The organism is Nocardiopsis endophytica, from assembly GCF_027706725.1.
Classification (GTDB): Bacteria; Actinomycetota; Actinomycetes; order Streptosporangiales; family Streptosporangiaceae; genus Nocardiopsis_A; species Nocardiopsis_A endophytica.
In genome coordinates this window covers 1-56,193 of sequence record NZ_JAQFWQ010000035.1, presented here as the reverse complement: position 1 = coordinate 56,193, position 56,193 = coordinate 1, and the positions used below count along the sequence as shown (strand labels likewise).

Below are 56,193 nucleotides of genomic sequence, written 5' to 3'. Positions count from 1 at the left end.
GCGCGAACAGGGCCGAGGAGCGGCCGTGGGAGGCGGTGCGCACGGCCTCTTCGAGCGGCTCGGGGGTGAAGGGCGCGCCCAGGTGCACGGTGAACATCGCCAGCACGGCCAGGGCCCGTGCCAGGTCGAGCCCGCCGAGCCTGGCGGGGGCGCGGCGCGCGGACGCGGGGGAGGGCGCGGCCGGGGCAGGCGAGGGGGAGGTGACGGCGGTGGTCAAGCGCGGGGCCTTCCTGGCCGTGCGGGGGCAGGGCCGGGGTGTGCGAGCGGGGCTGCCGGCGGGGCAGAGGGGCCGTGGGGTGCGGGACGAAGCGGCACGGGAACGGCAAAGGGCACGTCATGCCGCCGCCAAGGGTAGGTGGCGCCCCCGGGGGAGCGGAAGGCGTCGAACAGGGCGGGGCCGAGGGGGAGCGGCGGCCTGACGCGGCGCCACGGCGCGGTTCCCGCTGTGCGGCGACCCGCACCCGGCAGGGGAGGAGTGAGGGGAATCACCCCGCCGATGACCTGCGGATTCGTTCCAGGAGCCCGCCCGTCGCCGGCCTGGCACCGGTACGGCGGGGTCGTGCTGCCGACCGCCGGCCCTCCTCGGCACGGCCCCGCATCCGAGGGGCGGGCCCACATGGTGCCGGCCTCCACCGGTGCCGCCGCCTTCCCAGCCGTGTGCACGGGGTGTCGCAGCGCTGCGAGGATGCCGTCATGCCCGGATACATGATCACCACGGCCGACGGCTCCGACTGGCCGGTCGTGCACCGAAGGGACTTCGAAGCCGTCCTCCAGCCCCGTTCGCGGGAGTGTACGGTGGTCGAGCCGGGCGAGAATGAGCACGAGGACGGGGACGGTGCGGAGGGCGACCACGTGTTCCGCACGGGCGGCGCTGTCGTCTCGGCGTCCTGGGAGCTCGCCGGAGTCTGGTCCGTGCACATCGAGGGCGCCGCGGAGCCCGGGACGGCCGAGTCGATCGTGTCCGAGATGGCCCGGCAGCTCGGAGAGGCCACAGGACAGGCCGCCCGCCACCACCGGATCGTCGACTGAGCCGGGGGAGGCCCGGTTCGCACCCGCCGCTGAAAGTGCGCTCGTAGCGGCGCCCCCTGAGAACGACGCCAGGGCGCCGCGACCGACGACAGCGCCGCCGAGCCGGGCCCACCGTGGTCCGCACGCCTGACTGCCCGGCCTTTTAGGCTCGGGCGATGGAACGCCGAACCGACACCCCCGAACCCCCGGCCCGGGCGAACGACTACGACGCCTTCGCCGAGGCCTACGCGGCCGAGAACGATAGCAACCTGATGAACGCCCGCTATGAACGGCCCGCGATGCTCACGCTCGTCGGGGACGTGGCCGGACGCCGGATCCTGGACGCCGGCTGCGGCGCGGGCCCCCTGGCCGCCGCCCTGCGCGACCGCGGCGCCGACGTCACCGGCATCGACGCCAGCGCCGCGATGCTGGCCCTGGCCCGGCGGCGCCTGGGCGGCGACGCGGACCTGCGCCAGGCCGACCTGACCGACCCGCTCCCGTTCACCGACGGGGCGTTCGACGACATCGTCGCGTCCCTGGTGCTGCACTACCTGCGGGACTGGGGGCCGACGCTGGCCGAGATGCGGCGCGTGCTCAGGTCCGGCGGCCGACTGATCGCCTCGGTGCACCACCCGTTCGTGGACTACATGCTCCAAGAGCCACGGCCCGAATACTCGGCGACGACCAGCTACGACGACGAGTTCACGCTGGGCGGTCGAACCGTACCGATGAGGTTCTGGCGCAGGCCGCTGCACGCGATGACCGACGCCTTCACCGCCGCCGGCTTCTCCATCGCCGCGATCGGCGAGCCGCCGCCCGACCCGGCCGCCCGCGAACTGTTCCCCGACGACGCCCACGGCCTGGTGGCCCGGATCGGATTCCTGTTCTTCGTGCTGGAGGCGTAGATGTCGTCCCAGTCGGGCCCGTGCATCCACAGGCTGGCGGCGGCCTCGCGCATCAGCGCGGGGGCGTCGGGGCGCTGGAGGGAGGAGGGCGAGCCGGTGGGCTGCGAGAAATGTCCGGTGGAGGGTCGGACGGGGCGCGGACCGACAGGGCGCCGGCTTATCCGGTGGACAGGGCGCCAGGGCGGTCGATTCGGTGTCCGTCGGTCGTGTCGCCGTCGCGGGTGAGCAGCGAGGGCAGGGCGTTCGTCGGTCTGGGGCGGGGCAGGAGTGGTGTGGTTCCGTCCGACCGCCCGTCGCTGACTGGGGCCGCGACATCATCGGTGCGGGGATCGGTGCGGGGAGGGGCCTTCAGAACTCTACTTGACATAATGCTGATTATCGGCGTTTTGGGGGGCGGGTCCCGAGAGGGGTTCCCGGGGCGTTCCGCGGTGTGTGCCGTCGGCCCGTGCGCGCCGCCTTCTGGTGCGGCGCGGCCGGGCCCGGCCGCGTCCGGAGCCGGGTGTACAGGGCGGCTGAGGATGTGCCGTGCGCCGGCCGGGCCTCGGGTGGATCTTGCGGATCGTGCGGATGGTGTCTGCTGAGGGCTCCAGGGCCTGGACGGGTCCCGCCTGGAGCCGCTGTGGTCGGAACCCGGTGCGGCCGCCATCGGTCCGGGCCGACTCGGGCGACGATGAGCCGCGGCGATGCCGCTCCGAGGGTTCGGCCTCCGAGGTGCCTCGTTCGGCGGCCCGACCTCGCACTCAGCGGCGTCCTGGGGCGGCCGAGTGCCGCCGGATCGGTACCGTCGCCGCTCCGGAGTCCGTGGCGGAACGGTGTTTTTGCAGGTCAAAGCGATTGCGCGCAGGGTGTTCCGCCTCCTGCGCACTCCCCGGCCGCCGTCCCCGTCCGGCCCTGCGGGCTCCAGGGGCGGGCGAACACCCCACGGGGCGCGGAAGAGCGTTTTCGGGGTGGCGTCCGGGCGGGTGAACGGGTCGCCAAGGCCTGGAAGCGCCTCCGGTGCCCCGGTTCCGTGCCGCCGGGGAGGGATCGGTGTTTCATGCATAAAGTGCGTTATGCATGAAACTGGGGCATTCTTGACCTACGCCGCATAGCGGGCATGCTGCCCCCGCCTCCGCGGGCACCGCCAGCGATAGGACGCCCCGCCCCGCCCCCGCGTTGTCCTCGCGGCGCCGCTGCGGCGTCTCCCGGCCACAACCGGTCACAACTCGCCCATCCCCCTGCAATCCGCCCCCGGGCGCGCGATGCTCGAAGGGTGTCGAACAGCATCAGCCCCTCCCCTCGCGACGGTGCGGCCGAGACCACCGCCGACCCCACCGACAGCGCCCCCGGGGCCCCCGCGGCCGCCGGGACGGCCCCGGCCGCGCCCGGCGGCCCCTCCGCGTCCTCCGCGCGGGCGGATGGGCCCCGCTCCCCCGCCCGCGGCGAGCGCTCCGCCGGCCAGGTCCCCGGGGACCGCCCCGAGGGCGCGGGCCCGGGCGCCGCGAAGAGGGCGGCCGACCGCCTGGTGGGCATCGACGTGGCCCGCGGCCTGGCCGTGCTGGGCATGTTCGTGGTGCACGTGGGGCTGGGGTGGACGCTGGCCGACGGCAGCAACGCCCTGTACGGGCTGGTCTCGGGCCGCTCGGCCGCGCTGTTCGCCCTGCTGGCCGGGGTGTCGATCGCGCTGCTGTCGGGCGGGTCCTCCCCCAGGTCCGGCCACGACATGGGGGTGGCGCTGTGGCGGGTGGTCATCCGCGGGCTGATCATGCTGCCGGTGGGCACCCTGCTGACGATGACGGGCACCCCGGTGTCGGTGATCCTGGCCTACTACGCGGTGTTCTTCGTGCTGGCGGCTCCGCTGATGAGCGAGCGGTGGAAGATCGTGGCCGGGACGGCGGCGGTGCTGGGCGTGCTGGGCCCGGTGGCCTCGTTCTACGTCCGGGGGCTGATGGCCGAGGGAGGGCCGCTGCGGGGCCCGGTGGCGGCGGTGAACTCCTATGACCCGCTGGTGGCGCTGGCCGACGACGGGGTGGTGAACTTCCTGCTCACCGGCGCCTACCCGGCCATCACCTGGATGCCGTTCGTGTTCGCCGGGATGGCGATCGGGCGGCTGCGGCTGCGCCGCCGGGCGGTGCAGTGGTCGCTGGTGGGCGTGGGCGCGGGCCTGGCGGCGGCGGCCTACACGGCCTCGTGGGCGGCGCTGGCGCTGGGCGGGCGCGCGCGGCTGGAGGCGTCCTTCGACGCGGGGGTGATGGAGCGCTACGGCGGGGCCTCCAGCGTGGCCGAGGCGCTGCGGGAGGGGTTCCCGGGGACGGTGCCGGTGAACGACTGGGCGTGGCTGCTGGTGCCCTCGGGGCACAGCGGGACGCCGTTCGAGGTTTTCGGTGCCGGGGGAATCGCGATCGCGGTGCTGGGGCTGTGCCTGATCGTGGCGCCCTACCTGCGGTGGGCGGTGTACCCGCTGGCGGCGGTGGGGGCGCTGGCGCTGACCACCTATGTGGGGCATGTGCTGGTGATCTGGCTGGCCGAGTCGGGGCTGGTGGACGGGACGCCGCTGGGGTTCGTCTCGGACCGGCTGGACCTGACGGTGCTGCTGGGGGCGCTGGTGTTCGCGACGGTGTGGCGGCTGCTGGTGCGGCGGGGCCCGCTGGAGTGGCCGCTGCACGCGGTGTCGATGTGGGCGGCCAAGCGCATTCCGTGAGGTGTGTGGGCCCGGCGGTGCGGGCCGGGCGGTGTTTCGGGGGCGGGGCGCGGGGCGCCTGCGCCCCCTTCTCTCTGTTCCCGCGGGGCGGCCGCTCCCCTGCCCCGGTCCGGGGCCGTGCCCGCGCGGTCGAACAGCGGCGGGCGGGGTGTTCGAAAACGCCCGGGGCCGGTGTGGTGGCAAGGGGGCGGGATCGGGGATGGTTGGGGGCATGAGCACTGCGGAGTTCGATGGAGTCCCTGTGCGGGCGGCCGGGGCGGGCCCGGGGTCGGGCCCCGTCCCCTCCCCCGGCGGCGGGGCGGCCGTGCAGGAGCAGGAGGGGGACGGCGCCGGGGGCGCGTCGGGGCGCCGGGCGGTCGATGCGGTGGAGGACTACCTGGTGGCGCGGATGGCGGCCAAGCCGTCGCCGCACACGGTGGCGGCCTACCGGCGGGACCTGCGCGGGGTGCTGGAGTGCGCGGCGCGGGCGCTGGGCCGTGGGCCGGGGTCGGCGGGTCTGGCCGAGCTGGACGCGCAGGTGATGCGCAGGGCGTTCGCGGACTTCGCGGCCGAGCGGGCGCCTTCGAGTGTGCTGCGGGCCTGGTCGACGTGGAACGGGTTCTTCGGGTTCTGGGTGGCCGAGGGGGTGCTGGCGGGCAATCCGATGCAGGCGGTGGGGCGTCCGCGGCTGCGCCAGGGCGAGCCCAAGCCGTTGATGGGCGAGGACACCCCCGAGCGGTTGTTGGAGGCGTTGGCGGCGGGGTGCCGGCGGGCGCGGGACCCCTGGCCCGAGCGGGATCTGGCGGTGATGGCGCTGGCGCTGCTGACGGGGCTGCGGTCGGCGGAGATGCTGGGGCTGCGGGTGGACTCGGTGAGCGGGCGGCCGGGTGAGCGGCGGGTGCGGGTGGTGGGCAAGGGGGGCCGGACGCGGTCGCTGCCGATCGAGCCGCCGTTGGAGGCGCTGGTGGAGGCGTACCTGTCGTCGCGGGAGGCGCGGTTCGGGGTGCGGGTGCGGGGGGCCGATCCGCTGCTGGTGGACAACCGGGGCGAGGGGCTGCGGCGGGGCGGTCTGCAGTACCTGGTGCGGCAGTGCTACAAGCACGCGGGGGTGCACGACCGGGTGGCGCGGGGGACGCTGGTGCACGCGCTGCGGCACACCTTCGCGACGCGGCTGGCCGAGGACGGTGCGTCGGTCACCGAGATCATGCGGCTGCTGGGGCATACGTCGCTGACGTCGTCGCAGTCCTATATCGATGTGACGGCGTCGGCGCAGCGTGAGGCGGCGCGGTCGAACCGGACCTACGGGGTGCTGCGCAGGCTGTCGGAGGGGTCGGGCCCGGAGGGGCCCGGCGGGGCGGGTGCGTCCCCGGCCGGGCGGGCGGCCGGTCAGGCCGGGGTCGGCGGTGGCGGGGCGGGGGCGCACTAGTGTGTGGGCCTGTGCCTATGGAGATCTCGACGGTGAACGTGAACGGGTTGCGGGCGGCGGCGCGCAAGGGGTTCCTGGGGTGGCTGGGGGCCACGGGGGCCGATGTGGTGTGCCTGCAGGAGGTGCGGGCGGTGCCCGAGCAGCTGCCGCGTGAGGCGGCCGCGCCGCCGGGGTGGCATGTGGTGGTGGTTCCGGGGGAGGTGAAGGGCCGTGCGGGGGTGGCGGTGTACTCGCGGGCGGATCCGGACGGGGTCCGGGTGGGGTTCGGCGCCGAGGAGTTCGCGGGGTCGGGCCGGTATGTGGAGGTGGACCTGGGGGCGGTGACGGTGGCGAGCCTGTACCTGCCCTCGGGGGAGGTGGGCACGGCGCGGCAGGAGGAGAAGGAGCGGTTCATGGAGGCGTTCCTGCCCTACCTGGTGCGGCGGCGCTCGGAGGTGGAGGCGGCCGGGCGGGACCTGGTGGTGTGCGGGGACTGGAACATCGCGCACCGGGAGGAGGACCTCAGGAACTGGCGGGGCAACCGGCGCTCATCGGGGTTCCTTCCCGAGGAGCGGGCGTGGTTGTCGCGGGTGTTCGGCGAGGCGGGGTATGTGGATGTGGTGAGGGCTTTGCATCCGGATCAGGCGGGTCCGTATTCGTGGTGGTCCTACCGGGGGCGGGCCTTCGACAACGATGCGGGGTGGCGGATCGACTACCAGGTGGCCACCCCGGGGCTGGCGGCGCGGGCGGCGTCGGCGCGTGTGGAGCGGGCGGCCTCGCACGGTGCGCGGTGGTCGGACCATGCGCCGGTGACGGTGTCCTATTCCTGAGTGGTGCTTGAGCGGGCCGTGTGAAGGGGCGGGTTGTCGGTCATGGGTGTTCCGGTGGTGCTGGTGCACGGGTTGCGGGTGTCGGGGAGCATGTGGCGTCCGCAGGTGGAGTTCCTGAGGGGGCAGGGGCGGCGGGTGGTGGCGCCGGATCTGCCGGGGCACGGTGAGCGGCGGGGTGAGGAGTTCTCGCTGGGGCGTGCGGTGGATGCGGTGCTGGAGGCGGTCGACGGGGTCGGCGGGCGTGTGCTGCTGGTGGGGTTGAGCCTGGGGGGTTTCGTGTCGATCGCGGCTGCGGCGGCGAGTCCGGGGCGGGTGGCCGGGCTGGTGGCGGCGAGCTGTACGGCGCGTCCGGCGCAGTCGTTGGCGCAGGTGTACCGGATTCCGGCGGCGTTGTTGGAGGTGCTGCCGGACAAGGGGTTGTCGGTGAACGAGCGGTTCCACCGGTTGACGCTGCCCGATGAGGGGGCCGATGCGGTGCTGGACGGCGGTCTGGCGATGGAGGCGGCGCGGTCGGTGATCGATGAGATCGCGGATATGGACGTGTTGGGGGCGCTGGGGTCGTATCCGGGTCCGGTGTGGTTGGTGAACGGTGCGCGGGACCATTTCCGGATCCATGAGAAGCGGTTCATGGACGCGTGTGCGCAGGGGCGTCTGGTGAACGTGCCGCGGGCGGGGCACATGGTGAGCCTGGACCAGCCGGTGAACTTCTCGCGGTTGGTGGGTGATGCGGCCGATGTGGTGGCGGTGCGGGAGGCGCGGCGTGCGGCGGAGGGCGGTGAGGGGGCGGCGCGGGTGCTGGAGGGGCCGGCGTCGGGGTGACCGGGGTTCGGGGGCGGTGAGGTGGCGGCCTTCGGGCCGCCCTTTTCTTTGGGTTTCGTGGGTTTTCCGGCGGAGGGCCGTGGGGCGGGCGTAGGTTTCCCTGTGGTTCCGCTCCCCTGCCGGGTCCCTGGTGCGGGAGTGGAGGCAGAACATATGATCAAAGTATGAGTGAGGTGAAGAGGCGCGTGACGGTGACATTGGATCCCGATCTGCTCGATGTGGCCGACAGGGCCGTCGAGACGGGGGAGGTGCGCTCGGTGTCGGCCTGGGTGAACGACGCCATGGACCAGAAGTGGCGTGCCCAGCAGAACGCCCGGACGCTCATCCGCCAGGACGCCGCCGAGGCCCGGCAGCGCGATCCTGAGGAGTACGCGCGGGCGCGGGCGTGGGCCGAGAGCATCATGGGCGGTCCGGACGGCGGGTCTGCGGAGGGTGAAGGCGGGGCGGGGTGATCGCCGGGAAGATCCTGTCGCCGTCGGCGGTGAGGGCGTGGATGCGGGGGTCGGACTTCATGTCCACGGTGGTCGAGGTCGCCGTCGACCGTGTGACGTCCCTGCACGTGCCGGCGCTGGCCGTGATGGAGGCGCTGGAGGATCTGCCCACGAGGCGGGTGGAGCAGATCCGTGCGCGCCTGGACGATCCGGTGTTCGTCTGCGGTGTCCTGGACCTGAGTACCGCCCTGGTGGTGAAAGGGCTCACTGCGCGGTGGGAGGGGATGGGGATGACGCCTGCGGAGGCGCACACGGTGCTGGCCGCTGACGGGGTGTATGCGGGCTGTCCGGTGATCGTGGAGGCCGGGTCGGTCAAGCGGTGGCGGACGTGGCTGCCCGATACCCCGCTGGATGAGATGCCCTGAGTGTGTTCCCCCGGGGGCGCGGGAGACTGTTCTTCTGCGCCCCCGGGGGGGCTTGCGGGCTCCTTTGCGGGGCGTCGGTGCGGGGGCTCGCGGGCGTCAGGCGGGTGAACCCTGTGGTCCCGGGGGTGGAAAAGTCGCTGGGATTGGCCGAAACGGCCCCGGGGAGGGGCGGGGTGTCGCTACTTTCGGTTCTGGCGGGGGCACGGTGCGTCCGCGCTCCGCCGGGACGCTGTCGGTGACGACGGGGCGGTGATGAGGCCTTGAGCGCACGCGAGGATCTTCTGTCGGCTTTGGACCAGGGGCGGTTGAGCGATGCCCACGCCTATCTGGCGCTCAAGCCGCTGTGGCGGGACGGGCGCATCACGCGTCCCGGGGGCAGGTCGCGCCAGCACATCCTGCTGGCCAAGGAGACGCTGCGCACGGCGGCGCGCAGCGGGCTGCTGACCGAGGAGGAGGCCGAGCACGCGATGCGGCCGCTGCGGCCGGACGGCGAGGGCGCCGGGGGCGCGGCGGGGTGAGGCGCGGCCCGCCCGCGGGCGGCGCATGGGGATGATCTTGGTCACTTCCGGGGCCGGGCGGGGCCGCTGCTGGGCCCCGGTGCGGTGCCCGCGCGGGTGCACCGCGTAGCCTCGTGGGCTGTGACCTCGCACGATGAATCCCCCGACCGGGGGGCGACGACGACCTCTTCCGCTGACGGCAAGGGCAGGCCGGGCCTGGCGCACACGCTGCGCCGCCGCCACATGGCGATGATCGCCATCGGCGGTTCGGTGGGCGCGGGCCTGTTCATCGGCTCGGGCGCGGTGATCCACGCCGCCGGGCCGGCGGCCGTGGTCTCCTATGCCATCGCCGGCGCGCTGGTGCTGCTGACGCTGCGCGCGCTGGGCGAGATGGTGGTGGCGCGGCCGGCCTCGGGCTCCTTCTCCGACTACGCGCGCCTGGCCCTGGGGCCGCGCGCCGGGTTCGCCATCGGGTGGCTGTACTGGTGGATGTACTCGGTGCTGGTGGCGGCCGAGGCGGTGGCCGGTGCGGCGATGCTTTCGGGGTGGATCCCGCTGCCGGGGTGGCTGCTGTCGCTGCTGCTGCTGGTGGTGATGACCGGGGCCAACCTGATCTCGGTGCGGGTGTTCGGTGAGACCGAGTCGCTGTTCTCGCTGGTGAAGGTGGCCACGATCGTGGGCTTCCTGGTGCTGGGCGGGCTGTACGCGCTGGGGCTGTGGCCCGGCGGCGAGGGCATGACGCTGTCCAACCTGTGGGCGAACGGCGGGTTCGTGCCCAACGGGTGGGCGGCGGTGCTGGCCGCCGTGGTGGTGGTGCTGTTCTCCTTCGGGGGCGTGGAGATCGTGACGATCGCCGCCGGGGAGAGCGACGAGCCCGAGCAGGGGGTGGCGCGGGCCACGACCAACGTGCTGTGGCGGATCGCGCTGTTCTACATCGCCTCGATCCTGGTGGTGGTGGCGGTGGTGCCCTGGGACACCGCCGAGCTGCTCAAGAGCCCCTTCGTGTCGGTGATGGAGACGGTGGGGGTGCCCGCGGCGCCGCTGGTGATGGAGGTGGTGGTGTTCATCGCGGTGCTGAGCGTGCTGAACGCGGCGCTGTACACCTCCTCGCGGATGCTGCACGTGCTGACCCGGCAGGGGGACGCCCCGCGGGCGCTGGCGTCGGTGACGCGGCGCGGGGTCCCCGCGCGGGCGATCCTGCTGGGCACGTGCGTGGGGTACGCCTCGGTGGTGGGCAACTACCTGTGGGGCGATGCGGTGTTCGGGTTCCTGGTGGCCTCGATCGGCGCGATCCTGCTGGTGCTGTTCCTGGTGATCGTGGCCTCCCAGCTGGTGATGGGGGCTCGGCTGCGGCGCGAGGAGCCCGAGCGGCTGCGGTTCCGCATGTGGGGGTTCCCGTACCTGTCGTGGGCGGTGCTGGTGGCGCTGCTGGCGGTGCTGGGGGCGATGGCGGTGCTGCCGGACCAGCGCACTCCCCTGGCGGCGACACTGGTATCGGTGGCGGTGGTGCTGGTGGCCTATGAGGCGCGGCGCCGGTGGGGTGCGGTGCCGGTGAGCTCTGAGCCGCTGTACACCCGGGCCGACGGGCGCGACCTGGCCTCCGGCGGCGGTGAGGGGCCCACAGGCGGGGACGGCGGCCGTGGAGGGGACGGCGGGCGGTCCTCCGGGTAAGGGGGCCGGTCGGCGGTGCGGACGAAGCGGCGGGGGCGGCGCGCGGCGCCGCCCCCCGCCCGTGTGCCGGGGCCGCCCGCTCCCCCGCCGGGCGGTGGGCCCTCAGGCCTGGGCGCCCTTGTCGAAGAGGTCCAGGAACTCCTGCTTGTCGAACATGCGCGCCGCCTCGACGGCCGAGGGGGTGCCCGCGGCGGGGTCGGCGCCGTGGCGGACCAGGATCCGCACGATCCGTTCCTCGCCCTTGAAGACCGCTCCGGCCAGGGGCGACTGGCCGCGGTCGTTGAGGCGGTCGAGGTCGGCGCCCCTGTCGCACAGCGCCTGTACGGCGTCGGGGTGGCCGTGGTAGGCGGCCAGCATGACCAGGGTGTCGCCGCTGTCGTTGGTCAGGTCCACCGGCACGCCCGCGTCCAGGTAGGCGCACAGGGCTCCGCTGTCGCCGGTGCGCGCGAAGTTGAACACGCGGGTGGCCAGTTCGATCACGTCGGGGTCCTCGGCGGGGCCGGGCCGCTGCTGGTCGTCGCTCACGCCCACCACCCTAGATGCGCCGGCGGCGGAGGGCCGGGGCGGCGGGCGCGTGTTGTGGCGGGAACGTCCGGCGGGCCCTTGTCGGCGGGTCGGGGCCGCTTCCCGTGTGCGCACCGGGCATCCCGCCACGGCGGATCACACCGCTCCGCGGTCCCGCCGCACTCCCGTGCCCGGAGCGACCCCTTCACCGCGCCGGATCACCACCGCCCCTGGAGGGGCGGTGCCGGACCCCCTCGGCGACCATGACCGCTTGCGGTTGGTGGGCCCCCGGTCAGAGCTCCGAAGGCGCGCCGCGCCGGGGCCTGCGGTGGTTCCGCCAGGGGGCGGGTCCGGGTGGGTCCGGGGGCGCCTTCGTCCGGGTCGGGACCTTCGGCGACCCAAGTGGGGACTTGTGGCCCGGATCCGCGGCCCTGTGCTGGGCCGGGTGGTGCGCGCGGCGCCGTTCGCCTTCCGCTCCCTGTCGTGAGCTGGGGTTCTTCTGGGTGCGGGCTGGTTGCGGGGGTGTCGGGGCGGCCGGCGGGCGGTCGGTCGGCCCGGGGGCCGGCCACCGGGCGGCGGCTACTGTGCGTGTTTTTCCTCGGGGCGGGGCCGGGGCCGTCAGCGGCGGCTCAGCGGGCGTTCGGGGGCGCGGGCGGTGCGGCCGGGGGCGGGCGCGCCGGTCACTCCGGGTGTCCGAGATGCCCAGGTGGCGGCAAATGTCGCTATGGTGCAGGCTCGACTTCGAGAGGAGCTGTTCGGTGCGACACGTCGTCGGATTCTTCGTCGGTCTCCTCCTCGCCCCCGTGGTCGCGCTCGGCGTCGGGTGGGCACAGCCCCGCCTGGCCGCGCTCAACGGGGCCGGGGGGACCTTCGCCGACACCGCTGGCGCGATCACCGTCGCGGGGCTGGGGGCCCTGGCCCTGGTCGTCGCGGTGACGCTGGTCGGGCCCCGGCTGACGCCCATGCTGCCCGGGATCGCCGGGCTGACCCTGATGGCCGCCAGCGCCGTGGCGGTGCTGCGGCCGGGGCTGGCCGACCGGGTGCCCTCGTGGGTGCCGGGCCAGGAGGGGGCGGTGCAGCTGCTGGGGCTGGGGGTGTTCCTGCCGCTGGCGGTGCTGATGGTGGCGCCCATGCTGGTGCCCTCGCGCTGGGTGCGCGAGGACCAGGGCAGCGTGAGCCCGGACGAGTACTTCGACGGCCTCTACGACGAGGACTACGAGGACGGGGACGGCTCCCGCTCCAGGCGCCGCAACATGGCCTGAGCAAGGGCGCGGCCCGTACCCGGCAGGTCCACGACGGACGAGCCCGCCAGCGGCGTCCCCGGTGCGGGCGTCCGCCCCGATGACGCGCACTCATCGCGACAAGCGGCGATAAGTGCGCCGGGGCGCCCGCTTTGCCGCCGCCGACGAACACACCCGCCACGCACCCGCCTGAGGACCGGTGGCGGAGACGGCGATACAGGACCGCCGCCCCTTCGGTGCCCCCTCTGGAGGCTCGCCGCTCTCGGCCGAGGCCGGCGGGCGGAGCAGCGGTCGGCTCTCCCCTGCGGTCGGCCCGGGCCCCTCGGGGCGGCTCAGCGCCAGGTGGGGCCCCAGCCGGACCTCTTGGACACCCCCGGCGGCAGCGGCGGCAGGATGCGCTTGCCGGGTGGGCCCTGTTCGGGCTCCTCCTCGGCCTGGGCGGCGCGCTCCTCGTCGTAGGCGCGCAGCATCTCCTCGGTCAGCACGGGGATCTGCTCGGTCGCCGCGACCTGGGGCTCGGGGGCGTCCGCCGGCTCGGGGGCGGGGGCCTCGGCGGCCTCGCCCTCCGGTCCGGACCCGTCCTGGGCCGCGTCGGCGTCCCCGGGGCCGTCCGGTGCCGCCGAGACCTCGGAGGATTCCTCGCCGCCGTCCTCGTGGACGGGGGCGGGGCCGGACAGGGAGGGCACCGGCACCGGGGCGGGCGCGCGGTCCCACTCGGGGGCGGCCGGGGGCTCCTGCGCGTCCTGGCCGTACCCGGGCCAGGGTCCCAGCCCCGACTCGATGGGGCCGGTCCCCGGCAGGGTCGCCTCAGCGGAGGGCCAGGGGCCGGGGTCGGCGTCGGGGCCCTCGCCGGCGGCGGCAGAGAACGCGGGTTCGCCGGCGTGCTCGGCGTCCTCCCCGGCGCCGTCCTGCCCGGGTGCGGCCGGCTCGGCGTCGAAGGCGGGGGCGGAGGGCGTGGGCAGGCCGGTGCCCTCGTCGGCTTCCCCGGCGGGCTCGTGGGCCTCACCCGGGGCGGGCCCGGTCGCCGTCCCGGCGGCGGGCGGGCCGGGCTCCTCCTGGTCCGCGTCGGGCCCGGGCTGCTGCGGCGCCGGCGCGGCCGCCGCGGCGGCCGCAGCGGGGCGTTCGAAGGCCGAGAAGGTGCCCGAGGCGGTGTCGGTGGGCGGGGCGGCGCGGGCCCACCACTGCTCGGTCTCCTCGGGGCCGAGCTCGGTGTCGACCTCCAGCCACCCGGTCACCTGGGGGTGGCGCCTGCGGGCGTTCCACGAGCGCGGGTAGGGCTGGGCGTCCAGCACGAGCACGTGCTCGCCGTCGTGGGTGGGGATGTCGGCGGGCACGCCCTCGTTCCACACCCACGAGCCGTCCAGGGCCACCAGGTTCCACCAGCCCTTGACCGGGCCCGCGGCCGGGTCGGGCTCGGTGTCGCGGAAGGCGGCGGTCCAGCGCTCGTCGGGCCGGTGGCCGGGCAGCCCCTGGCCCTCCTCGCCCACCAGGGCGTCGGCGAGCAGGGTGTGCAGCTGGAAGTTGTCGCCGATGCCCTCGAAGAACACGCGGAAGCCGCGCCCGGTGGCCCGGTCCAGGACCAGGGCGGAGGTGGCGCCGGTCATGCGCAGCAGGGCGCGCATCTCGGCGAACTCCTCCAGGCGTGCGGAGAGCTGGTTGGAGATGGCGATCAGCTCGGCGCCCAGGGCGGTGTCGCCGCGCACGGCGGCGCGCACGCGGTGGTCGGCGAGCATGGTGGCCGCGGCCAGGGCGTGGCGGCGGATGGTCCACCAGCAGATGGTGGCGGTGGCGGCGGTCTCGCCCAGTTCCTCGGCGACGGTCTGCTCGGCCTGGGCGGTGACCTCGTCGGGGTCGGGGACCTCTCCGGCGCCCGCGGCGTTCCAGGCGTGCAGGAAGACGGCGGCGCCCTGGCCCATGGTGCGCAGCAGGCGCACGACGGTGGTCCCGGTCTCCCCGGGTATGGCGCCCGACTCCACCAGCGCTCCGGCCACCACGCACAGGTCGGCGGTGATGCCGGGTCCGGTGTGGCCGCCGGACAGCAGGGTGCCCAGGGCCTCCAGCGCCAGTTCCCGTTCTTCGGCGGGGACGTGGTGGGCCAGGTTGTAGACGCGGTGCACCGCTTCGGGGAAGCGTTCGGTGTCCGAGGCGACGGAGGCGTCGATCAGCTCCTGGAATGCCGCGCGAAACTCATCGATCACCCGCAAATGGTCGCACATATCGGACACGGTCGGATCACAGCCCGAGGCGGGTGACGGCGTTGTCTTCCAGCGGGTTCGCGGTGCGGATGTAGGTGTGGACGGTGCGGGGGTTGGTCCAGCGCCCCTGGCGCATGATCTCGCGGTCGGCGGCGCCGGACAGGGCGGCCTGGGTGGCGAATCCGGCGCGCAGGGAGTGGCCGCCGAAGGCGTCGGGGTCGAGTCCGGCGCGCTGGGCGTAGCGCTTGACGAGTTCGGCGACGGCGCGCCCGGAGACGGGGCGCTCGCCGATGCGGCCGTGCCGGTCGACGGGCGGGAAGAGGGGGCGGGCGGTGCCGTCGGCCAGGTCGGTGCCGGCCCAGGTGTGGCAGCGGTGGGGGGTGCGGGTGTCGTGTTCGCGCTCGGCGGATTCGGCCAGGGCGGTGCGCAGGGCCGCGGGGCCGCCGTCGCGCAGGGTGGTGAGCAGGTCGGCCCAGTCGGCGAAGGCGCACACCGGGCAGGTGGGGCGGTGGCGTCCGCGGGGCAGGGCGACCCGGTGGTCGTGGCGGGCCTCCTGGTCGGTCTTGGTGGCGTGCAGGCGCAGCACGAGCAGGGGGTCGCCGGTGCGGGGGTCGGTGCCCACGGCGGTGTCGTCGAAGGTGAGGGCGGCCAGTTCGCTGCGGCGCAGGGCGCCGGCGAAGCCGGTGAGCAGCAGCAGGGTGTCGCGGGCGCGGGCGGCGCCGGTGGGGTGGCCGGGGTCGGGGCGGTGGTCGAGCAGGGTGGTCAGGGTGTGCAGGAGGACGGGGCGTTTGCGGCGGGGGGCGGTGCGGCGCCGCCGGCGGATGCCGCGCAGGGTGAGGCGGACGACTTCGGCGCGGGTGGGCGAGGCCAGGCCGTGGGCGCCGTGGACGGCGGCGATGGCGGCGGCCTTGCGCTCCAGGGTGGAGGGGGACAGCGCCCAGCGGGTCGGGTCGTCGGTGCGGACGGTGTCGGCGGCGGCGGCGAGGTAGACGGCGACGTCGACGGGGTCGGCGGGCAGGCTGGTGCGGTGTTCGGCCAGGCACCAGGCGGTGAAGGCGACCCAGTCGGTGCGGTAGGCGCGCAGGGTGTTGGGCGACTGGGCGGAGGTGAGGTAGCGGGCCAGGGCGCCGGCCTGGTCGGTGTCGAAGCGGCGGCGGACCTCCTCCAGGGCGCGCTCGTCGACCAGGACGCTGTGGTCGACGTGCGGGAGGCGGGCGCGGACCTCGGCGGGGACGGGCAGCGCGTCGGCGGTGTGCTCGTCGTGGCCGGCCGGGTCGTCGGGGTCGGTGCCGTGGTGGTCTGGTGTCGTTGCGCCCACGGTGGTCCATGATGGCCTATCCGGGGCGCCGTCGGGTACGGGCGCGCCGTGGGGCGGGGCGGGTCGGCGGGTCAGCCGGACAGGCCGCCGCGCAGGGCGTCGATGATCTCGGTGGGTCCGGCGAGGGTGAACACGGCGATGGCCGAGGCGGCGGTGGCCAGGGCGAACAGGCCCGCGGCGATCTTGCGGCGCAGCAGGGCGGCGGTGGCGGCGCCCGCGGCGGGCACGGCCAGGGCGCAGGTGAGCATGCCGATGAGGTACCAGGCGGTGGCGCGCAGGGAGGGGGCGAGCTCTTGGGGGCTCTGGTGGTCCATCATGGCCAGGCCCTCGGCGAGGACGAGGATGAAGAACAGGGCGGTGCCGCCGAGCCAGACCAGGGCGAGCAGGGTCCACAGCGCCAGGGGCCAGCGGGGCCGGGGCTCGTCGAGCGGGACGGGGGTGCGGCGGCGCGAGGGGGCCTTCAGGGCGCCGCCGGTGCCGTCGGCGGCGGGGCCGGGTGCGGAGGCCCCGGCGGCCGGGGTGCGCGCGGCGGCCGTCCTGCGCTTGTTCTTGTTCTTCTTCTTGGGTGACACGTGCCCTCCCCCGGTGTCCCTGAGTGTGTGCGGGTCGGCGCCCAGGGTAGGCGGTCGCCGGGCCTTCAGGCGCCGGGGGCCAGGTGGACGGCGGCGATGAAGACGGGCGGCCAGGCCAGCAGGGCCAGGCACCACAGGGCGGCGCGTCGGTCGCCTGCGACGGTGGTGATGGCGGCGGCCAGCAGGGGCAGTCCGGCCGAGGCGGCGAAGCCCAGGGTGTACCACTCCGAGGCCGAGCCGGTGTCGGCCGAGGTGCCGTTGACGTAGCCGAGGGGGCCCAGAACCAGGGCGGCCACGGCCAGGACGGCGGCGACGATGCGGATTCCGGCGGGGTGGCGGGTGTTGGTGCCGGCGGGCAGGCGGCGGGGGCGGTCGCCGTTGTCTGTGGGACGCACGGTGTCGCGGGTGCCTTTCAGGCGGTGCGGCGGGCGAGGGGGCGGACGGTGGCGGGTGCGTGGGCCCGCCTGGCGCTGATAAGGCATGCTACCGCTGCCCGAAGCCCTTTCGGCCCGGCCGATCCGGCGCAGTGCGCGAGGGGCGGTGTGCGTTTCGGGTGGTGTGCGCGGGACAGGTGCGGCCTTTGGGCGGCGGGGGGCCGAACGGGCGGCGCATACCGGGCATACCGGACAGCATGAGAGGGGGTCGGGCATCCTGCGTCGTGGAATCGACGCTTTTGGGCAGATCGGGCGTCGATATCACCACTCAAGTTGCCCCCACACCCCCTCGCCCGCCCCCCTTGGCGATGATCTCGACGAAGGTGCTGTCATTCCGGCCGTTTTGACAGCACTCCCGTCGAGATCATCGCGGAGTAGGGGCGCACCGGGGCGGCGGCCGCCACGAACGCGCTCAACCACGCGCCCGCCCGGTCGCGCCGCCGCCTGGAGCACCAGCGGCCCACCACCCGGCAGGCAGGGCCGGGGAACCGCCCCGCTGTCGCCGTCGCCGCCCTCCACGGTGACCATGCACACGCGCCGCGCCCGACAGCGCTGCGGTGTGGGCCGCTGGCCTCTCCTCGTCGCCGCCCTCAACGGTGCGCCCTGTCGGCCCACCGCCCGGCCGGGCCCCTCAAGCGGGGTACCAGCTCAGCCGCCCGCCCGCCCGGGCCGGGAGCGGCCCGCCGCCCGGCAGGCAGAGCCCGGGAACCGCCCCGCTGTCGCCGTCGCCGCCCTCCACGGTGACCACGCACACGCGCCGCGCCCGACAGCGGAACCGTAAGGACCGCCGACCAGCGCTACCCCCTGCCGACGTACGGCATCCCCGTCGCCATCAAGGTCATCCACTGCACGTTGGCCTCCAGCGGCAGGGCCGCCATGTCCGCCACAGCCCTGGCCACATACCGCGCGTCGAACACCGGCTCCGGCGCGCGGCCGCCGTCGGCCTGGAGCGTTCCCGCCGCGATGCCCTCCGTCAGTTCGGTCGCCGCGTTGCCGATGTCGATCTGCCCGCACGCGATCCCCAGCGGGCGCCCCTCCAGCGCCAGCGACTTCGTCAGCCCCGTCAGCGCATGCTTGGTCGCCGTGTACCCCACCGACATCGGGCGCGGCACCTGCGCCGACACCGACCCGTTGTTGATGATCCGCCCGCCCCGCGGCTCCTGGCGGCGCATCCGCGCGAAGGCCTCGCGCGCGCACCAGAACGCCCCCGTGAGGTTGACGTCCACCACATGCCGCCACTCGTCGTCGCCGACCTCGTCCACCGCGGTCGGGGCGGGCATCGCGCCCGCGTTGTTGAACAGCACGTCGACGCGGCCCCAGCGCTCGTCGACGGCCCCGAACAGCGCCCGCACCGCGTCCGGGTCGGACACGTCGCAGGCCACCGCAGCAGCGCGCTCGCGCTGCGGTGCCCCCGCCAGCTCGGCCGTCTCCTCCAACCGCTCCCGCCGGCGCCCTGCCAGGGCCACCGAGTAGCCGCGCCCGAGCAACTCCAACGCCACCGCGCGCCCGATCCCGCTCCCGGCGCCCGTGACGACCGCCACACGCCCTTCGCCCTCGCTCCGCTCCGGTGCCGCTGCGCCCATGGCCCTCCGCTCCCCTTCTCCGATCCGTTTCCGGCCCGACCCGTTCCGCTCCGATCCGATTCGGGCCGGGCCGATCCGGGCCCGCGCCCCGTCGTCGCAGGGCCGCGCGCTGCCGGGCATCCTCCCATGGGCCATGAGCGACACCTCGCAGGGCACGGGGTATGTGCGATCCGCGCCCGACCCGTCAAGCGGACAGCGGCGCACGAGCGCACGGGCGGACAGGCAGTCAGGCAGACGGCGTCGCTGCCGTCGGGACGGTGCCCAGAAGGCACGCCGCCCCCACCGGGGGCGGGGCAGGCGGCGCCCCGCGCGCTCCCGGCCACCTCGCCACCGCCCCCTAGGGGAACCCCCGACAGGGGACCCCGCACCACTGCGTGCGGTCCGCACGCACCCCCACAATGGAGCGAGCGGCCCGGTGCCCAGCACCGACCGGCCGCCCGCCGCGCCGCCGACACCGCCGAGGACGCCGCCCATGATCCGCGCCGACCGACCCGCCGCCACCGGACGCCTGTACCTGCTGGCGTGGTCGCTGCTGCTGGTCGCGCTGGCCGCCACCGGAGTGGTGCTGCTCGCCCTGTTCTCCGTGGCCATGGTCCTCACGGCGATCTGGATCGGCCTGCCCATCGCCGTCATGCTCACCCCCCTCATCCGCAGCCTGGCCGACACCTGCCGCCGCGTGCTCGGCCAGTTCCTCGACGAGGGCCCCATCCCCTCCCCCTACAGCCCGCTGCCCCAGGGCACGTTCCCCGCGCGCATCCGCGCCGTGTTCACCGACCCCGGCACCTGGCGCGACATGGCCTGGCTGCTGTTCAACGGCACCGTCGGCGCCGTGGTCGCGCTCATGCCCGCGGTGCTGGTCGGGCACGCCGTCTACCAGACCCTCTACGCCACCGTCCTGTGGCGGGTCGTGCCCGACCTGTACGGCCTGCCGGTGGAGAACCAGACCGAGGCCTTCGTCGCGCTCGTCCCCGCGGTCATCGAACTGGCGCTGTTCTGGCGCGCCACCCCCGCCCTGCTGCGGCTGTACGCCCGGATGAGCCGCTGGCTGCTGGCCCCCACCGAGAAGGCCCGCCTGCACGCCCGCGTCGAGCACCTGGCCACCTCCCGCGCCGACACCATCGACGCCCAGGCCTCGGAGGTGCGCCGGATCGAGCGCGACCTGCACGACGGCGCGCAGGCGCGGCTGGTGGCTCTGGGCATGAGCCTGGGCATGGCCGAGGAGCTGCTGTCCCAGGACCCCGACACCGCCCGGCGGCTGCTCACCGAGGCGCGCGAGGCCACCCGCCAGGCCCTCGACGAGCTGCGCGACCTGGTGCGCGGCATCCACCCGCCGGTACTGGTCGAGCGCGGCCTGGACGGGGCGGTGCGCGCGCTCGCGGTGTCCCAGCAGCTGCCCATCGACGTCGACATCGACCTGCCCGGGCGCGCCCCCGACCCCGTGGAGTCGGCCGCCTACTTCGCGGTGGCCGAGGTCCTGACGAACGCGGTCAAGCACTCCGGCGCCGGCCGGGCGTGGGTGCGCATCACCCATGTGGCCGGGCGGCTGATGATCCTGGTCGGGGACGACGGGCGGGGCGGCGCCGAGGAGTCGGGGGGCTCGGGGCTGCGGGGCATCCGGCGCCGACTGGATTCGTTCGATGGCACCATGAACATCGTCAGCCCGGCGGGCGGGCCGACGATCGTGACCATGGAGCTGCCGTGCGCGTTGTCATCGCCGAAGACCTGGCCCTCCTCCGCGACGGGCTGATCCGCCTGTTGGAGGCCCACGAGTTCACCGTGGTGGCCGCCGTGGAGAGCGGGCCGCAGCTGCGGGACGCCCTGGTCGAGCACCGCCCGGACGTGGCCGTGGTGGACGTGCGGCTCCCGCCGACCTTCACCGACGAGGGCCTGCAGGCGGCGATCGAGGCGCGCGGGCAGGTGCCCGGGCTGCCGATCCTGGTGCTCTCGCAGCACGTGGAGCAGCTGTACGCGCGCGAGCTGCTGTCCGACGACCGGGGCGCGGTGGGCTACCTGCTCAAGGACCGTGTGTTCGACGTGGGGCAGTTCCTCGACGCGGTGCGCCGGGTGGCCGAGGGCGGCACCGCGATGGACCCGGCGGTGATCTCCCAGCTGCTGGCCAAGCACGGCGACGAGGGCCCGATGGCGTCGTTGACCCCGCGCGAGCAGGAGGTGCTGGGGGAGATGGCCGAGGGCCGGTCGAACTCGGCGATCGCCGGGCGCCTGTTCATCACCGAGAAGGCGGTGAGCAAGCACATCAACAACATCTTCACGAAGCTGGACCTGCCGCCGTCGGGCGATGACAGCCGCCGCGTGCGGGCGGTCCTGGCGTGGCTGAACAACAACTGAGGTGGCGGGCGCGGGCGTGCCCCTTGAAGGAGGCCGTGGGGCACGCCTTGTCACTCCGAAGGTCCGCAGGTCAGGACGTGGACGTACGCCCGCGGGCTCTGAGGAGCGCACCCCGTTCCGGCGCCCTCCGTGCTCCATATCCGGATTCCCCGCTCGCAGCGGCCCTCGCGCATATTCCGTTTCTCCATGACCCCGAAGAAGATCCCGGAGATCCTTCAGACGCATTTCCGCAACCGGTGGCGCATCCGGACGACCGGAATGAACCGCCTCCGATGCCGATCTCGGGAGAATCGCCCCTAAGAGCTGGCGCGGATGGGCGGGCGGACCGCAGGGGTCCGGCCCCGCCGACTCCGCCGCCGAACGCCGCCCCCACGTCGTTGATCTCGGGAAAAGCGCCCCTAAAAACGGCCCGGTAGCGTCGTTTCTCCCGAGATCAACGCGGAGCGCACCCGCCTATCCGCGCGGGCTCTAAGACCGTCCGCGAAGGGGCCTTCTCCCGAGATCAACGGGAGTGGGACTCCGGGGAGCGGTACAGGCCCTCGATCTCGTCGGCGAAGGCGCGCAGCACCGCGTCGCGCCGCAGCTCGCCCCCGGGCAGCACCAGCCCGCTCTGCACCGTGAACTCCTCGGCCAGCACGTGGAAGGCCCGCACGGCCAGCTGCGGCGGCACCGCCTGGTTGGCCTCGCCCACCGCCACGCTGATCTCGCGCAGCAGCTCCGGGTCCGAGGCGATCTCCTCCGGCGGCGTGTTCAGCGGCCGGTTGTTCACCAGGCGCCAGTACTCCAGCTGGTCCGAGGCCAGCGTCACCAGCGCCGTGCAGTAGGGGCGCCCGCGCCCGATCACCATCGCCTGGCTGACCAGCGAGTGCGAGCGCAGCCGCCGCTCCAGGTCGGCCACCAGCTCCTCCGGGGACGGCTGGGGGACGGCCGCCGCGGGCCGCTCGGCCCCGGAGGGACCGGCCTCGCCCCCGCCGCCGGTCCGGGCGTGCGGCGCCTCGTGCGCCGCCGGGGCCGCCTCGGCCCCCTCGCCCCGCCCCGCGGCCCCGGGCGCCGCGTCGGCGCCGCGCGGCCGCGCCGGGGCCGAGCAGGCCTGCACCCGCAGCCGCTCGCGCACCGTCACGTACCCGTCGCCGTCGACCTCCCCGGCGACCCCGGTGGCCAGCCACCCGTCGCGCAGCGCCTCCCGGCTCGCGTCCGGGTCGTTCCAGTAGCCCGGGAACACCCCCGGTCCGCGCACGAACAGCTCGCCGCCGGGTCCGGGCCGCACCTCGGTGCCCTCCAGGGCCCGCCCGTGGGTGCCGGCGCGCCGGTCGTCGGTCCCGTTGGCGCAGAACGCCCCGCCCGACTCGGCGGTGCCCGAGACCTGCACCAGGGGCACGCCGGCGCCGTTGAAGAAGTGGTCCATCCGCGCGCTCATCGGCGCGCCCGCGACCACCAGCAGCTTCACCCGGCCGCCCAGCGCCTCGCGGATGCGCGTGTACATCCACTCGTACATGGCCTTGGACACCCGCCGCCAGGCGCCCTTGCGCCCGGCCTTGTCGAAGTCCACGGCCAGCTCGGTGGCGGCGCCGAAGGCGTTGTGGTTGTCCCAGCCGGTCTGGCGCGCCTTGTCCGACTCGGCCCGGTACAGCCGCTCCAGCAGCTCGGGCCCGGTCACCAGCACCGTCGGCTTGAACGTGCGCAGCTCGGCCGGCAGGTCGGCCCTGGGCTCCAGCACCCCCAGCCGCACCCGCGCCAGCATGCACGCGGCCAGCGCCGCCTGCCCGAAGTGGTCGGCCAGCGGCAGCCGCATCAGCGCGCTGGCCTCCCCCGGCTCCGTCCCGGCCAGCGCCGGGGACAGCCGCCGGACCAGCGCGTCGGCGGCGTCCAGGCGGTTGCCGTGGGTGAGCACGGCCCCGCGCCCGGGGCCGGCCACCGACGCCGGGTAGTCGATGACGGCCGGGTCCTCGCGCACCACCTCCTCCATGCGGAAGCGCACCGAGGAGGAGTCCATGTAGGCGCCGGGGCGGGTGACGGCCTCCAGCCCCTCGGGGCCGTCCAGGCGCCACACCCGGCCCAGGTCGGGGACCTCGCGGGAGGCCGCCGCGGCGGCGTCGGCCTGGCGGCCGTCCTGCAGCACCACGGCGGCCGGGCGGCAGTCGCGCACCACGGCCAGCAGCCGCTTGGGCGAGCACGACGCCGGCAGCGGCACCGCCACCGCCCGCACCGCCCACACGGCGAACTGCAGCAGCACCTGCTCGTAGCGGGCGTCGCCGACCAGGACGACCCGGTCGCCCACGCCCACCCCGGCGCCGATGAGCCCCTTGGCCACCGCGGTGACCTCGCTGAGCAGCCGGGCGGAGGTCACCCGCTCCCAGGTGCCGTCGGGGCCGCGCCGGGAGACCACCTCGGCGGCGGGCAGGTCCTCCGCGTTGCGGTAGAGCACCCCGGCCAGCCCGTTCAGCGTCCCGGCCGGAACGGCCCCCTGCCACGCGCCGCTCTCCCGCATGCGTCCGCCTTCCCGCTCGCTCAGGGTCCGCGCGGTGGCCCCGGTACGGCCGATGCCGCCGGGGCGCGCGCGTCGAATCCCGCCCACTGTGCCCGGGTGCGCACCCCCAGTCAACCCGGGTAAAGGCCCGCGTACAGGGCGTGACCAGGGATGATCACCGCGTGTCAGGACCGCGCGGCCGATTCCAGCCACGTGGACAGCTCGGCCGCCCCGGGGGCCGGGTCGGCGTGGTCCACCGACCCCTGCCAGGGGGACCCGTGCCCGTCGCGGCGCTCGGCCAGCACCCGGCAGGCGCGCTCATCGGTGACGAAGACGACGTCCACGTCCACCCCGCGCTCGGGGGAGCCGAAGCACAGCTGCTGGTAGAACGGCAGCCGCTGCTGCACGCCGGGCACCGTGCCGCGCTCCAGGCGCGCCCGGCGCAGCGGCAGGCCGACCGCCTCGGCGGCGTCCAGTACGGCGGTGTGCGAGGCCAGCGGGGCCACCGACACCGGGTCCAGGTCCTCGGGGTCCACGGCGGCCGACACGTGCAGCTGGGTGTACAGGCCCACGCCCATGCCCCGGATCGGCTTGCCGCGGTAGCGGGTCAGCGGGGTCTCCCAGGGCAGCTCCAGCTCGAAGGGCACCTCCACCTCGGCGCCCTCGGCCAGTTCCAGGGCGTCCTTGACGCGCTCATGCTTGAGCTGCAGCTCGATGTCCCATTCGACTTCGCCCTTGTCCATCTCCGCGCGGGCCTGCAGCCCCACCGTGACCTCGTCGATGTGCAGGTCGACCTCGCCGCCCTTGACGTGCACCGTGCCGGCGAGCACCCCGCCGGGGCGCACCTCGCCCTCGCGCAGGACCGTCTGCACCGCGGCCCCGCCGAATCCCAGGCCGGCCAGCAGCCGCTTGAACTCCATCGTCGGCAACTCCTTCTCGCTCGCGCATCGGGGTCCCCTCCGAACCTTAGAGGGTCGGGGCGGCCGCCCGATCCGATGCGGGGGGCGCGTGCGCGGTTCCCTTCCGATTCCCTCCCCTTGCCCTCTTCCCTCCGCGCGCGCCCGCGCGCGTGCCGTGCGCACCTTGTGCCCCGTTGAGCACAGAGTGCACAATTCCCCACCATGAAGCGAAATTGGCGCATCGTTACGGCCGTGACCGCCTTCGCCCTCCTCTCCCCCGCCCTCGCCTCCCCCGCCCTCGCCGACGCCCCCGAGGCGGCCGGCGGGCCCATCGACCCCCGCCCCAGCACCGAGGAGCTCCGCCGCCACCTCGACTGGATCGAGAAGCGGAGCCGGGGCGCCGTCGACGTCACCACGATCGGCACCACCAACCAGGGCCGCCCGATCTTCAACGCCACCGTCGGCACGGGCCCGCTGCGGCTGATGTACGTCACCCAGCAGCACGGCAACGAGCCGCTGGGCACGCCCGCCGCCCTCGAACTCCTGGAGGACCTGGGCATCCGGCCCGGCAAGGACGAGCGCGCCGTACTCGACCGCGTCACCCTGTCCGTCGTGGTGCGCGCCAACCCCGACGGCCACGAGCTCGACCAGCGCTACAACCACGACCCGGACGCCGACCCCGAGTACGGCGAGCCGGGCGTGGGCTACGACCCCAACCGCTACCACTCGCCGAGCCTGGCCCCCGAGGACAACCCGGTGCCCGAGGCGGCGGCGGTGCGGCGCCAGTACGACGCGTTCGACCCGCACCTGGTGGTCGACTACCACATGCAGGGCCGCTACATCGACGACGACGGCGAGGAGATCACCGCCTCGCTCATGTGGCCCACCGCCCCCGGCGTCGACGACGGCGCCCGGGACCTGTCCCGCCAGGCGGTCGCGGTCTCGGCCGAGGCGATGGAGGACTCCTACGACGGCGCCAACGTGAGCCTCTACCCGGGCGGCGACTACGAGGGCATCGCCCGCAACGCCTACGGGCTGATGGGCAGCGGGAGCGTGCTGGTGGAGCTGAGCGCCACCGGCCCGGACATGGAGCAGGCCCAGATCGCCTCGGCCTACGACTCCATGGACGGCCTGGCCCGGAGCGCGGCGGACGGCTCCCTGTTCGAGGTCGACCCGGACAGCGCCGACGACATCCCCGAGCGCGGCGACCCGCTGCCCGCCGGCCAGCAGGGCCAGGCCCAGCCCTTCCAGGTCGAGGGCGACGACCTGGACTGACCGGGCGGACCCGGCGGTCGGCCCGTCACACGAAAAGAGTGGGCCCGGACGGATGCGATCCGTCCGGGCCCACGCGCCGTCGTCCCGGGCGCCCCCGCCTCCACCCGACCGGGCGGCCCGCCGGGGCCGTGCGGTCAGGCCGCCGCGCGGGCGGTGCGGCGGGCGGTCACGGCGAACACCGCGGCGGCCGCGGTCGCGATCGCGCCCATCACCACCGCCATGCTCACCAGGCTCGCCTGCCCCGTCGCGGTCAGCCCCGCCAGCGAGGACAGGCCCCCGCCCAGGGCGAACTGCATCGACCCCATCAGCGCCGAGGCCGTCCCGGCCACCGACGGCTCCTGGCTGGAGATCGCCATCGTCGTGGCGTTCGGGAAGACGAACCCGACGCTGAACATCAGCGACCAGAACACCGCCGTCAGCACCGGCAGCGCCCAGCCGCCGGACACCCCGACGGCCGCCAGCACGCCCAGCGCCGCCACCGCGACCAGCATCCCCGCCAGGCCCCCGGCCAGGCGCCGCGGCGTGCCCACCTTCCCGATCAGGTAGGCGTTGACCTGCGTGCCGATCAGCAGCCCCAGTGTGTTCACCGCGAACACCAGGCTGAACTGCTGCGCCGTGGCCCCCAGCTCGTTCTGGGACACGAAGGAGAAGGAGCTGATGTAGGTGAACATCGCCCCGAAGGCCAGTCCGAGCGTCAGCGCCGGGCCCATGAACCGCACGTCGCGCACCAGGGAGGCCACCGTCCGCGCCAGCGACCCGGCCCGCAGCGGCCGCCGCATCCGGGCCGGCAGGCTCTCCGGCAGCCCGAAGAACACCACCACCCAGCTGGTCGCCGCCACCACCGCCAGCACCGCGAAGCTGAGCTGCCAGGGCCCCACCCGCAGCAGCTGCCCGCCCAGCACCGGGCCCAGCAGCGGGGCCAGCCCGGTCACCAGCATCAGCCGGGAGAAGAACCGGGCCGCGTCGTCGCCCTCGAACATGTCGCGGACCACCGCGCGGGAGATCACCGCGCCCGCGGCGCCCGCCACGCCCTGCACGAACCGGAGCCCGGCGAACACCCCCGCCGAGGGCACCACCATGCACGCCAGCGACGCCAGGGCGAACACGGCCACGCCCACCAGCAGCGGGCGCCGCCGCCCCAGGGAGTCGCTGAGCGGGCCGATCACGAGCTGCCCCACCGCCATGCCGAGCATGATGGCGGTCAGCGTGAGCTGGATCTGCGCCTCGGTGGAGCCCAGGTCCTCGGCGATCACCGGGAACGCCGGGAGGTAGAGGTCGGTGGCCAGCGGCCCGGTCGCGGTGAGGGTGGCCAGGACCAGGACCAGCACCGCCGTGCGGCGGCGCCCCTTGCCGGGAGCCGGCTCCGGGCCTGCTAGGGGCGTCGGGACGGAGGGCGAGGACACGGAGGACACGCCGGGGGCTCCTTTCGGCGGCGGGGCGGGCGGGGCGCAAAGAAGGCGGCGCCCTGGCACGGGGCGCCGTCCCTCTCCAACACATTCACGCATAGATCCCATCCCCCGACGACGTGATTTCGGCCCCAACCGGGCCCCGCCGACGCCGCGGGGGAGCCCCGGCAGGCCTCCCGACCAGGGCTCCCCCGCGCCGCACCCCCTCCACGGGAGCACGAGAGAAACATTTTCGCCGGGGTCAGGCCGCCAGCGCCCCGAGGTGGTGCCTGCGCGCCACCAGGACCCCCATGGCCACCAGGCAGCACGCCGCGCCCACCGCGTACGGCAGCACGGGGCTGACCTCCTCGCCCAGCTTCGTCGCCACGAACGGCGCCAGCGCACCGCCCATCCAGCGCACGAAGTTGTACCCGGCCGAGGCCACCGGCCGCGGCGCGTCGGAGACCTCCATCGCCGCCTCCGTGAACACCGTGTTGTTCATCCCGATCGGCACGCCGGTGAGCACCACGGCCGCCACCACGCCCGCGTGCGCGTCCAGCCCGGCCGACACCGCGATCGCGGCCTGCAGCACCAGCAGCACCCCCAGCGCCACGTGCAGGGTGCGTACCGGCCCCAGCCGGTGCTGCAGGCGCGGCGCCACCACGACCGAGGACACCGCCACCAGCACGCCCCAGGAGAAGAACACCGCCCCGATCCCGTACGGCGACATCCCCAGCACGAACGGGGTGAACGCCAGCACCGTGAAGAAGGCGAAGTTGTAGAACAAGGCCGTGACAGCGGTCGTGGACAGCCCGCCGTGCGCCAGCGCGCGCAGCGGGTCGCCCAGCCGCGTCTTCTGAGCGGGCTTGGGCGGCGCCTTGAGCAGTGTGGTGATGAGGATGAAGCCCACCGCCATCAGCACCGCCGTGCCGAAGAACGGGGCCCTCCAGTGCCAGTCGCCCAGCAGTGCGCCCACCAGCGGGCCCGACGCGATGCCCACGCCCAGCGCCGCCTCGTACAGCACGATCGCCGACTCCATGCCGCCCACCGCGGCTCCGACGATCACCGACAGCGCGGTGGCGACGAACAGCGCGTTGCCCAGGCCCCAGCCCGCGCGGAACCCGATCAGCTCGCCGACCGACCCCGAGGAGCCCGACAGCGCGGCGAACACCACCACCAGGGCCAGCCCGAGCAGCAGCGTCGCCTTGCCGCCGATGCGGCTGGAGATGAACCCGGTCACCAGCATCGCCACGGCCGTCACCAGGAAATAGCTCGTGAACAGCAGCGACACCTGGCTGGGCGAGGCCTCCAGCCCCTCGGCGATCGACGGCAGGATCGGGTCGACCAGGCCTATGCCCATGAACGCCACGACCGCGGCGCCCGCCGTCGCCCAGACGGAGAGCGGCTGGCGCCACGGGCCCGCCCCCGCACCCTCACGGGTCGCGGGGGTGGCCTGGCCTGCGGGCGGTAAATCCGTCGTGGACATAGACGTCCTTCGACCTCCTCGATCATGCGTCCGCCGGATGCGGACAGGGGAACCGGTGGGTGCGGACGGCACGGCCCCGGGCGGGCCTACGCCCCGTCCCTGGGGGCGGCGATCTTGCGCAGCGCCGGGAGCGCCGCCTCCACGGCCGCGCGCTCCTCATCGCTGAGCTCGGCCAGGCGGGCGCCCAGGAAGTCCGCGCGCGCCGCGCGCCCCTCCCGCAGCAGGTCGCGCCCGTGCTCGGTGAGCCCCACCGCGACCGCCCGGGCGTCCTCGGCGTCGGCCCCGCGCTCCACCGCCCCGAGCTTCTCCAGCCGGGACACGTGCGCGGTCATGGTCGGAGTGCGCACGCCGTGCTCCTGGGCGAGCGCGGTCATCCGCCGCGGGCCCGCCGACAGCGATCCGAGCACGCCGAGCTGCTGGGCGGAGACCTTCTGGTCGGCCGTGGCCTGCCGGGTGAGCAGGACCAGCTCGCGCAGGGCCGTGGCGAGCCGCTGGGCCAGTTCGGGGTGTCGCCGTCGCACCCGGCCAGCATAAACTTAGATAGCCTAACTAAGCAAATGGCCGTGCCGGGCCGGCTCGCCCCGGGCGCCGCACACGGCGAAGGGGAGGGCGCGGACGCATTCCGCGTCTGCACCCTCCCCGCTCCTTCGGCCCCGCCCGTGGCACAGGCCGAGGGCCCAAAGCGGCCGTGGCCTGTTCACCGACCTGAGGGCCGCACCGCCCCGGCCGGTCGGGAACGGCACCGCCCCGGGGCACGCGCCCCTCAGCCCACCAGCGCCCCTGCCAGCCGGTCCAGCTCCGCCGCCGGGTCGCTCGTCAGACCCGAATGGATCGGCCCCGGCTGCACGATCGTGCTGCGCGGCGCGGTCAGCCACCGGAACCGCGCCCCCTGCGCCTCGGTGCGCGCCGGACCGGCCTCCGCCCCGCCCCGGCACACCCGCCGCACGGCCTCCAGCGCCCGGTGCACGCCCTCGACGTCCACCCCCGGGTCGATCGCCCGCAGCCGGTCGGCGTCCAGGCCGCAGCGCGCCTCCAGGAACCCGGCCGACTTGCAGTAGACGATCACGCCCGCGTTGACCTGCTCACCGCGCTCCAGCCGCGGGACCACCCGCACCAGCGCGTACTCGAAGACCATCGGCCCGCCGCTCACCGGCCCACCTCCGGCAGCCACACACGCTCGGAGGCCCGCGCCAGCAGGTGCTCCACGTAGGCCTCGCGCACCTCGCCGACCGACCCGAACCCGGCCTCGTCCACCAGCCACTCCTCGGGGACCAGCCCCACCACCTCGCGCAGCAGGCCCTCGGTGACGCGCGGCGCCAGCTCGGCGTCGGCGGCCCCCAGGTCCGGCGAGGCGCCGATGAGCACGTGGTCCGAGGCGTCGTAGGGCCTCTTGACGGCCGAGGCCGCACCCTTCCAGTTGTGGTGGAAGATCAGGGTCGCTCCATGGTCGATCAGGTAGGGCTCGCCGTGCCAGACGAGCATGTTGGGGTTGCGCCAGGAGCGGTCGACGTTGCCGATGAAGGCGTCGAACCACAGCACGCGCCCGGCGAACTCCGGCCCGGTCTCATAGACGAGCGGGTCGAACCCCAGCGCCCCGGGCAGGAAGTCCATCCCGAGGTTCAGGCCCCCGCTGGCCTTCAGCAGCTCCTGCACCTCCTCGTCCGGCTCGCCCCGGCCGATGACCGCGTCGAACCGCAGGCGCACCAGCTCGGGCACCGGAAGGCCCAGACGGCGGCCCAGCTCCCCGGCGACGACCTCGGCCACCAGCGCCTTGCGCCCCTGCCCGGCCCCGATGAACTTGGCCACGTACATGCCGAAGTCATCGGCCTCGACCAACCCTGGGAGCGAGCCGCCCTCCCTCAGCGGGAGGACGTACCGCGTCCCCGCGACTTCCCTGAGCACGCGTGCCAGGATAGTGCGCGGACAGGGGCCCCGATCCGCTAGGCGCCCAGGTCCCGGCGGCCCAGCCCGAACAGGCCCACCGCGCACAGCCCGAGCCCCAGGGCGGCCAGGGCCGCCAGGACGGGCGCCCCCGGCGTGCCGAGGAAGGGCAGCACGTGGGCGAACGGCGACAGGGCCAGGAACAGCCACTCCGGCCACCCGAGGTGCTGGCCGAACTCCACGGTGAGCGCGACGGCCAGCGCCCCGTAGGCGACGGCGGGCGCGGCGCGACCGGCCAGACCGCAGGCGGCCGCGGCGACCCCGACGATCACCCACACGGCCGGGACCAGGCGCAGGACGGTCGCCAGCAGCGCGCCCGCGTCCGCGGCCCCCGCGCCGAAGCACAGGCCGACCACGGTCAGCAGCACGACGGGCGCGGCCAGCGCGACCGCGAGGTGGCCGGCGGCCCAGCGCACCCGACCCACCGGCCCGGCCAGGAGCAGGGCGGCGTGTCCGTCGGCCTCCTCCGAGCGGATCCGCAGCACCGCCCGGACCGCGTACAGCGAGATCGGGAAGACGGTGGTGAAGGCGATGTAGACGAACAGCACGTCCGAGGGCGCGACCGAGCCCGCCGCCGCCCACGACCGCATGCGCTCGCCGACGGCGTACTGCCCCATGGCGGCCGACCCGGCCAGCGCGGCGGGCAGGCAGACCGCGGCCGTGGCCGCCGTCCACGCCGCCAGCGACGACCGGTGCAGCCGCCAGGCCAGCCCGACGGGCCCGCTCAGGGTGCGCGGGGCCCGTGCCCGCCCGGGACGTGCCGCCAGCAGCCCGCTGCCCGGGTCGCGGCGGTCCGACAGGGTGAAGGCGGCCCACACCAGTACGGCGGCCAGAGCCGCGACCAACAGCAGCGGCCACCAGAGGTCACCGGCGAAGGGCCGGGTGCGCTGCATCCACCCGTTGGGGGTCAGCCACCCGAGCCACCCCAGCCCCGGACCGCCCAGGTCGGACACTCCGCGCACGAAGTGCAGCGCGACGAACAGGGCGAACGCTCCGGAGGCGGCCGCGCGCGGGCTCGCGGACACCTGCGCCGCCACCGCCGCCATCGCCGCCGCCACCCCGACCGCCCCGGCCACGACCGCCCCGAACAGGACCGACCCGGCGGCGGGCATACCGGAGGCGGCCATCGTCGCCGCGGTGAGCGCGCCCATCAGCACGCCGCCCGCCCCCACCACGGCCAGGGCCGCCGCCAGCGGCGCGTGGCGCCCCACCGCCGTCGCTCCCACCAGCTCGCGGCGGCCCTCCTGCTCGTCGGTGCGCGTGTACCGGACGACGAGGACCACCGCGCCCAGGGCCGCCAGCAGCGTCGCGGCGCCGAACGACTCCTGCACCAGCAGGGCATCGAGCCCGGTGCCGTAGGCGGGCCCCTGGAACAGCAGGTACATCGGGACATCGGTCATGACCTGGTCGTACCGGTCCTGCCGGGCCGCGGCGGTCGGGTACAGCACCTCATAGGTGCCGCCCGCCCGGGCCGCGGCGACGGCCCAGCCCGCCAGCAGCCACACCGCGAGCCCGATGCGGTCGCGCCGCAAGAGCGTCCGGGCGAGCAGGAGCGTGCCGGTCAGGGGGCCGCCGGTCCCGGCGCCGGCCCGCGGCGCCACCACCGCCGCACTCATCGGACCGCCTCCCCGGGCACCTGGGACGCCCCGGCCGGCTCCCGCCGATAGTGCCGCAGGAACAGCTCTTCGAGCGTGGGCGGCTGAACGGTGACGTCGGCCAGCCCCACCCGGTGCAGGCGGACCAGCACGTCGCCGATGCCCGCGGTGTCGACCTGGCAGCGCACGCGGCGCCCGTCGACCTCCAGGCCGTGCACCCCCTCCGCCTCGCCCAGGCCGTCCAGCCCCTCGGGGTCCGCGGCCAGCTCGGCCACGACCGAGGAGCGGGTCAGGTGCCGCAGCTCGGCCAGAGTGCCCGCCTCGACCGTGCGCCCGGCGCGGACGATGGTGACCCGGTCGCACACCGCCTCGACCTCGGAGAGGATGTGGCTGGAGAGCAGGACGGTGCGGCCCCGGTCCCGCTCCTCGGCGACGCACTCGCGGAAGACCTCCTCCATGAGCGGGTCCAGCCCCGACGTCGGCTCGTCGAGGACGAGCAGCTCGGCACCGCCGGACAGGGCCGCCACGAGCGCCACCTTCTGCCGGTTGCCGGTGGAGTAGGTGCGGCACTTCTTGGACGGGTCCAGGTCGAAGCGGCGCACCAGCTCGTCGCGGCGCCGCCGGTCCTGCGCGCCGCGCAGCCCGGCCAGCAGGTCGATGACCTCCCCGCCGGTCAGGCCGGGCCACAGCGCGACGTCGCCGGGGACGTAGGCCAGGCGGCGGTGCAGCTCCACCGCGCGGTGCCAGGGGTCCTGCCCGAACAGCCGCGCCGTCCCCCCGTCCTGGCGCATCAGCCCCAGCAGGATCCTCAGTGCGGTGGACTTGCCCGCCCCGTTGGGGCCGAGGAAGCCGTGCACCTCCCCCGGCTCCACGGCCAGGTCCAGTCCGTCCAGGGCCCGTACCGGCCCGAAGGACTTCGCCAGCCCCCGGGTCTCAACCGTCGCGGTCATCGGAGGTCCCGTCCTTCCGTGGGTGCGTGGTGCCGTGCTGGTAGTCCTCGGCCGCCCTGCGCACCGCGCTCCCGGTCTCGGAGGCGGTGAACTCGGCCATGGCGCCGTAGACGTCGAACATCGCCAGGCCGATGCGCGCCGCGTTCTCCGCGGCGAGCACGTCGGCGCCCATGCGGCGCGACAGGTGCTCGTGGAGCACGACCGTGGCCTGGTGCATCGCGGCCATCACCGCGGCGGCGTCCCGTGTCCGGTCGGCGCCGGGCGGGAAGCGCTCGGGCCAGGTGCGGCTGAGGAACTCCTCGGCGACCCGGGCGCCGGAGTCGAAGAACGACGCCGCCGAGGGGGTCCCCTCGACCATGGTGCGGGCGACGTAGCGCAGGACCGGCGGGCTGGCGCGGAACATGCCGGCCAGGAAGTCGGCGTCGGTGATCTCGCCCCCGGTGACGCCCAGGCCGTCCAGGCTGGCCAGGGTCTGGGCGGCGAAGTCGTCGCAGGCCCGCCGCAGGCCGTCCTTGGTGCCGAAGTGGTGCTGGACCAGTCCGACGGAGACGCCCGCGTCCTCGGCGACGCCCTTGAGGGTCGTGCCGCTGTACCCGCGCGCGGCGAAGCGGGCGAGCGCGGCGTCGCGGATGCGCGCCCGCGCGGTCAGGTCCTCGGGCGATCGGTCGCCCGACGTGGAAACGATAAACACGTACCGCAGACTATACGTACATATTGTCCGTTGTCCATCATGTACGGACACCCGGCGGACAGGCGCCCCTCAGCACCCCTCAGTGCGCCTCTCGCTCCCCGGCGCCGCGGTGGCCCGGATCCGCACAGCGGGCTACCGACGGGCCTCCAGGCGGGCACGCAGCGGCGCGTAGTCGTGCCGCGGGAACCACGCGGGGAACGAATCGAGCATCGCTTGAAGGTCGGCACCGGTACTGCGGAGTTCGGTCGAATCGAAGGCGACATCCGCGAAGAGGTACTGCCATCCGCACGCACCCTTGGTCACCAGCACGGTGTTCACGTACTCCGCGTAGTCCAGGTCGAGCAATTCGAGACGGTGCAGCCCCGCATCGTAGAACCGCGGCTCGCTGTCGATCACATAGAGGTCGCTCAGCTTCTCGCAATCCCCGCCCCCGAGCGTGTCGTCGTCCGGAGGAAAGACATCCTCCGTGACGCTTCGGTGCAGATGCGGGATGCAGAACTCTCCGACGATGAGCGGCTCCTCGACCGTGCGCCATGCGGCCGCGATGCCGTCGACGTCCATGAGGCAGCCATCGAGCGCAGCCGTCTGCGCCCGGACCTCATCGGCAATGCCCCGTACGACGACGGCCGCGTCCGCACGCTCTTCGGACAACGGGACGATCCTTTGTGCGGCCACACTGATGTGGGGGCTGGCACCCAGCTCCTCCAAGGCCTGAACGGCCCCTTCCTTAAGAGCGAGATGTGAGAACATCGTCGCTCGACGACCCACGGCGGAGGCGGCCACCCCGACCACATCGGCCGAGGACAGGGGCCGCGGGGAGCGCGCGTTCGAAGATGCGTGCGGCGTAGCCGCACCTATGCCTGGCCTGTATTCAGGAGTGACGCTCCACCAATCCGGCCTTTATGTCGTAGATCTTTTTCTTATGTCCGGTTCCGAAGGCCGTCACTCGCCGTCGCTCCCGGTCGGCTCCGCCGTGAGGAGGGCGTGGAAGTGGTCGAGCATCCGGCCGCGGTCGAGGGCAGGCCGGTGAACGGCTCGAAGGCGTCGGCGGCCTGGAACACCGCCATGCCCCCGCCGTCCAGGGTGCGGCAGCCGTTCCGCTCGGTCGCGCCGCGGGAATCGTGAGGAGACACGTCACGCATCACCTGGGGGCCGCGTCCGCTGAGGGGCCGGCGGAAGGGGCCGCATCCGGACCGGCCGCGCGGCGGGTCCGGACGTGGTGCACCACCACGCTGAGCACCGCGGCGAGGAAGACCGCTTGGAGCAGGGTCCGCGGCACCAGCCGGTCGTCCCAGGGGAGCCCGGCCTCCGTGACCGCCTTGTACACGTTGGCCGGGAACATCGCGACCAGCATCGCGGCGAGCCCCGCCGCCGACCACGGCGCCGTCCGCGGCCACAGCAGCGCGGCCGCGCCGACCAGCTCCAGCACGCCGGTGAGGGCCACCAGCAGCTCCGGGGCGGGCAGCGCGGGCGGCACCATGGCCACCAGCTCCTCGCGCATGCCGACGAAGTGCGCCAGCCCGGTCGCCGTGAACATCAGGGCCAGGCCGCAGCGCACGGCCACCGGCCAGGGGCGCAGCGCCCGCACCCCGGCCCGGCCCGCCGCCAGCGCCGCCGCCGTGCCCACGAGCAGGAAGATCAACGGCGCCATGGCGCTCTCCTCTCCGCCGCATATCTTGTCACTGACAAGACCGGCGCTAGGCTGGCCGCCATGCCCTACCACCACGGCGACCTGCGCCGGACCCTGCTGGCGGCGGCCGCCGACGCCGTCGCCGAGTCCGGGGCGGCCGCGGTCAGCCTGCGCGAGCTCGCCCGCCGGGCAGGGGTGTCCAACGCCGCCCCGACCCACCACTTCGGCGACAAGGCCGGCCTGCTCACCGCGCTCGCGGCCGAGGGCTACGGCCTGCTCGCCGACACCGTCACCCGGGAACGGCTCTCCGGCGGCGGGATCGTCGGGATGGGGGTGGCCTACGTCCGGTTCGCCCTCGACCATCCGGGGCATTTCGAGGTGATGTTCCACCCCGCCCTGTACCGCGCCGACGACGAGGAGCTGTCGGCCGCCCGGGCGCGGGCCGCCGACGCCCTGGCCGCAGGGGTCACGGCCCGCCCGGGCGCGGGCGGCGGCGACGCGGGGACCGCAGGCGTGGCCGCCTGGTCCCTGGTCCACGGGTACGCGACACTCGTGCTCGCCGGAGCGGTCCGCACCGACGACCCGCAGGCGCAGGCGCGGGCCATCGCACGGCTCCTGTTCCCCGACGACGCGCCTTGAGGCGGCCCCCGGGCGGCACGGCCCCCGGAAGGGGGCGCGACAGCACCTCCCCCTTCCCTTTTATTGAAGAACGGATGACCTCCCCTTTTTCTCATCGCGGGCGACACGCCCCCTTCCCGGCGGTGGATACCTGTCCGGCCGACGCATTCCCACGATTCCTACCGGCCCTCTCGGATATTCGGAGTGGTTCCGCGACCCGGCGCGCCAAGGGCCACCGCGGGTTTTTACCCTGCGCCTATTCACTTCCGGGAAGGAATGGGCGAATCTGTCCTCCATGACTCACCTCGACTATGGAGACCGCGTCGACTTCGAGAACGCCGACCGCGGGTTCATCGCCGCCCTCGACCCCGGAATCGTCAAGGACGGGCAAGGGAACGTCGTCTGGGACAACGACGTCTTCTCCTCCTTTCTGGACCGGGAGTGCCCGCCGAGCGCGAACCCGTCGCTGTGGCGGCAGTCGCAGCTGTGCGCCAGACAGGGCCTCTACGAGGTGACCGACGGCGTCTACCAGGTCCGCGGGCTCGACCTGTCCAACATGACCCTGGTCGAGGGCGACACCGGCGTCATCGTCATCGACCCCCTCGTCTCGAACGAGACCGCCGCCGCGGCGCTGGCCCTCTACCGCGCGCACCGCGGCGAGCGGCCCGTCACCGGCATGGTCTACACGCACTCGCACGTGGACCACTTCGGCGGCGCCGAGGGCGTCGTCCCGCCCGGCAACCCCGACGGCGTGCCGATCCTGGCCCCGGAGGGCTTCGCCGAGCACGCGATCGCCGAGAACGTCTACGCGGGCACCGCCATGGCCCGGCGCGGCATGTACCACACCGGTGCGACGCTGGAGCGCGGCCCCGAGGGCATGATCGGCACCGGCCTGGGGCAGACCGCCTCCACCGGGACGGTGTCCCTGGTCCCGCCGACCATCGACATCACCCGCACCGGGCAGGAGGAGACCGTCGACGGCGTGCGGATCGTCTTCCAGGTCACCCCGGGCACCGAGGCCCCGGCGGAGATGAACTTCCACTTCCCCGACCGCCGGGCGCTGTGCATGGCCGAGAACGCCTCGCACACCATGCACAACATCCTCACCCTTCGGGGCGCCCTGGTCCGCGACGCCCGCGTGTGGTCGCGCTACCTGGACGAGGCCATCACCCTGTTCGCCGGCGCCTCCGACGTCGCCTTCGCCTCGCACCACTGGCCCACCTGGGGCGCGGACGCCATCACCCGCTACCTGTCCGAGCAGCGGGACCTGTACGCCTACATGCACGACCAGACGCTGCGCATGCTCAACCAGGGCCTGACGGGCCCGGAGATCGCCGAACGGATGGAGCTGCCCCCGGCGCTGGCCTCCGCCTGGCACGCGCGCGGCTACTACGGCTCCCTGTCGCACAACGTGAAGGCGGTCTACCAGCGCTACATGGGCTGGTTCGACGGCAACCCCGCCCACCTGTGGGAGCACCCGCCGGTGGAGCAGGCCCAGCGCTACGTGGAGTGCATGGGCGGCACGGCCCGCGTCGTCGCGCTGGCCGCGGACTACACCTCCCGGGGCGACCTCAGGTTCGCCGCCACCCTGCTCAACCACGCCGTCTTCGCCGACCCGGAGGACGAGGGGGCCAAAGGCGCCCTGGCCGGCGTCTACCAGAGCCTCGGGGAGAGCGCCGAGAGCGGCACCTGGCGCAACTTCTACCTGACCGGGGCCAAGGAGCTGCGCGAGGGGGTCACGCCCAACCCCTTCGGCATCTCGGGCGGCATGGCGGCCGGCCTGAGCCCCGAGCAGGTCTTCGACTCCATGGCCATCCGGGTCAACGGCCCCAAGGCCTGGGACGAGGAGCTGAGCGTCTCCTGGGTGCTCACCGACACCGGGCGGCGGTTCCGGATGACGCTGTCGAACGGCGTGCTGACCCACCGCCCCGAGCCCGAGGGCGCGCCGCACGCGGACCTGACGGTCACCCTGGCCCAGCCGCGGCTGTTCGCGCTGCTGACCGGCAAGGACACCGAAGGGGTGGAGTTCGCGGGGGACACGTCGGTCCTGGCGCGCCTGCAGCAGGTGATGGACCGGCCCGATCCGGACTTCCCGATCGTGACGCCGTAGCGGCCGGGGAGCGCGGCCGGGGCCTGGGCGCCCCGGCCGGTTCCGGCCGCGCCCGCCTCACCGCGGCGGCGGGCGGGCGCGCCCGCGCCGCATTAGGGTGTGCGCCGTGAACGCCACCCCCCACTCCCCGCACGACCGCCCGGAGCCCGCCGAGGACGGAGCCGACGGCGGGCGCCCGCGCATCGACCCGTCCGTCGCGCACAACGCCCGCGTATGGAACCACTGGCTCGGCGGCAAGGACTCCTACGCCTCCGACCGCGCCGTCGGCGACCACGTCGCGTCCATGTTCCCGGGCATCGTGGACGTGGCGCGCGCCGACCGCGGGTTCCTGCGCCGCGCCGTGCGCCACCTGGCGGGCGAGGCGGGCATGCGCCAGTTCCTGGACATCGGCACCGGACTGCCCACCAGCGACAACACCCACGAGGTGGCCCAGGCGGCCGCCCCCGACAGCCGGGTCGTCTACGTGGACAACGACCCGCTCGTGCTGGTGCACGCCGAGGCGCTGCTCGCCTCGGCCCCGGCCGGAGCGACGGACTACATCGAGGCCGACGCGCGCGACACCGGGCCCATCCTCGCCGAGGCCGCGCGCACGCTGGACTTCGACCGGCCGGTCGCGCTCATGCTGCTGGGCGTGCTCAACTTCATCGAGGACGACGGCGAGGTCACGGCCCTGGTGCGGCGGCTCGTGGACGCGCTCGCCCCGGGCAGCCACGTCGCCGTGAGCCACCCGATCGTGCACTCCGGCGAGGGCGGCAACACCGAGGCGATGGAGTTCTGGAACGCCAACGCCACGCCGCCGATCAAGGGCCGCTCCCCCGAACAGGTCGCCGCGCTCCTGGAGGGCCTGACCCTCCTGCCGCCCGGAGTCGTCTCGTGCTCGCAGTGGCGGCCCGACGTCAGCGCGGACGGCACCGGCCCCGCCTGGGTCCCCCAGGTCGGCGCCGTCGCCCGCAAGGACTGAGGTACCGGCGGCACAGCGGTCCCCCGACTCGGACCGAGCCGCCTGCGGGAAGCCCTCCGCGCCATCGCCGACGACCGTTTCGACGCCGACGCAAACGGTCCGCAACGCTTCGCGCGACCGGCCCGCCACAGCGGAATCGATGCCGGTCGCGCCTTCCGCCCATGGTGTTCTCCGATCGTCCGGGGACCACGGGATCCGCACCCCGAGGTGGTCGCACGGACACGGGAGGCGTGTCGGCGGACACGCCTCGTCCTGGCCGAAAACCCTTTGCCCGGGCCCAGATGCCGTGTCTAGGGTCGGGGCATCATGGGTGCCTTCCAAGCGATCATCGACGGCCGGACCGCGGCACGGTCCGGATTCGTCTACATCCGCGACCGCGCCGCCGCCCCGGACCGGGTTCCGGGCGTCGGCCGCTGACACGCGGCGCCTCCACCTGAGCCTGCGCTGAACCGCCCGGCCCCCGCGGCCCGGCGGTCTACGGCCCTGCTCCGCGCCGCCCTGCGGGCCTGAGCGATCCACCGCCGACCCGCCCGCCGCCGATCCCCCGGGTCGGCGCGCCCTGCGCCGCCCCTCCCCCGCGGCCCCCTGTACACCGCCGCGCCCCGGTCCGGGGCTCTGTTCCGCCTTGCCCGACGTACACGAGGGCGGGCGGCGCGGGCCGCGCAGGAGGCGCCGTGCCGCCCGTCCCTGTCGGCCGCCGCACCGCGCGGCGGCAGGAACGGACGCCCGATGGCGCACATCCACGGATCCGGCCGCAACGGCCGCCCTGCCGAGAGGACCCCCGGCCGCTCCCGAGAGCACGCGGCGAAGAACCGTAAAGGGGCGGGGGCGCGGCGGCGCACGCTGTCCCAGAACTTCCTCACCGACCCCTCGGTGGCCCGCCGCATGGTGCGCGCCGCCGACCTGCCCGACGACGCGCTGGTACTCGAACCCGGCGCGGGCGACGGCATGATCACCTCGCTCCTGGCGCGCGGGGACCGGCGGGTGACCGCCTTCGAGGTCGACCCGCACTTCGCACGGCGCCTGTCCGAGCGCTTCGCCGCAGCGCCGCGCGTGCGGGTGCGCACCGCCGACTTCACGGCGGCCCCGGCGCCGCGCGAGCCGTTCTCGGTCGTCGGCAACATCCCCTACTCGCGCACGTCCGCGATCGTCGACTGGTGCCTGCGCGCCCGCGCGCTGCGGTCGGCGACCCTGCTGACCCAGTGGGAGTACGCGCGCAAGCGCACCGGCGCCTCCGGGCGCTGGAGCAGGCTGACCGTGCTGACGTGGCCGCAGTTCGAGTGGACCTTGGGGGAGCGTGTGCACCGCGGCCGGTTCCACCCCGTCCCGCGCGTGGATTCGGGGGTGCTGCGCATCGTCCGGCGCCCCGAACCGCTGCTGCCCGCGGCGGCCCTGGCCGACTACCGCGCGCTGGTCGAGGCGGGGTTCTCCGGAGTCGGGGGCTCCCTCGACGCGTCACTGCGGCGCCTGCACCGCGCGCGGCGGGTGGACGCGGCGCTGCGCGCGGCCGGGGTGGAGCGCGGAACGGTGGTGGCCTTCGTCACGCCTCGGCAGTGGGTGGCCCTGTCCTGTCACCTGCTCGGGATAGAAGGGGACCGGATCGCCGGGGAAGCCCGGTGACCACGGGCCGGGCGCGCGGGCCGAGGACGGCGGCCCCTGCGCCCGGCCTCCCCGCCGGATCCGCTGCGCGGGGCCTCAAGCCTTTCCTTGTGGGCCTTCCGTGTCGTCGCCTTCTGGGCCGTCCGCGCCCGCGGGGTGGCCTGCGGCGGCGGTCCGGGAGCTCCTGCGGTAGGCGACGGCGCCGACCGCCCCGGCGGCCCATCCCAGCACCACGCCCGCCGCGGTCCCGCCCCAGTCGGGTGCGACGGACACCCCTGTGCCGACCGCCGTGAGCGACTGCTCGTACGTGGTGAGCCGCTGGTGGCCGTCGGCGGAGCCGCCCGAGGGCGCCATCGGCTCGTAGGCGTACCAGCCGAACGACTCCCCGCTCGCGCTGCCCGGAAGGCCGGCGGGATCGGCCACCTCGCCCTCCACGAGCCGCGAGGTCCCGTCGCCGACGGTCCCGGCGAGCACGCACGCGCCCCAGATCAGGAGGAAGACCGCGGGGCCGCCGCGCGCGCCGCGCACCGAGGGCAGCGTCCACCACAGCAGCGCGGTCGCGGCGGCCCCGGTGGCCAGCGCCCCGGCACCGAGCGGCAGCAGGCCGGTGGAGAAGGCGGGGGCGGTGAGGAGCCCGGCGGCGGTGACGAGGACCGCCGCGGAAACCGCCCAACGGAGGGTGATCGAGCGTTGTCTGGGATCCATCCGCGACACCCTAACGGGCCGCGGCGACCGCCCCTGCGGGGATCCGGTGGCGTGCGGGGGTGTTGACGGCCCCGGGGGCGGGGGTTACCTTCACCACATCTATTAGGAAAGTTTCCTTTAGATTCTGGCCCCCGCCCGCTCCCACCCCCGCGAGGAGCCCACCCGTGACCCCCCTGACCCGCACCGTCGCCGCCACCGCCGCCCTCGTCTGCGCCGCGGCCGGCACCGCCGCCGGGCCGGCGCCCGACCCCGCCGCGGCCGCCCCCGCCGCCTCGTCCACCCTGCCCGACCGCGTCATGGCCGGCTACCTGCACACCAGCTTCGCCAACGGTTCCGGATGGGTGGACCTGGCCGACGTCCCCGACCAGTGGGACATCATCCACCTCGCCTTCGCCGAGCCCACCACCCCCACCTCCGGGCGGCTGGAGTTCTCCCTGTGCCCGCGGCAGGAGTGCCCCGGCGTCCCGGACAAGGCCGAGTTCATCTCCCAGATCCGCGACGCCCAGGCGCGCGGCAAGAAGGTCGTGCTGTCGGTCGGCGGCGCCCGCGGCCAGGTCTCCCTGGAGACCGCCGCCGCCCGCGACGCCTTCGTGGAATCGGCCTCGGCCATCATCGACGAGTACGGCCTGGACGGCCTCGACGTCGACTTCGAGGGCCACTCGCTCTACCTGGACGACGGCGACACCGACTTCCGCTCCCCCACCACCCCCGTCATCGTCAACCTCATCGACGCGCTGCGCGCGCTCTCCGAGAGCTACGGCCCCGACTTCGTCCTGACCATGGCGCCCGAGACGTTCTTCGTCCAGCTCGGCTACACCCACTACGGCAGCGGCCCCTGGGGCGGCGCGGACCCCCGCGCCGGGGCCTACCTCCCCGTCATCCACGCCCTGCGCGACCGGCTGACGCTGCTGCACGTCCAGCACTACAACTCCGGCCCCATCGTCGGCCTGGACGACCGCTACCACACCATGGGCTCGGCCGACTTCCACGTGGCCATGGCCGACATGGTCCTGCAGGGGTTCCCCGTGGCCGGCGACGCCTCCGCCGTCTTCCCGCCCCTGGCCCCCGAACAGGTCGCCATCGGCCTGCCCGCGAGCCCGCTGGCGGGCAACGGCCACACCGCCGCCCCCGAGGTCCAGGCCGCCTGGGACTGCCTGACCACCGGCGCCCGCTGCCCCGACTACGCCCCGCGCGGCACCTACCCGGGCCTGCGCGGGCTGATGTCCTGGTCCATCAACTGGGACCGCCACAACGGCGACGAGTTCGCCACCGAGCACGGCGCCCACATCGGCTCCTAGGTCCTGCCCGGAGTCCCCCCTCCCCCGGCATCTCAGTCGTTGATCTCGACGAAAGTGCGGTCATTGCGGCGGAGTCGGCAGCACTTTCGGCGAGATCATCGACGAGGGGGCGCCCCGTCGGCGCCGCCTGTACGAGAACGTCTCCGGCGGTCGCGATACTGGGGGCGTCATCGTGAAGGGCGCGACCGATGGGGGCGGAGCGTGCGGGTGCTGCACGGGGCCTGGGACGGGGCCGACGGCCTGGTCGTCTGGGCGGAGGACGCCGCGCTGCCACCGTGCGCCGACGGGCGCGGGACGGAGCGCGCGGACAGGGCCGACGGGCCGACCCGCCAGGCCCCGCCGCAGCACCCCTACGCCCTGTCGGCCGACGCCCTCGGCGCACTGCTCACCGGGCTCGGCGCCCAGCGGGGCGACCCGGCGGAGCGCCGCGTCCTCCTGCCCGGATCCGGCGCGCACCCGCTGCCCTCGCCCGCCCTGGGCACGCTTCCGGGCGCGCCGGAGGTGGACCACCCCCGCCTGCACGAATGGCGCGTCCCCTGCACGGCGCTGCGCGGCGACCGCGCCGACCGCGCGCTGGCCCTCCTGGACGACGGCCCTCCGGGAGACCTCGCCCTCGGCCCCGCGCTGCGCCACCTGCTGTCGGTACGCGCCTTCGCCCTGCGCCTGGCCGCCACGGGCCGCGTCCTGCCCCGCCTGGTGGGCGACCCACCGCAGGCCGTGTGGCGCCCCGTCCTCCAGGGGGCCGACGCCGAACACCTGCGCGCGCTGCGCACCGCCCTGCCCCCGTCGGCCCGAGCACTGGACACCGGCGCCCCGGGGGCGGAGCACGCGAACGGCACCGACCCGGTCTACGCGGCCCTGTGCGCCCTGACCGACTCCGCCGCGCGCTCCCGGAGCCGGGGCGCCCGCCCCGGCGGCGACCGCGCCGGCCGCCACCTGGCCGCCGCACTCACCCGCCCCTCCCCCGCACCGCTGCGCGCCCCCGCCGGCACCGACCTGCCCGGCCTCGCCGCCCGCCTGCGCGACCGGCACACGGCCGCCGAGCGCCCCTCCGGCGCCCGCCTGGTCCTGCGCCTGGTCGAGCCCGACCCCGAACACCGCGAACCCGGCGCGCCCGAGCGGTGGCGGGTGGAGTTCTGGGTCCGCTCCGCGGCCGACCCCAGCCTCCAGCTCCCCCTGTCGGACGTGTGGCTGGGCGCGGGCGGCGCCTGGCTCCCCCACGACGTGGAGACCCGCCTCCTGCGGGAGCTGCGGCGCGCCTCCCGCCACTTCCCGCCCATCCGCGGCGCCCTCGAGGAGCTGGCGCCCTCGGCCGTGGAGACCGGCACCGGCGGCGCCTACGCCTTCATCCGCGACGCCGCGCCCCGCCTGGACGCCGCCGGGTTCGCCGTCGTCCTCCCCGAGGGCATGGACGGCTCCCGCCTGGGCCTGAGGCTGACCGTGCGCGAGGGCGAGCAGACCGGCAGCGGCGGCGGCATCGGCCCCTCCGACCTGGTCGACTTCTCCTTCGAGGCGGTGCTCGGCGGAGCCCCGGTCGACATGGCGGAGCTGGAGGAGCTGGCCCGCCTCAAACAGCCCCTGGTGCGGCTGCGCGGCCGCTGGGTCGAGGTCGACCCGGCCCACCTGCGCTCGGCCCTGGACTTCCTGCGCCGCCGCGGCTCCGGGCGGATGCGCCGGGACGAGGCGCTGCGCGCGGCCGCCGCCCCCGCCGGCGGCGGCGCGCCCCTGCCGCTGGTCGGCGTCGAGGCCGACGGCCCCCTGGGCGACCTGCTCGCCGGTGCCGCCGAGGCCCGCCTGGAGCCCATGGACACCCCCGCCGACTTCGACGGGGCACTGCGGCCCTACCAGCGGCGCGGCGCCGCATGGCTGCGGTTCCTGGGGCGGCTCGGCCTGGGCGCGGTGCTCGCCGACGACATGGGGCTGGGCAAGACCGTGCAGCTGCTGGCGGTGCTCACCGAGGAGCGGGCGGACGGCGCCGCCCCCGGCCCCACCCTGCTGGTGTGCCCGGTGTCGCTGGTCGGCAACTGGGTGCGCGAGGCCGCCCGCTTCGCGCCGGGACTGCGGGTGCACGCCCACCACGGGCCCAGCCGCCCGCACGGCAACGCGCTGGCGCGCACCGCGGGCGCGTGCGACCTGGTGGTGACCACCTACGGGGTGGTCACCCGGGACGCCGACGAGCTGGCGGCCCTGCCCTGGCACCGGGTGGTGTGCGACGAGGCGCAGGCGATCAAGAACCCCTCGACCGACCAGGCGCGGGCGGTGCGCGGGCTGGAGGCCGACTGCCGCATCGCCCTGACCGGCACCCCGGTCGAGAACAACCTGGGCGAGCTGTGGTCCATCATGGAGTTCGCCAACCCGGGCCTGCTGGGGCCGCGCGCGTCCTTCCTGCGGGGGGCGGCGCGGATCGAGCGCGGCGAGGGCGAGGAGGCCGAGCGCGCCGCGGGCGCCCTCAAGCGTGCGACCGGCCCGTTCATCCTGCGCCGCCTGAAGACCGACCGGTCGATCATCCAGGACCTCCCCGACAAGAACGAGTTCCGCACCTGGTGCACGCTCACCCCGGAGCAGGCGTCGCTGTACAAGGCGGCGGTGGAGGAGATGACGCGCCGCCTGGACGAGACCGACGGCATCCAGCGCAAAGGGCTGGTGCTGTCGACGATGGCCCGGCTCAAGCAGATCTGCAACCACCCCGCCCAGTTCCTCGGGGACGGCTCCGCACTGGCGGGGCGCTCGGGCAAGCTGGAGCGGCTGGAGGCGGTACTGCAGGAGGCCCTCGCCGAGGGGGACAGCGCGCTGTGCTTCACCCAGTACGCGGCCCTGGGCGACCGGCTCGCCCCTTACCTGTCGGCGCGTCTGGGGGCGCCGGTGCTGTGGCTGCACGGCGGCACGCCGCGGCCCCGGCGCGAGGAGATGGTGCGGCGCTTCCAGGAGGCGCGCGAGCCGATGGTGTTCCTGCTGTCGCTCAAGGCGGCGGGCACCGGGCTGACGCTGACCGCCGCCAACCACGTCGTGCACATCGACCGGTGGTGGAACCCCGCGGTGGAGGACCAGGCGACCGACCGCGCCTTCCGCATCGGACAGCGGCGCGACGTGCAGGTGCGCAAGCTGGTGTGCACGGGCACCCTGGAGGAGCGGGTCGACGCGATGATCGAGCGCAAGAAGGCACTGGCCGAGCGGGTGGTGGGCACCGGGGAGGACTGGCTCACCGAGCTGTCCACCGACGAGCTGCGCGAGGTGGTGCGGCTGGCGCCCGAGGCGGTGGCCCGATGAGCGCCGCGGGCGGTGGGAACGGCATGGACGGCACGAACGGCATGGACGGCGCGCGCGGGGCCGGGGCAGGGCCCTCGGGGCCGTCGTGGTGGTCGCGCAGGTTCATGGGCGCGCTGGAGAGCGGGACCGAGCCCGGCCGCCTCGCGCGCGGGCAGGCGTACGCGGCGCGCGGCGCGGTGGACGGGCTGAAGGTGGTGCCGGGCGAGGTCCGCGCGCAGGTGCAGGGCGGCAGGGCCCGCCCGTACCGGGTGAGCGTCATCCGCATGGTCCTGGACGACGGCGACCAGGAGCGGGTCCTGGGCGCGCTGGCGGGGCAACCGATGTTCCGCGCGCGGCTGCTCGGCGGAGAGCTGCCGGTCGAGGTGGAGCGTGTCTTCGACGTGCTGGGGCTGTCGCTGTTCCCGCGAGGGCTGGACGAGCTGGTCCTCACCTGCTCGTGCCCGGACTGGGGCGACCCGTGCAAGCACGCGGCGGCCACGCTGGTGGCCCTGTCGGACGCGGTGGCGAAGGACCCGTTCCTGCTGACGGCGTGGCTGGGGCTGCCGCGCGGCGACTTCCTGGCGGGCCTGCGCAGGCACGCCCGGCAGGATCCGGGCGGGGTGGTCGGCGCGGACACCGGGAGCGACGGCACGGGAATCGACGGCGCCGAGGGCGCCCGGGGCGGCGACCCGTTCGCGGACGCGCCGCGGCCCGGGTCGGAGCCGCTGCCGCCCCTGCCCGACGACCCCGAGCGGTTCTGGGCGCAGACGCCGGTGCCGGAGCCGCCGACACCGATGCGCCCGCAGCCCGCGCTGTACGCGGCCGAACCGGAGGAGCCGGAGGGCCCGGAGGCGGGGTACGGAACGGGCGACGGGGGCGGCACCGCGCTGCTCGACGCGCTGGAGCCGCTGTACGCCCGGATGACCGAGGAGTCCCCCGAAGGCTGAGGGAGCCACCCGCCCTGACACCTGCTTCCCCACATGCGGGAGGGCCGGGGTGGTGAGTGCGGCGCAGCCGCTCCTTCATGCTTAGCTGTTCTTGGAGGGTCCCTACCCCCGGCCTTTATGACGTAGATCTGCTATATCTCCGCCCCGTCCCCTCCGACGGGACGCGCCGCCCGGCTCCGGATCAGCCGCCCGCCGCCAGGTCTTCGAGCGCCGACACCGCCCGTTCGCGCTCGTCGTAGGGGACGAAGAGGTGGTCGTGGAAGAACCCCGCGACGACGTTGCAGGAGAGCCCCTCCCGCCCCAGCGCCCCCGCGACGGCGGCGGTCAGCCCGACGGCCTCCAGGGCCGAGTGCACCTTCAGCTCGATCCAGGCCGCCACGTAGTCGTAGGGCAGGCCCGCGGCGTCGGCGTCCGCACGCGTGCAGACGATGGTGATGGCCTCGTCCTCGGCGACCGTGGCGACCGGGCGCACGCCCGGCGGCACCTCCGGGGCGTGGGTGAAGACGTACTCGCCCTCCCGCAGCTCCGGACGCATCCCGGAGATGAGGCGGGTCAGGTCGCGCTCTCCCGTGGCAGTGCTCATCGGGCCTCCCTCGTTCCTCCTCTTCGCTTCGGACCCTGGGGTCCCCTATGGCCCTAGGATGCCCGCGGCCCCCGTCCGGGCGCACGCCCATCGCCCCCGCGCGCCGAAGGGCGGGGCGGCCGGTTCCAGGCAGGGCCGCCGTTCGGGCGGGGGCGCGGTCAGACGAGCGCGCGCTGCATCAAGACGGTGTCGAGCCAGGCGCCGTGCTTGTAGCCCACACCCTCCAGCCGGCCGGTGTGGGAGAAGCCGTGGCGTTCATGGAGCGCGACGGACGCGGCGGCCTGCGCCCCGTCGGGGGTGTCGGCGATGACCGCGATGACGCTCCGGATCCCGGCCTCGGCGCACGCCCCGAGCAGAGAGCCGACCAGGAGGGTGCCCAGCCCCGCGCCGGTGCGCCCAGGGGCCAGGTAGACCGAGTCCTCCACCGTGTACCGGTAGGCGGACTTGGGCTTCCAAGGGGCCGCCAGGGCGTACCCGGCGACCTCTCCCCCGGTCTCGGCCACCAGGAACGGCAGGCCGCGCTCCCTGAGGTCGAGGAGGCGGACGCGCCAGGCGGCGGCGTCGGGGGCCTGCTCGTCGAAGGTGATGCCGGTCTGGGTGACGTAATGGGCATAGACGGCGGCGACGGCCTCCATGTCGGCCTTCTCCGCCGGGCGCACGCGCGGTTCCATGCGGCTCCTCGGCTGTGGGCGTCCCGGTCGATCCGGTCGTTCCGGACCGCGGGATCCTACGCCCCCGGACGCGCGCGCTCACGCGCGCCCCGTCAATTCTCCGTGAAACCCGCGGGGACCGCCCCCTCCAGGTCGGACGGACGCATCCGGAAGACCTGCAGCGTGGCGCCGTAGTACTTGTCGGTCTCGCCCACCCATTCCATGCCGATGCGGCGGGCGGTGGCCGCCGCCCGCTCGTTGTCGGGGCGGGCGACGGCGAACAGCTCCTCGAGCCCCTGCTCGAACGCCCACCCGGCCAGGGCGCGGGCCGCCTCGCTGGCGTAACCGCTCCCCCAGGCGTCGGGGCGCAGGTGCCAGCTCAGCTCGAAGTCCTCCTCGTAGGGCGGCAGCTGGCGCAGGGCCAGGCCGCCGATGACCTCCCCGTCGGATTCGCGGACGACCGCCCAGCGCCCGGCCGGGGTGACCAGGTTGGGCTGGGCCTCGATCCATGCCTGCAGGACCGAGCGCATGGCCTCTTCGTCGCCGACCGTGCTCATCTCGGGGGTGAGGCGGGCCGCCACTTTCTCGACCCCGTAAATCCGCAGCGCGGCGGGCGCGTCGTCAGGCGCCCATTCCCGGATGCGGAGCCGTTGGGTGCGCAACTCGGACGTCATGGAGAAATGCTAGACGAACCCCTTTCACGCGAAGGTAAAGGCCTCTTGGGAATCTTCGGGGCACCCCGGACCGGTCGGTCCGGCCTGTCCGGTCCGTTCAGTCCGTGCGGGCGTCATAGGCGGCGCGGTTCTCCAGAACCTCGTCCATTTGGAGGCTCCCCCGCCTGAAGGCGGGGGAGCCCAGCCTCCATGGCGTTTACGGGGATTCACGGCTCAGGCAGCCGCCCGGGCCGGCGGCCCGGACGGACTTAAGCCCTCGACACCGTCCGGGGTCCAACCCGCCCGGACCAGCATCACACGCGCGGAGTTCTTGTCCCTGGGGGACACCGCCCCGCACGCGGTGCAGGCATAGGTCCTCTCGGAAAGCGGCAGTGCGTGCTTGGTTCTCGCTCCGCACTCCGCACAGTCCATCGTGGTATGCGCCGGATGCACGAGACGGACGTCTCGCGCGTGTTTGCGGCCCATCTCCACCAGCGCCGCCTTGGTGGCACTGATCGCGGCGTCGGCCGCCTTACGGGCCATGGTCGACCTGGCCAGGAACCGGGGCTTGAAGTCCTCCACCGCGATCCGGTCGTGGTCGGCCGCGACGCGCTTGGCCCACTTGCGTCCGGTGTCCTGGCGCTGCCGCGCGACCTTCCTGTGCAGCTTCGCGGCCAGACGGACGGCCTTGCGGTACCCCCTGGACTGGGCTTTGCCTTTGGGGCTGCGCCGTCGGGCCATCATCCGCTGGTACCTGGCGAGTTTGGCCGCTGCTTTCCGGCCGTGCTGGGGGTGGGGCAGGTCGTGGTCGTCGGAGGTGGTGGTCGCGACCTCTCTCACGCCCCAGTCGACGCCGACCACACGCCCAGTCTCCGGGAGCGGCTCCACGGCCGCGGGCACGACGAAGGAGGCGTACCAGTGCCCCAACGCGTCGCGGAAGACCCGGACCGACGACGGGTCGGCGGGCAGGTCCCGCGACCACACCACCCGGACCACGATGCCCCCGGCCAGGTGCAACCGGCCGTCCTTGAGCCGGAAGCCGTTCCGCGTGTAGTTCAGGCTCGGATCGGCGCGGTCGCGCTTCTTGAACCGGGGCATGCTCGCACGCCGGTGCACGGGCAGCCGGGCCTTGATGTCCTTGAGTGCCTTGGCCCGCGACTTGGCGAAGTCCCGGACGGTCTGCTGCTGCGGCATCGAGGCGCCCCTGCGCAACCACCGCCTGGTCGAGCGCCACCCGGTCAGCATCCTGCACAGCCGCGCGGGACCGCACTTCTCGCGAGCCTTGTGCGCGGCCTTGGAGGCGGCCACGCACGCGTTCCACACCCACCGGCACCGCCCCCACTCCCTGAGCAGGGAGCGCCGCGCGGTGTTCGACAGGCGCAGACGGTAGGTGTATCGGGCATGACCGGCACCTTCCCCCGTCGTCGCCTGCTCTTCCACGGCCGCCAACCTAGCGGGCAGGTACGACATTCGCGGGACCGGGCGCCGGGCCACCCAGCGGCGGTTCGGGCGGATCGTGCTGCTCCGCCCCCGGCGGCCCTGCTCAGGGCAGGGGCAAGGGTGGCACACCGACCTTTGGTGGCCCGCCGTCGCCGGACCACCGACTTAGGGAGGCGGCGCCGGTGGCCGCCCCCGACCTCGGTCGTACCCCGGGTTGGTCCTGCGGAGCGACGCGCCGGACGGTGGGCGCCTCCTAGCGTTGAAACCGTCATCACGACCGGAACGCCCCAGGGATTGGACTCGCGCCATGCTCGTGCACACCGCCGCCACCGCTCTCGTCGCCGACCTCGGCCAGGTCGGCGGTGTGGCCCTTCTCGCGCTCGTCGCAGTGGGCCTGCTGGCCTACGCCGCGTTCATCGTCGGCGCGTTCATCGGCAGCCTCACCTCACGGCTCGACGCGGGGATGAAGGTGGTGTGGGCCCTCTTCATCATCTGCGCGCCGTTCCTGGGCGCCCTGTGCTGGTTCGTGATCGGCAGGAGGAGCGCGGCCGCCGTGGCGCACTGACGCCCTCGCGCCCGGGCTCCGGGCGACCGCACCCCGCCGCCGACCCGGACCCGCCGGTCCGGGCCGGCGGCGGCGCACCCTAGGACTCGGCCCGCCCGTCCGCGCGCATCAGGAGGTGGCCGCGCCGGAACCGCTCCTGGAAGCGCTCATCGGTGACGGGCTCCCGCAGCACCCGGCCGACCTCGGTGAACCCGGCCCCGGCCGCCGCCGCTGCCATCTCATCGATCGGCCACCGGTAGGCGGTGGCGACCGCATGGTCGAAGGGGGTGACCGGTCCGCCCTCGGCCTCGAAGAAGGCGAGCAGGAGGTACCCGCCGGGCGCGAGCACGCGGCGGAACTCGGCGAGGTAGGCGGGCACCTCCTCCGGCGGCAGGTGGATGAGCGAGTACCAGGAGAGGGCGCCGGCCAGCGCGCCGTCGGCCGTGTCCAGGTCGCCCATGGAGCCCACCTGGAACTCCATGTCGGGCAGGTCCCTGCGGGCGATGGCGACCAGGGCCGGGGACAGGTCCACGCCGGACACGTCCAGGCCCAGGCCGTGCAAGTGGCCGGTGATCTCGCCCGAGCCGCTGCCGAGGTCCAGGACGGGCCCTGCGCCCCGGACCAGGTCGGCGAAGGCGCCGATCAGCGCCCGGTCCAGGTGCATGGAGGCGAGCGAGCCGCGGGCGAACTCGGCGTAGCGGTCGGCGAGGCCGTCGTAGGCGTCGGCGGTCGCCCGCAGGTGGTCGGTCGGTGGGGAGGATGCGTTCACGGGCGGGCAGCCTACTCCTGTCGGGGGAGCACCGGCGCCGTACCCGCGTCCCCCTCCTCCGCCGCCTCCGCCGGTGCGCGGCGCCGGTCGAGGGCCCCCGAGGCCGCGGTCACGCCGAAGGCGAGCACCGCCATGGCCGCGCCGACGAGCAGCGGCGAGGTGAGGCCGAGTCCGGCGTCGATGGTGCGGCCGGCGAGGGAGGAGCCGACGGCGATCCCGGCGTTGGCCGCCGAGGAGGCCACGGCCGCGGCGAGCACCGGGGCACCCGAGGCCTTGTCGATCACCCGGGCCATGAAGCCGGGGACGGTGGCGAACCCGGCGCCGCCCACCAGGGCGAGCATCGCGGCGGCGGCCACGGGGTACTGCGCGGTGAGGGCGAAGGCCGCCAGGACGGCGGCGAGCGCGGCCTGGGCGGTGAGCAGGGTGGGCACCTGGGCCCGGTCGGCGAAGCGCCCGCCGACGAGGTTCCCGGCCACCAGGCCGGCGCCGAACAGCATGAGCAGCGGCGTCAGCATGCCCGAGGAGAACCCGGCGACGTCGGTCATCAGCGGCGACACGTAGCTGAAGGCCGCGAACAGGGCCCCGATGCTCAGCCCGGCGGTGGCCAGCGCCAGCCACACCTGGCCGCGGGCGAAGACCGCCAGCTCGTCGCGGAGCCGGGTGGGTGCGGCGTCGTGCCCGGCCGGGACCAGCAGGACCAGGCCGATCAGGCTGAGCACGCCCAGGGCGGCGATGGCCCAGAAGGTGGCGCGCCAGTCGACGGCCTGGCCGATCCAGGTGCCCAGGGGGGCGCCGAAGACGTTGGCGACGGTCAGGCCGGTGAAGACCATCGCGATCGCCTGGGAGCGGCGCTCGGGGGCGACGGTGTCGGCGGCGACGACCGAGCCGATGCCGAGGAAGGCGCCGTGGCAGACGGCGGCCAGGACACGCCCGGCCATGAGGGCCGCGTAGCCGGGCGCCAGCGCGGACAGGGCGTTCCCGGCGATGAAGAAGCCGAGCAGGACGAGCAGCATCGTCTTGCGGGGCATGCGGGTGGCGGCGGCGGTGAAGAGGGGGCCGCCGACCACGACGCCGAGGGCGTAGCCGGAGATGAGCAGGCCGGCGGTGGTGAGGGTGACCGACATGTCGCCGGCCACCTCGGGCAGCAGGCCCATGATCACGAACTCGGTGGTGCCGATGCCGAAGGCGGCGAGCATCAGCGCGAACACGGCGAGGGGCATCCGTACTCCTTGGGGCCGGTCCCCCGGGGTCAGCGGAGACCGGAGGACGGCGGGTGGGGACCCCCGGACGGGGTCCGCGTCGCCGCAATAGTTGCACAGACGTATTTTGCATATCAAATCATTGCAGTGACGTCCTTTGCATGGAAGGTAGGTGCACGGGCTGGGTATGCTGGCGCAGAGTCCGCCACAGCAAGGAGTCCCGGCATGGCCGCGCCCTCCCCCTCCTCGGCCGATCCCCGGATCGACGAACCGACCCCGATCGAGGCGCGCTGGCGCAGCCTGCGCCTGTTCGAGGCGCGCGTCCGGGAGCGCCTGGAGCGCGCGCTGGAGCCGCACGGGCTGACGTGCTCGGAGTACTCGGCGCTGTCGGCGCTGCACTACTCCGACGACGACGGGCACCTGCGCCAGCAGTTCCTGGCCGAGGCCATCCCCATCAGCCAGAGTTCGCTCAGCAGGATGGTCGGCCGCCTGGAGCGGGCGGGGCTGACCGAGCGCTACCACTGCTCGAACGACCGGCGCGGCGTGTACACCCAGATCACGGAGCTGGGGCGGCGGAAGGTCGAGGAGGCGCGGGAGAGCTACGCGCAGGCGCTCGGCGAGGCCCTGGCCGAGGAGGGCGGGGACGGGACGCGGGCCGAGCTCGTCGCACTGCTACTGAAGTGACGCGGGCGCCCAGGCGGCCAGCGCCGCGAAGTCGTCGGAGGTCAGGCCGACGGCGGGGTCGACGCGGTGCAGCAGGGCGGGCCCGTCGTGGTGGTCGGCGACGAAGGCGCGGTCGGCGTCGTCGATGTCGTCGTCGACCCAGGCGAAGGGGCGCCCGCGGGCGCGGTCCAGCAGCACGGGCGTCTTGAAGGAGAGCGCCCCGTAGGCGGGCGCGCTCTCGGGCCACTCGACGACCGGCAGCCGGGGCAGCCCGAGCAGCGGGGCGAGCACGTCGTTCGCGTCGTGCTCCCAGGTGGTGGCCCAAACGAGGGTGTAGGGCAGGTCGAGCAGAGCCCGGCCGTGGCCGGGGTGGAGCAGGACACCGGACAGGCCGAGGGAGCGGTACCCGGCCCGGTGGAGGTCGTCCCGAGAGGCGGCATAGGGGTTGAGGGGCCCATCCACGTCCAGGAAGAGCAGCGGCGCGGTCACGGTACTCCTTAGGCGAGACTCCCCGAGGCGGGCGGGACAGCGGCGAGAGCCCCGAACGTCCGCCCATGGGTGATCCTCCCCTACCGCCACCCGATCGCACGGAGGACACCGGTCGCGTCCGTTGGAAAGGTGTGGCCTCCGCCCGCCGGGGCGGCCCGGTCTGACCGCGCTCCGGCCGCCCCCGGGGCAGTGGCGCCCGACGGACGTTCCACCACTCCACAGGGCGCGACCGACCGCCGACGGCGGCCCCTCCGGTGTCGCGTCCGCCTACGTCGGTGAGCGCAGCCCGGAAGCCGAGGTGCGGCCGACGACGGAGTACGGGTGCCGGCGCGACGATCCAAGGGTCCAGAGAACCGCCGCGCACCGGCTCCCCGTGGCCGCCGACACGCCCCGGGCGAAAGGAATCCCCTATGAGAACCGTCCGCGCCACCGGGCTCCTGCTCCTCGCCTCAGCGGGGTTCCACTTCGCCGTCTTCCTCGTTCTGGGAGGCCCCTGGGAGGGCCCGGTGTCCTGGCGCAAGCCCGTCACCTTCGGGGTGTCCTTCGGGCTGAGCGTGCTCACCATCGCCTGGATCGTCGACCTCCTGCACCTCCGGGGCCGGCTCCGCGCCGTCCTGGTCGGCGCGTTCACCTCGGCGTCCGTCCTGGAGGTCGCCCTGACCTCCCTGCAGGCGTGGCGGGGCGTCCCCTCGCACTTCAACGAGGAGACCGGGTTCGACACCCTGGTGACCCGGATGCTCGCGTTCGGCGGCATGGTGCTCATCCTGACGGTGCTCACCCTGACCGCCGCGTCGCTGCGCGCCCGCCCGGGCGTCGCGCCGAGCATGCGCGAGGCGCTCCGGGCGGGGCTGCTGGCGCTGTCCGCCTCGATGGCGATCGGCGGGGTCATGATCGCGACCGGGATGGCGCGGGTGAACGCGGGCGAGCCCGACCTCGCCTACGCCCTGGCCGGGTCCCTGCGCCCGGCGCACGCGGTGACCATGCACGCCGTGCTCCTGCTGCCCGCCCTGGCGTGGCTGGCGGCGCGCACCCTGCCCGACGAGCGCGCCCGCCTGCGCGTCGTCCGCGCGGGCATCGCGGTGTACGCGGCCGTCGCGGCGGCCGTGACCGCCCTCGCCGCGACCGGGGTCACCGCGGTGGGACCGGGCACGGCGGCCATGGCCGCGGCGGGCCTGGTGACCACGGCCGGCCTGGCCGCCCTCGCGGCCGGCGCGCTGCGCACCCCGGCGGAGGGGGACCGGGAGCGGGCGTCCGGGGACGCCCTGCCCCGCTGACGGGGCGGCCCGTCACGACGCGGACGGCGTCACAGGCCCTCGACCGGGGCGCCCATGGCGTGGTGGCCTCCGTCGACGTGCAGGGTGGTCCCGGTGATGCCCCGCGCGGCGGGCGACATCAGGAAGAGGGCGGGCCCGGCGACGACCGTGGCGTCGGAGGTGTCCCACCCGACGGGGGCCGACTCGCCCCACCGGTCGGCGATCCGGTCGAAGCCGGGGATCGACCCGCCCGCCAGGGACTTGATCGGCCCGGCCGCCAGGGCGTTGACGCGGATGTTCTGCGGCCCGAGGTCGCGGGCGAGGTACTTGGTGCTGTTCTCCAGGACGGCCTTGGCGCTGCCCATCCAGTCGTAGACGGGCCAGGCGCGGCTCGCGTCGAAGGTCAGCGAGACCACCCCGGCGCCCTCGGGCGCCTCGGCCATGAGGTCGCGGAAGCCGACTGCGAGGGCCTTGAGCGAGTAGCCCGAGACGTGGACGGCCTTGGCGACGTCCTCCCAGCCGGTGTCCAGGAAGTTGCCGCCCAGGGCCTCGGCCGGGGCGTAGGCGATGGAGTGCAGGAGGCCGTCGAGGTGGTCCCAGTGCCCGGCGACGGCCTTCGCCGCGGCGGTGATCTGGTCCGGGTCGGTGACGTCGAGGCCCAGGATGTCGACCGGTTCGGCGGGGAGGCGCTTGGCGATGCGCTCCAGGATGGAGAGCTGGCGGCCCGGCGGGTTGGAGAGGATGACCTCGTGGCCCTGCTTCATCGCCTCCTCCGCGACGGCGTAGGCGATGGAGGACTGGGTGGTGATGCCGGTGATGAGCAGTTTCACGGGACTCCCTCGGGGCGTTGGTGCCGGTGGTGGCACCGTAGCCAGGGTTTGGGCCGGTAGGCGTTCGCGCATGTGCACAAACTTCGGGAGGAGAAGTTTGAACGCCGGCGACAGGCCGCACCCGCCGACGCGGTGCCTCGGGGCGATCGGGGGGCACCGCGCATCGGCCCGGCAACCCCCGTCTCCCCCGGCGACGCCCGCTGGAGCGGCCTGTCCCCGTCCGCCCAGGTCGCCCGTCGGCGACGCATCCGGGCGGGCCCAGCCGCCACCGAAGCGATGGCCGCCGACCCACCCTTCGGCGAGGCGGCCACTGCACACCTCACCGATCCGGCGGCCGCCATTGACGCCACCCCGGTGTCGTGTCCCTTGAAGACGCCGTTTCCCCCGAGCTCATCGAGGAAGCGGCGATGAGGGGGCGTGCTGTTGTTGATCTCGGGGAAGTCGGGCTTATCGTGTCCGGTTTAACCCCGAGTT

Annotated in this window: 53 protein-coding genes (1 of these 53 only partly in view); 25 read left to right on the top strand and 28 right to left on the bottom strand. The window is 74.8% G+C overall.

Annotated elements, in window-relative coordinates; translation table 11 throughout:
* Window positions 1-217, bottom strand: partial view of a heparan-alpha-glucosaminide N-acetyltransferase domain-containing protein gene (locus O4J56_RS14145; protein ID WP_270686227.1) — the 5' portion only. The gene continues 989 nt to the left of window position 1, outside the view; the window shows 217 of its 1,206 coding nt (coding positions 1-217); the start codon lies at window positions 215-217; its stop codon lies beyond the left edge, outside the window.
* Window positions 218-693: 476 nt separating this feature from the next.
* On the opposite strand from O4J56_RS14145, the gene O4J56_RS14140 reads away from it, so the two are divergent.
* The 10 genes from O4J56_RS14140 to O4J56_RS14095 all read left to right on the top strand — a co-directional run bounded on the left by O4J56_RS14140 (window position 694) and on the right by O4J56_RS14095 (window position 10,650).
* Complete coding sequence (locus O4J56_RS14140) at window positions 694-1,029, top strand: hypothetical protein (RefSeq protein WP_270686226.1); 336 nt, start codon at window positions 694-696, stop codon at window positions 1,027-1,029.
* A gap of 155 nt (window positions 1,030-1,184) precedes the next feature.
* A complete protein-coding gene (locus tag O4J56_RS14135) occupies window positions 1,185-1,913 on the top strand; it encodes a class I SAM-dependent methyltransferase (RefSeq protein ID WP_270686225.1) in 729 nt (242 codons plus the stop codon).
* A gap of 1,252 nt (window positions 1,914-3,165) precedes the next feature.
* A complete protein-coding gene (locus O4J56_RS14130) occupies window positions 3,166-4,593 on the top strand; it encodes a DUF418 domain-containing protein (RefSeq protein ID WP_270686224.1) in 1,428 nt (475 codons plus the stop codon).
* Between the two features lie 388 nt (window positions 4,594-4,981).
* Window positions 4,982-5,998, top strand: a complete 1,017-nt coding sequence (locus tag O4J56_RS14125; RefSeq protein ID WP_270686237.1) for a tyrosine-type recombinase/integrase — start codon at window positions 4,982-4,984, stop codon at window positions 5,996-5,998.
* A gap of 17 nt (window positions 5,999-6,015) precedes the next feature.
* Window positions 6,016-6,807, top strand: a complete 792-nt coding sequence (locus tag O4J56_RS14120) for an exodeoxyribonuclease III (protein WP_270686236.1) — start codon at window positions 6,016-6,018, stop codon at window positions 6,805-6,807.
* Window positions 6,808-6,849: 42 nt separating this feature from the next.
* Window positions 6,850-7,626, top strand: a complete 777-nt coding sequence (locus O4J56_RS14115) for an alpha/beta fold hydrolase (protein ID WP_270686223.1) — start codon at window positions 6,850-6,852, stop codon at window positions 7,624-7,626.
* A gap of 164 nt (window positions 7,627-7,790) precedes the next feature.
* On the top strand, window positions 7,791-8,078 hold the full coding sequence (locus O4J56_RS14110; protein ID WP_270686222.1) for a ribbon-helix-helix domain-containing protein: 288 nt from the start codon (window positions 7,791-7,793) through the stop codon (window positions 8,076-8,078).
* The gene (locus tag O4J56_RS14105) at window positions 8,075-8,482 is read left to right on the top strand and encodes a hypothetical protein (protein WP_270686221.1); all 408 of its coding nucleotides are present in this window, start codon (window positions 8,075-8,077) and stop codon (window positions 8,480-8,482) included. The genes O4J56_RS14110 and O4J56_RS14105 overlap by 4 nt, the downstream gene beginning before the upstream one ends.
* A 260-nt stretch (window positions 8,483-8,742) precedes the next feature.
* A complete protein-coding gene (locus O4J56_RS14100; RefSeq protein WP_270686220.1) occupies window positions 8,743-9,000 on the top strand; it encodes a hypothetical protein in 258 nt (85 codons plus the stop codon).
* Between the two features lie 222 nt (window positions 9,001-9,222).
* Window positions 9,223-10,650 (top strand): amino acid permease, encoded by a 1,428-nt coding sequence (locus O4J56_RS14095; protein ID WP_270686235.1) that lies wholly within the window; start codon window positions 9,223-9,225, stop codon window positions 10,648-10,650.
* A gap of 102 nt (window positions 10,651-10,752) precedes the next feature.
* On the opposite strand, the gene O4J56_RS14090 is transcribed toward O4J56_RS14095, so the two are convergent.
* The gene (locus O4J56_RS14090; protein WP_270686219.1) at window positions 10,753-11,181 is read right to left on the bottom strand and encodes an ankyrin repeat domain-containing protein; all 429 of its coding nucleotides are present in this window, start codon (window positions 11,179-11,181) and stop codon (window positions 10,753-10,755) included.
* Window positions 11,182-11,912: 731 nt separating this feature from the next.
* Here O4J56_RS14090 and O4J56_RS14085 point away from each other — a divergent pair.
* Window positions 11,913-12,416, top strand: a complete 504-nt coding sequence (locus tag O4J56_RS14085; protein WP_270686218.1) for a hypothetical protein — start codon at window positions 11,913-11,915, stop codon at window positions 12,414-12,416.
* Window positions 12,417-12,727: 311 nt separating this feature from the next.
* Here O4J56_RS14085 and O4J56_RS14080 read toward each other — a convergent pair whose 3' ends face one another.
* The 5 genes from O4J56_RS14080 to O4J56_RS14060 all read right to left on the bottom strand — a co-directional run bounded on the left by O4J56_RS14080 (window position 12,728) and on the right by O4J56_RS14060 (window position 18,497).
* The gene (locus tag O4J56_RS14080; protein ID WP_270686217.1) at window positions 12,728-14,593 is read right to left on the bottom strand and encodes a hypothetical protein; all 1,866 of its coding nucleotides are present in this window, start codon (window positions 14,591-14,593) and stop codon (window positions 12,728-12,730) included.
* Between the two features lie 34 nt (window positions 14,594-14,627).
* Complete coding sequence (locus O4J56_RS14075) at window positions 14,628-15,908, bottom strand: site-specific integrase (RefSeq protein ID WP_270686216.1); 1,281 nt, start codon at window positions 15,906-15,908, stop codon at window positions 14,628-14,630.
* Window positions 15,909-15,979: 71 nt separating this feature from the next.
* On the bottom strand, window positions 15,980-16,480 hold the full coding sequence (locus tag O4J56_RS14070) for a hypothetical protein (protein ID WP_270686215.1): 501 nt from the start codon (window positions 16,478-16,480) through the stop codon (window positions 15,980-15,982).
* Between the two features lie 65 nt (window positions 16,481-16,545).
* On the bottom strand, window positions 16,546-16,875 hold the full coding sequence (locus O4J56_RS14065) for a hypothetical protein (protein ID WP_270686214.1): 330 nt from the start codon (window positions 16,873-16,875) through the stop codon (window positions 16,546-16,548).
* Window positions 16,876-17,711: 836 nt separating this feature from the next.
* Window positions 17,712-18,497, bottom strand: a complete 786-nt coding sequence (locus O4J56_RS14060; protein ID WP_270686213.1) for an SDR family oxidoreductase — start codon at window positions 18,495-18,497, stop codon at window positions 17,712-17,714.
* Window positions 18,498-18,969: 472 nt separating this feature from the next.
* Between O4J56_RS14060 and O4J56_RS14055 the strand changes: the two genes are divergently transcribed.
* A complete protein-coding gene (locus O4J56_RS14055; protein WP_270686212.1) occupies window positions 18,970-20,244 on the top strand; it encodes a sensor histidine kinase in 1,275 nt (424 codons plus the stop codon).
* Window positions 20,196-20,843, top strand: coding sequence for a LuxR C-terminal-related transcriptional regulator (locus O4J56_RS14050; RefSeq protein WP_270686211.1), 648 nt, complete (start codon window positions 20,196-20,198; stop codon window positions 20,841-20,843). The genes O4J56_RS14055 and O4J56_RS14050 overlap by 49 nt, the downstream gene beginning before the upstream one ends.
* Window positions 20,844-21,345: 502 nt before the next feature.
* Here O4J56_RS14050 and O4J56_RS14045 read toward each other — a convergent pair.
* Window positions 21,346-23,331 carry an AMP-dependent synthetase/ligase gene (locus O4J56_RS14045; protein ID WP_270686210.1) on the bottom strand — a complete coding sequence of 662 codons (1,986 nt, stop codon included), beginning with the start codon at window positions 23,329-23,331 and terminating at the stop codon, window positions 21,346-21,348.
* Between the two features lie 164 nt (window positions 23,332-23,495).
* Window positions 23,496-24,230 carry a sporulation protein gene (locus O4J56_RS14040; protein ID WP_270686209.1) on the bottom strand — a complete coding sequence of 245 codons (735 nt, stop codon included), beginning with the start codon at window positions 24,228-24,230 and terminating at the stop codon, window positions 23,496-23,498.
* Window positions 24,231-24,431: 201 nt separating this feature from the next.
* Between O4J56_RS14040 and O4J56_RS14035 the strand changes: the two genes are divergently transcribed.
* A complete protein-coding gene (locus tag O4J56_RS14035) occupies window positions 24,432-25,484 on the top strand; it encodes a M14 family zinc carboxypeptidase (RefSeq protein ID WP_270686208.1) in 1,053 nt (350 codons plus the stop codon).
* Between the two features lie 134 nt (window positions 25,485-25,618).
* On the opposite strand, the gene O4J56_RS14030 is transcribed toward O4J56_RS14035, so the two are convergent.
* The 9 genes from O4J56_RS14030 to O4J56_RS13990 all read right to left on the bottom strand — a co-directional run bounded on the left by O4J56_RS14030 (window position 25,619) and on the right by O4J56_RS13990 (window position 34,183).
* Complete coding sequence (locus O4J56_RS14030) at window positions 25,619-26,887, bottom strand: multidrug effflux MFS transporter (RefSeq protein ID WP_270686234.1); 1,269 nt, start codon at window positions 26,885-26,887, stop codon at window positions 25,619-25,621.
* 244 nt (window positions 26,888-27,131) lie between these two features.
* Entirely contained in the window at window positions 27,132-28,355 is a 1,224-nt protein-coding gene (locus O4J56_RS14025; RefSeq protein WP_270686207.1) for an MFS transporter, read from the bottom strand.
* Between the two features lie 86 nt (window positions 28,356-28,441).
* Window positions 28,442-28,876, bottom strand: coding sequence for a MarR family winged helix-turn-helix transcriptional regulator (locus O4J56_RS14020; RefSeq protein ID WP_270686206.1), 435 nt, complete (start codon window positions 28,874-28,876; stop codon window positions 28,442-28,444).
* A gap of 242 nt (window positions 28,877-29,118) precedes the next feature.
* Complete coding sequence (locus O4J56_RS14015) at window positions 29,119-29,490, bottom strand: DUF3037 domain-containing protein (protein WP_270686233.1); 372 nt, start codon at window positions 29,488-29,490, stop codon at window positions 29,119-29,121.
* An 11-nt stretch (window positions 29,491-29,501) separates the two neighbouring features.
* The gene (locus tag O4J56_RS14010; RefSeq protein WP_270686232.1) at window positions 29,502-30,269 is read right to left on the bottom strand and encodes a HipA family kinase; all 768 of its coding nucleotides are present in this window, start codon (window positions 30,267-30,269) and stop codon (window positions 29,502-29,504) included.
* 26 nt (window positions 30,270-30,295) lie between these two features.
* On the bottom strand, window positions 30,296-31,912 hold the full coding sequence (locus tag O4J56_RS14005) for an antibiotic ABC transporter (protein WP_270686205.1): 1,617 nt from the start codon (window positions 31,910-31,912) through the stop codon (window positions 30,296-30,298).
* A complete protein-coding gene (locus O4J56_RS14000; RefSeq protein ID WP_270686204.1) occupies window positions 31,909-32,841 on the bottom strand; it encodes an ABC transporter ATP-binding protein in 933 nt (310 codons plus the stop codon). Before O4J56_RS14000 ends, O4J56_RS14005 begins: the two co-directional genes overlap by 4 nt.
* Window positions 32,825-33,532, bottom strand: coding sequence for a TetR/AcrR family transcriptional regulator (locus tag O4J56_RS13995; protein WP_270686203.1), 708 nt, complete (start codon window positions 33,530-33,532; stop codon window positions 32,825-32,827). The genes O4J56_RS14000 and O4J56_RS13995 overlap by 17 nt, the downstream gene beginning before the upstream one ends.
* Before the next feature lie 132 nt (window positions 33,533-33,664).
* Window positions 33,665-34,183, bottom strand: coding sequence for a hypothetical protein (locus O4J56_RS13990; RefSeq protein ID WP_270686202.1), 519 nt, complete (start codon window positions 34,181-34,183; stop codon window positions 33,665-33,667).
* A 339-nt stretch (window positions 34,184-34,522) separates the two neighbouring features.
* On the opposite strand from O4J56_RS13990, the gene O4J56_RS13985 reads away from it, so the two are divergent.
* A complete protein-coding gene (locus O4J56_RS13985) occupies window positions 34,523-34,657 on the top strand; it encodes a hypothetical protein (RefSeq protein ID WP_270686201.1) in 135 nt (44 codons plus the stop codon).
* Window positions 34,658-34,673: 16 nt separating this feature from the next.
* Here O4J56_RS13985 and O4J56_RS13980 read toward each other — a convergent pair whose 3' ends face one another.
* Complete coding sequence (locus O4J56_RS13980) at window positions 34,674-35,183, bottom strand: DoxX family protein (protein ID WP_270686200.1); 510 nt, start codon at window positions 35,181-35,183, stop codon at window positions 34,674-34,676.
* Between the two features lie 60 nt (window positions 35,184-35,243).
* Between O4J56_RS13980 and O4J56_RS13975 the strand changes: the two genes are divergently transcribed.
* The 4 genes from O4J56_RS13975 to erm all read left to right on the top strand — a co-directional run bounded on the left by O4J56_RS13975 (window position 35,244) and on the right by erm (window position 40,471).
* A complete protein-coding gene (locus O4J56_RS13975; RefSeq protein WP_270686199.1) occupies window positions 35,244-35,801 on the top strand; it encodes a TetR/AcrR family transcriptional regulator in 558 nt (185 codons plus the stop codon).
* Window positions 35,802-36,075: 274 nt separating this feature from the next.
* Window positions 36,076-37,890, top strand: a complete 1,815-nt coding sequence (locus O4J56_RS13970) for an alkyl/aryl-sulfatase (RefSeq protein WP_270686198.1) — start codon at window positions 36,076-36,078, stop codon at window positions 37,888-37,890.
* Between the two features lie 106 nt (window positions 37,891-37,996).
* Window positions 37,997-38,851, top strand: a complete 855-nt coding sequence (locus tag O4J56_RS13965; protein ID WP_408639116.1) for an SAM-dependent methyltransferase — start codon at window positions 37,997-37,999, stop codon at window positions 38,849-38,851.
* 885 nt (window positions 38,852-39,736) lie between these two features.
* Complete coding sequence (gene erm, locus O4J56_RS13960) at window positions 39,737-40,471, top strand: ErmE/ErmH/ErmO/ErmR family 23S rRNA (adenine(2058)-N(6))-methyltransferase (protein WP_408639117.1); 735 nt, start codon at window positions 39,737-39,739, stop codon at window positions 40,469-40,471.
* A gap of 75 nt (window positions 40,472-40,546) precedes the next feature.
* Here the strand turns inward: erm and O4J56_RS13955 are convergent, their stop codons facing one another.
* A complete protein-coding gene (locus tag O4J56_RS13955; protein WP_270686196.1) occupies window positions 40,547-41,155 on the bottom strand; it encodes a hypothetical protein in 609 nt (202 codons plus the stop codon).
* A 164-nt stretch (window positions 41,156-41,319) separates the two neighbouring features.
* Between O4J56_RS13955 and O4J56_RS13950 the strand changes: the two genes are divergently transcribed.
* From O4J56_RS13950 to O4J56_RS13940, 3 genes are all read left to right on the top strand, one after another.
* Window positions 41,320-42,453, top strand: a complete 1,134-nt coding sequence (locus tag O4J56_RS13950; protein WP_270686195.1) for a chitinase — start codon at window positions 41,320-41,322, stop codon at window positions 42,451-42,453.
* Between the two features lie 201 nt (window positions 42,454-42,654).
* A complete protein-coding gene (locus O4J56_RS13945) occupies window positions 42,655-45,720 on the top strand; it encodes a DEAD/DEAH box helicase (RefSeq protein WP_270686194.1) in 3,066 nt (1,021 codons plus the stop codon).
* Window positions 45,721-45,743: 23 nt separating this feature from the next.
* Window positions 45,744-46,646, top strand: coding sequence for an SWIM zinc finger family protein (locus tag O4J56_RS13940; protein WP_270686193.1), 903 nt, complete (start codon window positions 45,744-45,746; stop codon window positions 46,644-46,646).
* Window positions 46,647-46,827: 181 nt separating this feature from the next.
* On the opposite strand, the gene O4J56_RS13935 is transcribed toward O4J56_RS13940, so the two are convergent.
* The 4 genes from O4J56_RS13935 to O4J56_RS13920 all read right to left on the bottom strand — a co-directional run bounded on the left by O4J56_RS13935 (window position 46,828) and on the right by O4J56_RS13920 (window position 49,972).
* On the bottom strand, window positions 46,828-47,229 hold the full coding sequence (locus tag O4J56_RS13935) for an ACT domain-containing protein (protein WP_270686192.1): 402 nt from the start codon (window positions 47,227-47,229) through the stop codon (window positions 46,828-46,830).
* Window positions 47,230-47,387: 158 nt separating this feature from the next.
* A complete protein-coding gene (locus tag O4J56_RS13930) occupies window positions 47,388-47,900 on the bottom strand; it encodes a GNAT family N-acetyltransferase (protein ID WP_270686191.1) in 513 nt (170 codons plus the stop codon).
* Between the two features lie 92 nt (window positions 47,901-47,992).
* Window positions 47,993-48,553 (bottom strand): GNAT family N-acetyltransferase, encoded by a 561-nt coding sequence (locus O4J56_RS13925; protein ID WP_270686190.1) that lies wholly within the window; start codon window positions 48,551-48,553, stop codon window positions 47,993-47,995.
* 213 nt (window positions 48,554-48,766) lie between these two features.
* Window positions 48,767-49,972: an RNA-guided endonuclease InsQ/TnpB family protein gene (locus tag O4J56_RS13920; RefSeq protein ID WP_270686189.1), complete on the bottom strand. Its 1,206-nt coding sequence runs from the start codon at window positions 49,970-49,972 to the stop codon at window positions 48,767-48,769.
* Between the two features lie 307 nt (window positions 49,973-50,279).
* Between O4J56_RS13920 and O4J56_RS13915 the strand changes: the two genes are divergently transcribed.
* Window positions 50,280-50,537, top strand: coding sequence for a PLD nuclease N-terminal domain-containing protein (locus tag O4J56_RS13915; protein ID WP_270686188.1), 258 nt, complete (start codon window positions 50,280-50,282; stop codon window positions 50,535-50,537).
* A 79-nt stretch (window positions 50,538-50,616) separates the two neighbouring features.
* Here the strand turns inward: O4J56_RS13915 and O4J56_RS13910 are convergent, their stop codons facing one another.
* Both O4J56_RS13910 and O4J56_RS13905 read right to left on the bottom strand, forming a co-directional pair.
* Window positions 50,617-51,285, bottom strand: coding sequence for a class I SAM-dependent methyltransferase (locus tag O4J56_RS13910; protein ID WP_270686187.1), 669 nt, complete (start codon window positions 51,283-51,285; stop codon window positions 50,617-50,619).
* An 11-nt stretch (window positions 51,286-51,296) separates the two neighbouring features.
* Window positions 51,297-52,505 carry an MFS transporter gene (locus O4J56_RS13905; protein ID WP_270686186.1) on the bottom strand — a complete coding sequence of 403 codons (1,209 nt, stop codon included), beginning with the start codon at window positions 52,503-52,505 and terminating at the stop codon, window positions 51,297-51,299.
* 204 nt (window positions 52,506-52,709) lie between these two features.
* Here O4J56_RS13905 and O4J56_RS13900 point away from each other — a divergent pair, with 204 nt between their 5' ends.
* Complete coding sequence (locus tag O4J56_RS13900; protein WP_270686185.1) at window positions 52,710-53,168, top strand: MarR family winged helix-turn-helix transcriptional regulator; 459 nt, start codon at window positions 52,710-52,712, stop codon at window positions 53,166-53,168.
* Here the strand turns inward: O4J56_RS13900 and O4J56_RS13895 are convergent.
* Window positions 53,157-53,636 carry an HAD domain-containing protein gene (locus O4J56_RS13895; protein ID WP_270686184.1) on the bottom strand — a complete coding sequence of 160 codons (480 nt, stop codon included), beginning with the start codon at window positions 53,634-53,636 and terminating at the stop codon, window positions 53,157-53,159. The genes O4J56_RS13900 and O4J56_RS13895 overlap by 12 nt on opposite strands.
* A gap of 410 nt (window positions 53,637-54,046) precedes the next feature.
* Between O4J56_RS13895 and O4J56_RS13890 the strand changes: the two genes are divergently transcribed.
* Window positions 54,047-54,910, top strand: coding sequence for a hypothetical protein (locus O4J56_RS13890; protein ID WP_270686183.1), 864 nt, complete (start codon window positions 54,047-54,049; stop codon window positions 54,908-54,910).
* Between the two features lie 29 nt (window positions 54,911-54,939).
* Here the strand turns inward: O4J56_RS13890 and fabI are convergent, their stop codons facing one another.
* The gene (gene fabI, locus O4J56_RS13885) at window positions 54,940-55,719 is read right to left on the bottom strand and encodes an enoyl-ACP reductase FabI (protein ID WP_270686182.1); all 780 of its coding nucleotides are present in this window, start codon (window positions 55,717-55,719) and stop codon (window positions 54,940-54,942) included.
* Between the last annotated feature and the right edge of the window lie 474 nt (window positions 55,720-56,193).

What these genes read in the sequence shown, in the direction of transcription:
- O4J56_RS14140 (WP_270686226.1), top strand. Translation starts at nt 694, where the DNA reads ATGCCCGGATACATGATCACCACGGCCGACGGCTCCGACTGGCCGGTC.
- O4J56_RS14135 (WP_270686225.1), top strand. Translation starts at nt 1,185, where the DNA reads ATGGAACGCCGAACCGACACCCCCGAACCCCCGGCCCGGGCGAACGAC.
- O4J56_RS14125 (WP_270686237.1), top strand. Translation starts at nt 4,982, where the DNA reads ATGGCGGCCAAGCCGTCGCCGCACACGGTGGCGGCCTACCGGCGGGAC.
- O4J56_RS14120 (WP_270686236.1), top strand. Translation starts at nt 6,016, where the DNA reads ATGGAGATCTCGACGGTGAACGTGAACGGGTTGCGGGCGGCGGCGCGC.
- O4J56_RS14115 (WP_270686223.1), top strand. Translation starts at nt 6,850, where the DNA reads ATGGGTGTTCCGGTGGTGCTGGTGCACGGGTTGCGGGTGTCGGGGAGC.
- O4J56_RS14110 (WP_270686222.1), top strand. Translation starts at nt 7,791, where the DNA reads ATGAGTGAGGTGAAGAGGCGCGTGACGGTGACATTGGATCCCGATCTG.
- O4J56_RS14095 (WP_270686235.1), top strand. Translation starts at nt 9,223, where the DNA reads ATGGCGATGATCGCCATCGGCGGTTCGGTGGGCGCGGGCCTGTTCATC.
- O4J56_RS14060 (WP_270686213.1), bottom strand. Translation starts at nt 18,497, where the DNA reads ATGGGCGCAGCGGCACCGGAGCGGAGCGAGGGCGAAGGGCGTGTGGCG.
- O4J56_RS14055 (WP_270686212.1), top strand. Translation starts at nt 18,970, where the DNA reads ATGATCCGCGCCGACCGACCCGCCGCCACCGGACGCCTGTACCTGCTG.
- O4J56_RS14045 (WP_270686210.1), bottom strand. Translation starts at nt 23,331, where the DNA reads ATGCGGGAGAGCGGCGCGTGGCAGGGGGCCGTTCCGGCCGGGACGCTG.
- O4J56_RS14040 (WP_270686209.1), bottom strand. Translation starts at nt 24,230, where the DNA reads ATGGAGTTCAAGCGGCTGCTGGCCGGCCTGGGATTCGGCGGGGCCGCG.
- O4J56_RS14035 (WP_270686208.1), top strand. Translation starts at nt 24,432, where the DNA reads ATGAAGCGAAATTGGCGCATCGTTACGGCCGTGACCGCCTTCGCCCTC.
- O4J56_RS14025 (WP_270686207.1), bottom strand. Translation starts at nt 28,355, where the DNA reads ATGTCCACGACGGATTTACCGCCCGCAGGCCAGGCCACCCCCGCGACC.
- O4J56_RS14015 (WP_270686233.1), bottom strand. Translation starts at nt 29,490, where the DNA reads ATGGTCTTCGAGTACGCGCTGGTGCGGGTGGTCCCGCGGCTGGAGCGC.
- O4J56_RS14005 (WP_270686205.1), bottom strand. Translation starts at nt 31,912, where the DNA reads ATGAGTGCGGCGGTGGTGGCGCCGCGGGCCGGCGCCGGGACCGGCGGC.
- O4J56_RS14000 (WP_270686204.1), bottom strand. Translation starts at nt 32,841, where the DNA reads ATGACCGCGACGGTTGAGACCCGGGGGCTGGCGAAGTCCTTCGGGCCG.
- O4J56_RS13980 (WP_270686200.1), bottom strand. Translation starts at nt 35,183, where the DNA reads ATGGCGCCGTTGATCTTCCTGCTCGTGGGCACGGCGGCGGCGCTGGCG.
- O4J56_RS13975 (WP_270686199.1), top strand. Translation starts at nt 35,244, where the DNA reads ATGCCCTACCACCACGGCGACCTGCGCCGGACCCTGCTGGCGGCGGCC.
- O4J56_RS13970 (WP_270686198.1), top strand. Translation starts at nt 36,076, where the DNA reads ATGACTCACCTCGACTATGGAGACCGCGTCGACTTCGAGAACGCCGAC.
- erm (WP_408639117.1), top strand. Translation starts at nt 39,737, where the DNA reads ATGGTGCGCGCCGCCGACCTGCCCGACGACGCGCTGGTACTCGAACCC.
- O4J56_RS13955 (WP_270686196.1), bottom strand. Translation starts at nt 41,155, where the DNA reads ATGGATCCCAGACAACGCTCGATCACCCTCCGTTGGGCGGTTTCCGCG.
- O4J56_RS13940 (WP_270686193.1), top strand. Translation starts at nt 45,744, where the DNA reads ATGGACGGCACGAACGGCATGGACGGCGCGCGCGGGGCCGGGGCAGGG.
- O4J56_RS13935 (WP_270686192.1), bottom strand. Translation starts at nt 47,229, where the DNA reads ATGAGCACTGCCACGGGAGAGCGCGACCTGACCCGCCTCATCTCCGGG.
- O4J56_RS13930 (WP_270686191.1), bottom strand. Translation starts at nt 47,900, where the DNA reads ATGGAACCGCGCGTGCGCCCGGCGGAGAAGGCCGACATGGAGGCCGTC.
- O4J56_RS13925 (WP_270686190.1), bottom strand. Translation starts at nt 48,553, where the DNA reads ATGACGTCCGAGTTGCGCACCCAACGGCTCCGCATCCGGGAATGGGCG.
- O4J56_RS13915 (WP_270686188.1), top strand. Translation starts at nt 50,280, where the DNA reads ATGCTCGTGCACACCGCCGCCACCGCTCTCGTCGCCGACCTCGGCCAG.
- O4J56_RS13905 (WP_270686186.1), bottom strand. Translation starts at nt 52,505, where the DNA reads ATGCCCCTCGCCGTGTTCGCGCTGATGCTCGCCGCCTTCGGCATCGGC.
- O4J56_RS13900 (WP_270686185.1), top strand. Translation starts at nt 52,710, where the DNA reads ATGGCCGCGCCCTCCCCCTCCTCGGCCGATCCCCGGATCGACGAACCG.
- O4J56_RS13890 (WP_270686183.1), top strand. Translation starts at nt 54,047, where the DNA reads ATGAGAACCGTCCGCGCCACCGGGCTCCTGCTCCTCGCCTCAGCGGGG.